This window comes from Oceanobacillus massiliensis str. N'diop, assembly GCF_000285495.1.
Taxonomy (GTDB): domain Bacteria; phylum Bacillota; class Bacilli; order Bacillales; family Amphibacillaceae; genus Oceanobacillus; species Oceanobacillus massiliensis.
Genome location: NZ_HE610976.1, coordinates 92,563 through 150,233, shown reverse-complemented (window position 1 = coordinate 150,233; position 57,671 = coordinate 92,563). Strand labels below are relative to the sequence as shown.

General features: G+C 38.7%; 59 protein-coding genes, 1 other RNA gene and 3 pseudogenes (1 of these 63 running past the window's edge). 40 read left to right on the top strand and 23 right to left on the bottom strand.

Annotation, left to right across the window (positions count from 1 at the left end):
- From OMHG_RS18670 to OMHG_RS00980, 3 genes are all read left to right on the top strand, one after another.
- Positions 1–86, top strand: partial view of a hypothetical protein gene (locus OMHG_RS18670; protein WP_010647493.1) — the end only. It extends 112 nt beyond the left edge of the window; only the last 86 of its 198 coding nucleotides appear in the window; the start codon falls outside the window, past its left edge; the stop codon is at positions 84–86.
- Positions 87–301: 215 nt separating this feature from the next.
- Positions 302–1,270, top strand: coding sequence for a nucleoside hydrolase (locus OMHG_RS00985; protein ID WP_010647491.1), 969 nt, complete (start codon positions 302–304; stop codon positions 1,268–1,270).
- Between the two features lie 71 nt (positions 1,271–1,341).
- Positions 1,342–1,920 carry a nitroreductase family protein gene (locus OMHG_RS00980; RefSeq protein WP_010647489.1) on the top strand — a complete coding sequence of 193 codons (579 nt, stop codon included), beginning with the start codon at positions 1,342–1,344 and terminating at the stop codon, positions 1,918–1,920.
- 126 nt (positions 1,921–2,046) lie between these two features.
- Here OMHG_RS00980 and ptsP read toward each other — a convergent pair whose 3' ends face one another.
- Together ptsP and OMHG_RS00970 are read right to left on the bottom strand one after the other, a co-directional pair.
- On the bottom strand, positions 2,047–3,759 hold the full coding sequence (gene ptsP / locus OMHG_RS00975) for a phosphoenolpyruvate--protein phosphotransferase (RefSeq protein ID WP_010647487.1): 1,713 nt from the start codon (positions 3,757–3,759) through the stop codon (positions 2,047–2,049).
- 95 nt (positions 3,760–3,854) lie between these two features.
- Positions 3,855–4,769: an alpha/beta hydrolase gene (locus OMHG_RS00970; protein ID WP_010647485.1), complete on the bottom strand. Its 915-nt coding sequence runs from the start codon at positions 4,767–4,769 to the stop codon at positions 3,855–3,857.
- A gap of 166 nt (positions 4,770–4,935) precedes the next feature.
- Here OMHG_RS00970 and secG point away from each other — a divergent pair, with 166 nt between their 5' ends.
- The 6 genes from secG to ssrA all read left to right on the top strand — a co-directional run bounded on the left by secG (position 4,936) and on the right by ssrA (position 10,422).
- Positions 4,936–5,169: a preprotein translocase subunit SecG gene (gene secG / locus OMHG_RS00965; protein WP_010647484.1), complete on the top strand. Its 234-nt coding sequence runs from the start codon at positions 4,936–4,938 to the stop codon at positions 5,167–5,169.
- Between the two features lie 111 nt (positions 5,170–5,280).
- Positions 5,281–6,027, top strand: a complete 747-nt coding sequence (locus OMHG_RS00960; protein ID WP_010647483.1) for an alpha/beta hydrolase — start codon at positions 5,281–5,283, stop codon at positions 6,025–6,027.
- 48 nt (positions 6,028–6,075) lie between these two features.
- Positions 6,076–8,286 (top strand): ribonuclease R, encoded by a 2,211-nt coding sequence (gene rnr / locus OMHG_RS00955; protein ID WP_010647482.1) that lies wholly within the window; start codon positions 6,076–6,078, stop codon positions 8,284–8,286.
- 317 nt (positions 8,287–8,603) lie between these two features.
- Entirely contained in the window at positions 8,604–9,410 is an 807-nt protein-coding gene (zupT, locus tag OMHG_RS00950; RefSeq protein ID WP_010647480.1) for a zinc transporter ZupT, read from the top strand.
- Positions 9,411–9,482: 72 nt separating this feature from the next.
- Positions 9,483–9,950 carry an SsrA-binding protein SmpB gene (gene smpB, locus OMHG_RS00945; protein ID WP_010647478.1) on the top strand — a complete coding sequence of 156 codons (468 nt, stop codon included), beginning with the start codon at positions 9,483–9,485 and terminating at the stop codon, positions 9,948–9,950.
- Between the two features lie 109 nt (positions 9,951–10,059).
- Positions 10,060–10,422: a transfer-messenger RNA gene (gene ssrA / locus OMHG_RS17670) on the top strand.
- Between the two features lie 261 nt (positions 10,423–10,683).
- Here the strand turns inward: ssrA and OMHG_RS00940 are convergent.
- On the bottom strand, positions 10,684–11,034 hold the full coding sequence (locus tag OMHG_RS00940; protein WP_010647476.1) for a hypothetical protein: 351 nt from the start codon (positions 11,032–11,034) through the stop codon (positions 10,684–10,686).
- A gap of 156 nt (positions 11,035–11,190) precedes the next feature.
- Positions 11,191–11,811 carry a YdhK family protein gene (locus OMHG_RS00935; protein WP_010647475.1) on the bottom strand — a complete coding sequence of 207 codons (621 nt, stop codon included), beginning with the start codon at positions 11,809–11,811 and terminating at the stop codon, positions 11,191–11,193.
- Positions 11,812–12,007: 196 nt separating this feature from the next.
- On the opposite strand from OMHG_RS00935, the gene OMHG_RS00930 reads away from it, so the two are divergent.
- From OMHG_RS00930 to OMHG_RS00910, 5 genes are all read left to right on the top strand, one after another.
- Positions 12,008–12,208 carry an SHOCT domain-containing protein gene (locus tag OMHG_RS00930; protein WP_010647473.1) on the top strand — a complete coding sequence of 67 codons (201 nt, stop codon included), beginning with the start codon at positions 12,008–12,010 and terminating at the stop codon, positions 12,206–12,208.
- 124 nt (positions 12,209–12,332) lie between these two features.
- A complete protein-coding gene (locus tag OMHG_RS00925; RefSeq protein ID WP_010647471.1) occupies positions 12,333–13,241 on the top strand; it encodes a F510_1955 family glycosylhydrolase in 909 nt (302 codons plus the stop codon).
- A gap of 752 nt (positions 13,242–13,993) precedes the next feature.
- The gene (locus OMHG_RS19305; RefSeq protein ID WP_315969449.1) at positions 13,994–14,374 is read left to right on the top strand and encodes a hypothetical protein; all 381 of its coding nucleotides are present in this window, start codon (positions 13,994–13,996) and stop codon (positions 14,372–14,374) included.
- Positions 14,353–15,381, top strand: coding sequence for a sensor histidine kinase (locus OMHG_RS00915; RefSeq protein ID WP_315969448.1), 1,029 nt, complete (start codon positions 14,353–14,355; stop codon positions 15,379–15,381). The genes OMHG_RS19305 and OMHG_RS00915 overlap by 22 nt, the downstream gene beginning before the upstream one ends.
- On the top strand, positions 15,374–16,045 hold the full coding sequence (locus tag OMHG_RS00910; protein ID WP_010647467.1) for a response regulator transcription factor: 672 nt from the start codon (positions 15,374–15,376) through the stop codon (positions 16,043–16,045). Before OMHG_RS00915 ends, OMHG_RS00910 begins: the two co-directional genes overlap by 8 nt.
- 78 nt (positions 16,046–16,123) lie before the next feature.
- Here OMHG_RS00910 and OMHG_RS00905 read toward each other — a convergent pair whose 3' ends face one another.
- A complete protein-coding gene (locus tag OMHG_RS00905) occupies positions 16,124–16,450 on the bottom strand; it encodes a four-helix bundle copper-binding protein (RefSeq protein ID WP_010647464.1) in 327 nt (108 codons plus the stop codon).
- Between the two features lie 225 nt (positions 16,451–16,675).
- Here OMHG_RS00905 and OMHG_RS00900 point away from each other — a divergent pair, with 225 nt between their 5' ends.
- From OMHG_RS00900 to OMHG_RS19400, 4 genes and pseudogenes are all read left to right on the top strand, one after another.
- A complete protein-coding gene (locus tag OMHG_RS00900; RefSeq protein ID WP_010647462.1) occupies positions 16,676–18,826 on the top strand; it encodes a copper-translocating P-type ATPase in 2,151 nt (716 codons plus the stop codon).
- 266 nt (positions 18,827–19,092) lie between these two features.
- On the top strand, positions 19,093–20,367 hold the full coding sequence (locus tag OMHG_RS00895) for an IS110 family RNA-guided transposase (protein WP_010647460.1): 1,275 nt from the start codon (positions 19,093–19,095) through the stop codon (positions 20,365–20,367).
- Positions 20,368–20,819: 452 nt separating this feature from the next.
- Positions 20,820–21,449, top strand: a pseudogene (locus tag OMHG_RS00890) (nitrite reductase).
- A gap of 182 nt (positions 21,450–21,631) precedes the next feature.
- A pseudogene (locus OMHG_RS19400) lies at positions 21,632–21,814 on the top strand (stage II sporulation protein P); the annotation flags it as partial.
- Between the two features lie 161 nt (positions 21,815–21,975).
- Here the strand turns inward: OMHG_RS19400 and OMHG_RS00885 are convergent.
- From OMHG_RS00885 to OMHG_RS00875, 4 genes are all read right to left on the bottom strand, one after another.
- A complete protein-coding gene (locus tag OMHG_RS00885; protein WP_010647458.1) occupies positions 21,976–23,175 on the bottom strand; it encodes a D-alanyl-D-alanine carboxypeptidase family protein in 1,200 nt (399 codons plus the stop codon).
- 2 nt (positions 23,176–23,177) lie between these two features.
- Positions 23,178–23,624, bottom strand: a complete 447-nt coding sequence (locus OMHG_RS18875; protein WP_261796307.1) for a glutamate ligase domain-containing protein — start codon at positions 23,622–23,624, stop codon at positions 23,178–23,180.
- An 18-nt stretch (positions 23,625–23,642) separates the two neighbouring features.
- On the bottom strand, positions 23,643–24,635 hold the full coding sequence (locus OMHG_RS00880; protein ID WP_049887908.1) for a Mur ligase family protein: 993 nt from the start codon (positions 24,633–24,635) through the stop codon (positions 23,643–23,645).
- A gap of 207 nt (positions 24,636–24,842) precedes the next feature.
- Complete coding sequence (locus OMHG_RS00875) at positions 24,843–25,196, bottom strand: AbrB/MazE/SpoVT family DNA-binding domain-containing protein (protein ID WP_010647456.1); 354 nt, start codon at positions 25,194–25,196, stop codon at positions 24,843–24,845.
- Between the two features lie 503 nt (positions 25,197–25,699).
- On the opposite strand from OMHG_RS00875, the gene OMHG_RS00870 reads away from it, so the two are divergent.
- The 3 genes from OMHG_RS00870 to OMHG_RS17400 all read left to right on the top strand — a co-directional run bounded on the left by OMHG_RS00870 (position 25,700) and on the right by OMHG_RS17400 (position 28,389).
- Complete coding sequence (locus OMHG_RS00870; protein WP_315969475.1) at positions 25,700–26,845, top strand: TniQ family protein; 1,146 nt, start codon at positions 25,700–25,702, stop codon at positions 26,843–26,845.
- Positions 26,846–26,971: 126 nt separating this feature from the next.
- Entirely contained in the window at positions 26,972–27,541 is a 570-nt protein-coding gene (locus tag OMHG_RS17405) for a TnsA endonuclease N-terminal domain-containing protein (RefSeq protein ID WP_010647452.1), read from the top strand.
- Between the two features lie 131 nt (positions 27,542–27,672).
- Positions 27,673–28,389 (top strand): hypothetical protein, encoded by a 717-nt coding sequence (locus tag OMHG_RS17400; RefSeq protein ID WP_010647450.1) that lies wholly within the window; start codon positions 27,673–27,675, stop codon positions 28,387–28,389.
- A gap of 343 nt (positions 28,390–28,732) precedes the next feature.
- Here OMHG_RS17400 and OMHG_RS00860 read toward each other — a convergent pair.
- Positions 28,733–29,901, bottom strand: a protein-coding gene (locus OMHG_RS00860; RefSeq protein ID WP_147628988.1) for an IS3 family transposase whose coding sequence is annotated in 2 segments (ribosomal slippage) — positions 28,733–29,619 and positions 29,619–29,901 — 1,170 coding nt in all. Because the reading frame shifts where the segments join, the coding sequence is not laid out codon by codon here.
- Positions 29,902–30,127: 226 nt separating this feature from the next.
- Positions 30,128–30,328, bottom strand: a complete 201-nt coding sequence (locus OMHG_RS00850) for a hypothetical protein (RefSeq protein WP_010647443.1) — start codon at positions 30,326–30,328, stop codon at positions 30,128–30,130.
- A 407-nt stretch (positions 30,329–30,735) separates the two neighbouring features.
- Between OMHG_RS00850 and OMHG_RS19190 the strand changes: the two genes are divergently transcribed.
- Together OMHG_RS19190 and OMHG_RS00840 are read left to right on the top strand one after the other, a co-directional pair.
- Positions 30,736–31,989 carry a PcsB-like coiled-coil domain-containing protein gene (locus OMHG_RS19190; protein WP_044476666.1) on the top strand — a complete coding sequence of 418 codons (1,254 nt, stop codon included), beginning with the start codon at positions 30,736–30,738 and terminating at the stop codon, positions 31,987–31,989.
- A 146-nt stretch (positions 31,990–32,135) separates the two neighbouring features.
- The gene (locus tag OMHG_RS00840; RefSeq protein ID WP_010647439.1) at positions 32,136–33,074 is read left to right on the top strand and encodes a hypothetical protein; all 939 of its coding nucleotides are present in this window, start codon (positions 32,136–32,138) and stop codon (positions 33,072–33,074) included.
- A 46-nt stretch (positions 33,075–33,120) separates the two neighbouring features.
- Here OMHG_RS00840 and OMHG_RS00835 read toward each other — a convergent pair whose 3' ends face one another.
- Together OMHG_RS00835 and OMHG_RS00830 are read right to left on the bottom strand one after the other, a co-directional pair.
- Complete coding sequence (locus OMHG_RS00835; RefSeq protein ID WP_010647437.1) at positions 33,121–34,224, bottom strand: copper resistance D family protein; 1,104 nt, start codon at positions 34,222–34,224, stop codon at positions 33,121–33,123.
- Between the two features lie 3 nt (positions 34,225–34,227).
- A complete protein-coding gene (locus OMHG_RS00830; RefSeq protein WP_010647435.1) occupies positions 34,228–34,773 on the bottom strand; it encodes a copper resistance CopC family protein in 546 nt (181 codons plus the stop codon).
- A 219-nt stretch (positions 34,774–34,992) separates the two neighbouring features.
- On the opposite strand from OMHG_RS00830, the gene OMHG_RS00825 reads away from it, so the two are divergent.
- The gene (locus OMHG_RS00825; RefSeq protein ID WP_010647434.1) at positions 34,993–36,048 is read left to right on the top strand and encodes a M42 family metallopeptidase; all 1,056 of its coding nucleotides are present in this window, start codon (positions 34,993–34,995) and stop codon (positions 36,046–36,048) included.
- Between the two features lie 42 nt (positions 36,049–36,090).
- Here the strand turns inward: OMHG_RS00825 and trhA are convergent, their stop codons facing one another.
- Positions 36,091–36,738 carry a PAQR family membrane homeostasis protein TrhA gene (trhA, locus tag OMHG_RS00820; RefSeq protein ID WP_010647432.1) on the bottom strand — a complete coding sequence of 216 codons (648 nt, stop codon included), beginning with the start codon at positions 36,736–36,738 and terminating at the stop codon, positions 36,091–36,093.
- A gap of 142 nt (positions 36,739–36,880) precedes the next feature.
- Between trhA and OMHG_RS00815 the strand changes: the two genes are divergently transcribed.
- The 11 genes and pseudogenes from OMHG_RS00815 to OMHG_RS00770 all read left to right on the top strand — a co-directional run bounded on the left by OMHG_RS00815 (position 36,881) and on the right by OMHG_RS00770 (position 44,188).
- Complete coding sequence (locus OMHG_RS00815) at positions 36,881–37,471, top strand: DUF1836 domain-containing protein (RefSeq protein WP_010647431.1); 591 nt, start codon at positions 36,881–36,883, stop codon at positions 37,469–37,471.
- Positions 37,461–38,453, top strand: coding sequence for an LLM class flavin-dependent oxidoreductase (locus OMHG_RS00810; protein WP_010647429.1), 993 nt, complete (start codon positions 37,461–37,463; stop codon positions 38,451–38,453). Before OMHG_RS00815 ends, OMHG_RS00810 begins: the two co-directional genes overlap by 11 nt.
- Positions 38,454–38,610: 157 nt before the next feature.
- Positions 38,611–39,204 (top strand): TetR/AcrR family transcriptional regulator, encoded by a 594-nt coding sequence (locus OMHG_RS00805; RefSeq protein ID WP_010647427.1) that lies wholly within the window; start codon positions 38,611–38,613, stop codon positions 39,202–39,204.
- Positions 39,205–39,239: 35 nt separating this feature from the next.
- Positions 39,240–39,392, top strand: a complete 153-nt coding sequence (locus OMHG_RS17655) for an anti-repressor SinI family protein (protein WP_010647425.1) — start codon at positions 39,240–39,242, stop codon at positions 39,390–39,392.
- Positions 39,393–39,516: 124 nt separating this feature from the next.
- Positions 39,517–40,122, top strand: a pseudogene (locus OMHG_RS00800) (DedA family protein); the annotation flags it as partial.
- Positions 40,123–40,204: 82 nt separating this feature from the next.
- Positions 40,205–40,513, top strand: coding sequence for a hypothetical protein (locus tag OMHG_RS00795; protein WP_147628987.1), 309 nt, complete (start codon positions 40,205–40,207; stop codon positions 40,511–40,513).
- Between the two features lie 159 nt (positions 40,514–40,672).
- Complete coding sequence (locus OMHG_RS00790) at positions 40,673–41,026, top strand: lmo0954 family membrane protein (RefSeq protein ID WP_010647418.1); 354 nt, start codon at positions 40,673–40,675, stop codon at positions 41,024–41,026.
- Between the two features lie 27 nt (positions 41,027–41,053).
- Positions 41,054–41,686, top strand: coding sequence for a PspA/IM30 family protein (locus OMHG_RS00785; RefSeq protein WP_010647415.1), 633 nt, complete (start codon positions 41,054–41,056; stop codon positions 41,684–41,686).
- Between the two features lie 105 nt (positions 41,687–41,791).
- The gene (gene liaF / locus OMHG_RS00780; protein WP_010647414.1) at positions 41,792–42,520 is read left to right on the top strand and encodes a cell wall-active antibiotics response protein LiaF; all 729 of its coding nucleotides are present in this window, start codon (positions 41,792–41,794) and stop codon (positions 42,518–42,520) included.
- Entirely contained in the window at positions 42,517–43,560 is a 1,044-nt protein-coding gene (locus tag OMHG_RS00775; RefSeq protein ID WP_010647413.1) for a sensor histidine kinase, read from the top strand. Before liaF ends, OMHG_RS00775 begins: the two co-directional genes overlap by 4 nt.
- Positions 43,553–44,188, top strand: a complete 636-nt coding sequence (locus OMHG_RS00770; protein ID WP_010647412.1) for a response regulator — start codon at positions 43,553–43,555, stop codon at positions 44,186–44,188. Before OMHG_RS00775 ends, OMHG_RS00770 begins: the two co-directional genes overlap by 8 nt.
- A 21-nt stretch (positions 44,189–44,209) precedes the next feature.
- On the opposite strand, the gene OMHG_RS00765 is transcribed toward OMHG_RS00770, so the two are convergent.
- The gene (locus OMHG_RS00765) at positions 44,210–45,226 is read right to left on the bottom strand and encodes an aromatic acid exporter family protein (protein WP_010647410.1); all 1,017 of its coding nucleotides are present in this window, start codon (positions 45,224–45,226) and stop codon (positions 44,210–44,212) included.
- A 687-nt stretch (positions 45,227–45,913) separates the two neighbouring features.
- Between OMHG_RS00765 and OMHG_RS00760 the strand changes: the two genes are divergently transcribed.
- The 5 genes from OMHG_RS00760 (at position 45,914) to OMHG_RS00740 (ending at position 51,664) form a co-directional block, all read left to right on the top strand.
- Positions 45,914–47,167 (top strand): C40 family peptidase, encoded by a 1,254-nt coding sequence (locus OMHG_RS00760; protein WP_010647407.1) that lies wholly within the window; start codon positions 45,914–45,916, stop codon positions 47,165–47,167.
- Positions 47,168–47,376: 209 nt separating this feature from the next.
- Positions 47,377–48,867 (top strand): BCCT family transporter, encoded by a 1,491-nt coding sequence (locus OMHG_RS00755; RefSeq protein WP_010647405.1) that lies wholly within the window; start codon positions 47,377–47,379, stop codon positions 48,865–48,867.
- Between the two features lie 362 nt (positions 48,868–49,229).
- A complete protein-coding gene (locus tag OMHG_RS00750; RefSeq protein WP_010647404.1) occupies positions 49,230–50,525 on the top strand; it encodes a hemolysin family protein in 1,296 nt (431 codons plus the stop codon).
- A gap of 109 nt (positions 50,526–50,634) precedes the next feature.
- Entirely contained in the window at positions 50,635–50,787 is a 153-nt protein-coding gene (locus OMHG_RS18860) for a hypothetical protein (protein ID WP_154648210.1), read from the top strand.
- A gap of 70 nt (positions 50,788–50,857) precedes the next feature.
- On the top strand, positions 50,858–51,664 hold the full coding sequence (locus OMHG_RS00740; RefSeq protein WP_010647400.1) for a VLRF1 family aeRF1-type release factor: 807 nt from the start codon (positions 50,858–50,860) through the stop codon (positions 51,662–51,664).
- A 58-nt stretch (positions 51,665–51,722) separates the two neighbouring features.
- Here the strand turns inward: OMHG_RS00740 and OMHG_RS00735 are convergent, their stop codons facing one another.
- The 8 genes from OMHG_RS00735 to OMHG_RS00700 all read right to left on the bottom strand — a co-directional run bounded on the left by OMHG_RS00735 (position 51,723) and on the right by OMHG_RS00700 (position 57,384).
- On the bottom strand, positions 51,723–52,172 hold the full coding sequence (locus tag OMHG_RS00735; RefSeq protein ID WP_010647399.1) for an SH3 domain-containing protein: 450 nt from the start codon (positions 52,170–52,172) through the stop codon (positions 51,723–51,725).
- 92 nt (positions 52,173–52,264) lie between these two features.
- Positions 52,265–53,512 carry an SH3 domain-containing protein gene (locus tag OMHG_RS00730; RefSeq protein WP_010647398.1) on the bottom strand — a complete coding sequence of 416 codons (1,248 nt, stop codon included), beginning with the start codon at positions 53,510–53,512 and terminating at the stop codon, positions 52,265–52,267.
- Positions 53,513–53,583: 71 nt separating this feature from the next.
- Positions 53,584–53,928: a fluoride efflux transporter CrcB gene (crcB, locus tag OMHG_RS00725; RefSeq protein WP_010647397.1), complete on the bottom strand. Its 345-nt coding sequence runs from the start codon at positions 53,926–53,928 to the stop codon at positions 53,584–53,586.
- Positions 53,925–54,311: a fluoride efflux transporter FluC gene (locus tag OMHG_RS00720; RefSeq protein ID WP_237566122.1), complete on the bottom strand. Its 387-nt coding sequence runs from the start codon at positions 54,309–54,311 to the stop codon at positions 53,925–53,927. Before OMHG_RS00720 ends, crcB begins: the two co-directional genes overlap by 4 nt.
- Positions 54,308–54,721 carry a Fur family transcriptional regulator gene (locus tag OMHG_RS00715; protein WP_010647395.1) on the bottom strand — a complete coding sequence of 138 codons (414 nt, stop codon included), beginning with the start codon at positions 54,719–54,721 and terminating at the stop codon, positions 54,308–54,310. Before OMHG_RS00715 ends, OMHG_RS00720 begins: the two co-directional genes overlap by 4 nt.
- Positions 54,718–55,569, bottom strand: a complete 852-nt coding sequence (locus OMHG_RS00710; protein ID WP_010647394.1) for a metal ABC transporter permease — start codon at positions 55,567–55,569, stop codon at positions 54,718–54,720. The genes OMHG_RS00715 and OMHG_RS00710 overlap by 4 nt, the downstream gene beginning before the upstream one ends.
- A 16-nt stretch (positions 55,570–55,585) precedes the next feature.
- The gene (locus OMHG_RS00705; RefSeq protein WP_010647393.1) at positions 55,586–56,341 is read right to left on the bottom strand and encodes a metal ABC transporter ATP-binding protein; all 756 of its coding nucleotides are present in this window, start codon (positions 56,339–56,341) and stop codon (positions 55,586–55,588) included.
- A 74-nt stretch (positions 56,342–56,415) separates the two neighbouring features.
- The gene (locus OMHG_RS00700; protein ID WP_010647392.1) at positions 56,416–57,384 is read right to left on the bottom strand and encodes a metal ABC transporter solute-binding protein, Zn/Mn family; all 969 of its coding nucleotides are present in this window, start codon (positions 57,382–57,384) and stop codon (positions 56,416–56,418) included.
- Positions 57,385–57,671 lie beyond the last annotated feature (287 nt).

The window sequence follows — 57,671 nt, the reverse complement described above, 5'->3', positions numbered from 1 at the left end:
TGAGCGCCCGCCGCGGAAAGCGACTGCCCGGAGCGGAAATTGGCAGTTGCTGTTATGTTGCAGAATCTATCAAATGCATTTTGTAGAAACAACAATACTTAATAAGAGAGCCTCTCTTACTAAAAAGGGCGCTACCATATATGAATATCAAAAAGATATATAAACAGTTATAGATTTAGTGTGAAATTGTACCGAGTTTACCATTAGAGAAGCCTGCAGCTGATATTACAGCTTTCTGCACCTCAGGTCTGTCCTGACCATATGTTATAGAAACATAAAATGTTTAGGGGAGGGCGACTGCTTGGCTCAAAAGGTACTATTGTTTGGTGACATCGGAATAGACGATATTATTGCATTGATTTATGCATCGTTAAGCGAAGAAGTGGAAATTATCGGCATTGTGGCTGATTATGGAAACCTCTTAAGGGAAAATGCATTGCGGGCGATATATTATTTAGCCGACGTTCTCAATTATGATGAATTAAGTGTTCCGATTATAGCTGGTGCAGAAATTCCCATGACAAGTGAATTTCCTGAAACCGTGCCCGAAATTCACGGAGAATATGGTCTGGGTCCAATCATTCCGCCGGAGGATGGCGGGAATGGAGTCAGTGAGAATTTTTTTGACATTGTCAATATTATAAGGGAAAACGAGGAAGAAGTAATAATTGTTAGTGTAGGCAGATTGACATCGCTGGCAACGATGTTTCTGCTCTATCCGGATTTAATGAGCAGAGTACAGGGTATCTATGTCATGGGTGGGGCATTTTGGGTGCCTGGCAATATTACAGCCGTTTCGGAGGCTAATTTTCACGGTGATCCGGTTGCAGCGCAAATTGTATTGACACAAGCGAATAATTTAACGATTATTCCGCTAAATGTGACGGAACAGGCAATTGTTACACCAGAAATGGTCGATTATATTGACCAGGTAGGAAACGTGGATATTGTAAAGCCGATGATCGATTATTATTATAATTTTTATAAAAACAGAAATCCTAATATCCTTGGCAGTCCCATGCATGATGTCCTTACCATTATGGCGGTCGAGAATGAAAATATGTTTACTTATCAAAATTTGCCAGTTACTATCATTCAGGCAATAGCAGGTACAGAGCGAGGACAGAGTATTGCAGATATTCGGCCATTCAGTAATCTGGAAGAAGAGGAAGAACAGGATATAAAAAATCATCGGATAGCATTTGGACTTGATTATTCGAATTTTTATATGAAGTTCATGACGGTAATGTCCGGAAATCGATTTGAATAAGGATGAACATAAAGAGTAGAGCATATATAATATAGCTGTACTCTTTAATCATGTGGAGGTGCTGGATACTAATGGATATACTGAAAACAATTAGAGAACGCCGATCAATTCATAGTTTTAAGAAGCATGAAGTAGATCATGACATACTAGAGCAAATATTTACATATGGTTCGTTTGCCCCGACCCATTATATGAAAGAATCGTGGAGAATTAAAATGTATCAGGAAGACGGGAAGAAATTTTTTATAGACGCAGTTATGGCAAGCTATCAGAGAATTGGCATGGTCAAAGATAACAACGAGCCTAAAACATTGCAAATGATTAAATCTATGAAGGAATTTTTAATGAATATTCCTCACCATGCAGTCATTTATTTTGAAAGAGAGGAGGATCCAATTCGCTACGAAGAAGAATATGCCTCTGTTTCAGCCTTTATTCAGAATTGCCAGCTGGCCGCATGGGAATATGGAGTAGGCATGCTTTGGACAATCACCCCATATACGCATGATGCAGAATTCCTGAGAGACATTGGATTGGACGGAGAGAGGATGAAGATTGTGGGCGTACTGCAAATCGGCTATCCTGAAGCAATTTCCCGGAATAAAGGCAGAACACCCATAGATGAGAAACTGGAAATTATTAAATCCTGAAAATAGTAACGATAGGCAAGAGGAGGAGAGGCTGCTGTATAAATGGATTCGACAAAATTCGGGAAGTGACAGGCACCTAAAAAGGCTCACGGTCCTAGGAGGACTGTGAGCCTTTTTTGATGATGATTATTCGGTTTTTTCTTTAATGAAAGCGACGACTTCTTCTGCTGTTCCCATGGAAAGAAGCTGTTCCTTGAAGGAACTCATTTCTTTTTTGGATAGGCCAAGAATTTGTGTTCTCGCCGGTAAAACGGATGTTGCACTCATGCTGAACTCATCTAGTCCAAGTCCAAGCAGAATTGGGATGGCAATCGAATCTCCTGCCATTTCACCACACATACCTGCCCATTTTCCTTCCTTGTGTGCCGCTTCGATTACGTTATTGACAAGGTTTAAAATGGCTGGGTGGTATGGTTGATATAGATAGGAAACCTGTTCATTCATTCTGTCTGCCGCCATTGTGTATTGGATCAAATCGTTCGTACCAATACTGAAGAAGTCAACTTCCTTGGCGAACTGTCTTGCAATGACCGCTGTAGAAGGGATTTCCACCATGATACCAACTTCGATATCATCGGATACTTTCACCCCATCGGCTTTCAAAGCTTCCTTTTCGTCCATAAGAAGGGCTTTTGCCTGACGGAATTCTTCTAATGTTGCAATCATCGGGAACATGATTTTTAAATTACCGTGTGCACTTGCACGTAACAATGCACGCAATTGCGGACGGAATACATGCTCATTTTCCAGACAGAAACGGATGGCGCGGTAGCCTAGGAACGGATTGAGTTCTTTTGGTAGATCCAAGTAGCTAAGCTCTTTATCTCCACCGACATCCAATGTTCTTACCACAACAGGTTTGTCCCCCATTTGCTCAAGAACGGATTTATATGCTTCATATTGCTCTTCTTCGCTTGGGAGTTCTGATTTACCCATATACAGGAATTCAGTACGGTAAAGACCGATTCCTTCACCGCCATTATTCAGCACACCTTCGACATCATTCGGTGTTCCAATATTCGCAACGAGCTCCACCTGTTCACCATCACTTGAAAAAGTTGGTTCATCCTTTAATTTTCCCCATTCAGCTTGCTGGGCAGCAAATGCCTCTTGCTTTTTGTGATAGGATTCCAATTCCTCATCAGTCGGATTGACGATGACAATTCCTTCCAGACCGTCTATGATGATGGTATCATCTGCTGAAACAGAAGCTGTAATGTCTTTTGTCCCTACAACAGCAGGAATTTCCAGTGATCTTGCCATGATTGCAGAGTGCGATGTACGTCCTCCGATATCGGTCGCAAACCCTTTCACAAATTCGCGGTTTAATTGCGCGGTATCAGATGGAGTAAGGTCATTGGCAATTACGATAACTTGTTCATTGATCAGTGCCGGATCAGGGAAATGTGCTCCAAGCAAATGTGCCATTACCCTTTTGGTAACATCCTGAATGTCAGCAGCACGTTCGCGCATATATTCATTATCCATATTTTTAAACATATCGATAAACATGGTTGCTACCGCATCCAACGCTGCCTCGGCATTCACGTTTTCGCTATTTATTTTTTCCTTCATCGGATTGATGAGTTCTGGATCGCTAAGTACTAGTAAGTGAGCGGAAAAAATTTCGGCATGTTCGTCACCGATTTCTTTTTTCGTATGCTCTTTAATTTTTTCTAATTCCTGTCTGGAAATCTTAAGGGCTTCTTCAAGACGGGCAATTTCCTGGTCAGGATTATCTATAGTAACACTTTCAAATGATAAATCTGGTGCTTTTAATTCATATACTTTAGCAATAGCTATTCCAGTTGATGCAGCAATTCCTTCTATTTTTTTCATTTCTTGAGGGCATCCTTTCTATGAGGGGGTTATTTACCTATTTGTCTGTACTTCTTTATTCTAAACAGATGTATACTTTCATGCAAGTGAATCACTTAAAGTAATTGATGATTTATCCATTTAATGATCGATTCAAATACTTCCTCCCGATTGATTTCATTCAGCAATTCATGCCGGCCATCGGTATAAAGCATCACGGAAACGTTCTGCAGACCGGACTTTTTATATAAGTTGGCTGTTTTCCAGACACCTTTGGCATAGTTTCCTATTGGGTCTGCATCACCACTAATCAGCAGCAGCGGAAGATCTTTTCGTATGTATTTGTTCTGCTTTTTGCTCTGCATGGTAAGAATCCCTGTCAACAGGTCATAGAAAAACCGTCCTGTCGGGATAAAGCCTGTAAAAGGGTCGTTCATGTATGTTTCCAGAATGGACTCATCCCTTGTTAACCATTCAAACCCATTTTTGCGTTCTTTTATTTTATGATTATTGCTGCTGAATGCAAGATGATTCATCAGTTTTGATGCTTGTTTCGGTGGCAGCATGGAGGCAATTCCTTTTCCTGCCAATGAAACTGCTTTTGGATAAAAGCCAGTTCCCGACAGTACAGCACCGCTGATGATATCACTATGGGCCTGGATATAGTTTCTTACTAAAAAAGATCCCATACTATGGCCAATTATATAGATCGGAGTTTCGCTGTCATCCTGCCTGATATGCTTTGTTACTTCATATAGATCCTCTGCCGTCTTATGGAAGCCATTTTCATCGGCAAAATAACCTTGAATTCCCTGCCTTTCACCAGTCCTGCCGTGACCACGATGATCATTGCCGAACACCAGGAATCCTTGTTCAGTCAAATAATTTGCGAAAGTATCATACCGGCCAATATGTTCAGCCATTCCATGTGCAAGCTGGATAATTGCCTTTGGTTTCTTGGTTATGCTGTACCATTTCTTTACAAAGATTTCCACATCATCAGACGTTGTGAGCCAAAATGTATTGTCCATTCAGCACCTCTCCCAGAAATTTAATCTCTTCCTATATAATAAACCTTATTTCAGGCTTATTCCAAATCTAAGATAGAATAATATGAAGATTTAACTTGCTAATCAAAACCAAATTATGATAAAGTAATTAGTAGGTATTTGTCGGATACAGGAGGTATCGTGGAACATGGAAGGTCTAGTTCATGTATTATTAGTGATTGATGCAATTATTATGATAGCTTTTGTGCTATTGCAGTCAGGAAAGAGTGCAGGACTATCGGGAGCAATCTCCGGTGGTGCGGAACAGTTATTCGGAAAACAAAAAGCGCGCGGGGCTGATTTGATCTTACACCGTGGCACGGTTATTACGGGTATTCTGTTTTTCGTGTTGGCTTTTCTAAGTGCATATGTATTACAATAGAAACTAATCCCTTATCACGATTTTGTGATAAGGGTTTTTTAATATAATATGTTGTATAGTTATACATATGGGGTAGAGTAATATTAGGATCGTGTAAGGAGATGCAGTCTAATGAAAATAAAACAACCACAGCCATTTACTTTTGAAGCAGGACCACGTGCGGTATTATTATTGCATGGCTTTACCGGCCATTCTGCAGATGTACGGATGCTCGGAAGGTTTCTGGAGAAAAAGGGGTATACGACACATGCTCCCATATACAGAGGACATGGCTTGCCGCCAGAAGAATTGATTTCGACTAATCCTGATCAATGGTGGGAAGATGTACAGCAAGGATTTCAGTATTTGAAAGAGCTTGGTTACGACGAAATTGCTGTAGCAGGGCTTTCGCTTGGCGGCGTTTTTGGATTGAAACTCGCTTACTCAGCGAATATTAAAGCAATGATACCAATGTGTGCGCCGATGTTTTTCGATAACGAAACCCAGCTGAAAAAAGCATTTAAACAGTTTGCAAAGGAATACAAGCAGCTTGAACAAAAAGATGTGTCCGCCATCAATGAGGAAGTAGCGGCACTTGATGAGAATTCCAAAGAGCTATTTGTTGAATTAAGCAAAACCATTACAGATGTGAAAGATAATGTGGATACGATTTATACACCGGTATTTGTTGTACAAGCCAGAAATGACCAGATCATCAATACGGAGAGCGCGACATATATTTACGAAAACATTGAATCGGATGTAAAAGAAATCAAATGGTATGAAGAATCAACCCATGTCATTACATTGGATAAAGAAAAAGAACAATTATATGAAGATATTTATCGCTTTCTGGAGAGTTTAGACTGGAAGGTATGATTATATTTAATCAAAAAGGCAAAGAATAATTAAGAAAGAGGTGGGCATATGAAAGATAAAATAATTGAATTTTTTAAAGAAAGCGGAACTAAACCGCTTGCAGTAGACGAAATTGAAAAGGAATTTGAGATTGATGATGCATTGGATTTCAAGGAGCTTGTTAAAGCACTGAACGATCTTGAACTTGAGGGAGAGCTTGTCCGGACGCGTAAAAACCGTTTTGGTTTGCCTGATAAAATGAATCTTGTTAAAGGAAAGGTCCAGATGCACGCGAAGGGATTTGCCTTTCTAATTCCCGATGATACGGAAGCAAAGGATGTTTATATACACGCAAACGACCTGGCTTCTGCAATGAATAATGATAAGGTTCTTGTCAGGCTTGAAAAAACCGATGCGGATGGCAACAGACCAGAAGGAAAAGTCATCCGAATACTGGAGCGTGCCGTCATACAAGTTGTTGGTACGTTTGAGGATAACCGTTCGTTTGGCTTTGTCATCGCTGATGATAAGCGCATTCCTAATGATATCTTTATTCCAAAGGGTGCTGCACATGGAGCAGTCAGCGGGCATAAAGTAATTGCACGTCTTACAAAATATCCAGAAGGAAGAAAGAGTGCAGAAGGGGAAATCATCCATATTCTTGGTCATAAAAATGATCCGGGAATTGATATCCTTTCGATTATCTATAAACATGGCATAACCATTGATTTTCCTGAGGATGTACTGCAGCAGGCAACAAGTGTATCGGAGACCATTGCAGAGGAAGAACTGCAGGGACGACGCGATATACGTGACGAAGTAGTCGTTACCATTGACGGGGCCGATGCAAAAGACCTCGATGACGCGGTCACAGTTAAAAAGCTTGATAATGGTAATTACAAGCTCGGTGTCTATATCGCTGATGTCAGTTATTATGTGGAAGAAGGTTCTCCAATCGATAACGAGGCATTTGAGCGGGGAACAAGTGTCTACCTGGTCGACAGAGTAATTCCAATGATTCCGCATCGCCTATCGAATGGCATCTGTTCGTTGAATCCTAAAGTGGACAGATTGACACTGGGATGTGAGATGGAGATTAATCCAGCTGGACAGGTAGTCAATCATGAAATCTTCCAAAGTGTGATCAAAACAACCGAACGAATGACATATAGTGACGTTAATAAAATTTTAGTGGATAAAGATGAAGAAGTCCTTGAGAAATATAAGGCACTGGTGCCAATGTTTGAACAGATGGAAAAGCTTGCTGAAATTCTTCGTAACAAGCGTTTCGGGCGTGGTGCGATTGATTTCGATTTCAAGGAAGCGAAAGTCCTTGTTGACGACACAGGTAAGCCGACGGATGTTGTTGTACGTGAACGGGGAGTTGCAGAGCGCTTGATTGAGGAGTTTATGCTTGCGGCAAATGAGACGGTAGCAGAGCATTTCCATTGGATGGATGTACCATTTATTCACCGCATTCACGAAGATCCTGACGAAGGAAAGCTTGAGAAATTCTTTGATTTTCTTGCGGGGTTAGGCATTTCTGTAAAAGGAACAGCAAATGAAGTGCACCCACAGGCACTCCAAAAGGTTTTGGAATCAATCAAGGGAGAACCGGAGGAAATGATTGTCTCCAAGCTCATGCTTCGCTCCATGAAACAGGCGAAATATGACCCGCAAGGCATCGGTCACTTTGGTTTGGCAACAGAGTTTTATACACATTTCACATCACCGATCAGGAGGTATCCTGACCTAATTGTCCACCGTCTGATTAGGACCTATCTAATTAATAATCAAATCGACAAGAAAACGACTGGCCAATGGAAAGATAAGCTTCCTGAGATAGCACGGCATACATCGGAAAGGGAGCGCAGGGCGGTAGATGCTGAGCGTGATACCGATGATCTGAAAAAAGCAGAATTTATGAAGGATAAAATCGGAGAGGAATATAAAGGTGTCATCAGTTCTGTTACCAACTTCGGTATGTTTATTGAACTGGAGAACACGATTGAAGGTCTTGTCCACGTAAGTTACTTAACCGATGATTATTACCATTTCGATGAACGGAGCCATGCATTGATTGGTGAGCGTACGGCCAATATCTACCGGATTGGTGAGGAAGTAGAGGTAAAGGTAGTCGGTGTTAACACCGATGAATATACCGTTGACTTTGAATTGGCAGGCGTTCCGAAGACAAGGAACAAACGGAGAAACAATCTGCCCAAGAAAGATTTCCAGCCGAACCGAAGCAAATCGAAGAAGAAAAAAACGAGAAAATAAACCAATCACTTTGATTGGTTTATTTTTTTTGCAATGAAGGTTTTAACACGCCATTACTTTTAGTTATGCCGCAGGTTTTGTTTATTGTAAGACGAATTAGCAACAACCCTTAGGAAGAAGTACTTTTGTTTTTTTAGGTATCAAATCTTATATGGGCGCATATATATATTTTATAAAAAAGTTGCACTAGGGAAAACTTATTGTTGACATCTAACTAATTGTCCTATAAACTACTTATTAAATAATCGTAATAATAAATTACTTTCAGGCTGTTAAATAAAAATGTTAAAAATTAAAATATGTTTGGAGGAATTTGAATGAATGATGTTTTATTTGCTTTCCTGTTGACTTTATTTGCAGGGCTTGCAACAGGTGTTGGCAGTTTGCTGGCTTTTTTCGCGAAAACAACGAATACTAAATTTCTGTCATTTGCTTTAGGGCTATCTGCTGGAGTGATGATTTACGTATCCATGGTGGAAATATTTTTCAAGGCAAAAGATGCACTGAGTTCTTCGATGGGAGAGACCCAAGGCTATTGGTATACCGTGATTGGCTTTTTTGCCGGGATGGTGCTGATTGGCTTGATTGACAAATTCATCCCTAAATATACCAACCCGCATGAAGTGAAAAAAGTGGAGGACATGGAGGAACCGAAAACGCCTCTTAATGATCCTGCACTAATGAAGATGGGAATGTTTACAGCGCTCGCACTGGCAATTCATAATTTTCCAGAAGGGATTGCAACCTTTATATCGGCATTACAAGACCCAACAATTGGCTTTGCAATCGCTATTGCGGTGGCAATTCACAATATCCCGGAAGGAATTGCTGTATCGGTTCCAATCTATTACGCAACAGGCGATAAAAAGAAAGCATTCAAGCTCTCCTTTCTTTCGGGGCTTGCTGAACCTGTTGGAGCAATCGTTGCTTTCCTGATTTTAATGCCATTTCTCAGTGATGCGTTATTCGGTATTATATTCGCTATGGTCGCTGGAATTATGATTTTTATCTCATTGGATGAATTGCTGCCGGCAGCAAAAAGATATGATGAGGCACATCTATCCATCTATGGTGTGATGACCGGAATGGGCATCATGGCATTGAGTTTACTGCTCATGGCCTAATCGATTGGAAAGAGCCGTAATCTTTGGTAAAATAGATATCTATGGTAACGGTAAGCAGTAGGAGGAACAGTTATGCCAAAAGGACATGGTAAAACCATTACACAGAATAAAAAAGCATCACATGATTACTTTATTGAAGAAACATTTGAAGCAGGAATTGTATTACAGGGAACAGAGATTAAGTCTCTTAGAAATGGCCGTGTGAATTTGAAGGATTCCCATGCAAGAATAGACAGACGCGGGGAAGTTCAGCTAATCAATTTGCATATTGCTGAATATGAGCAAGGGAATCGCTTCAATCATGATCCGACCCGATCCCGCAAACTCCTCCTGCATCGTAAAGAAATCGATAAGCTAATTGGCCTGACCCAACAGCAGGGCTATGCACTTGTTCCATTGAAAATCTATATAAAGAATGGGTATGCCAAAGTGCTGATTGGATTAGGAAAAGGGAAGAAAAAATACGATAAGCGCGAAGACCTGAAACAAAAACAAATGAAGCGTGAAGTGGATCGTGCCATTAAAGATCATATGAGATAGAGGGCTTGTACATCCTTCCAAGCCTTGAAATTTAATGGATTTCTGTTATAATAGAAAATGTAAGTAATTTAATAATGCTCAAATTAACGGAGCGTTTCTCCTTTTTTCTGGGGACGTTACGGATTCGACAGGGATAGTTTGAGCTCGGGTTGCACGTCGAGGTTACGGCTCGTAAAACGTTACTCGCCTAAATATAACTGGCAAAGAAAACAATTACTCTTTAGCAGCTGCGTAAGTAGCACTAAAGGATCCTTCCTGCGCTCGCCCGTGGGGCAGATCGAAGGGTCTCAACTTTAAGCGGGCTATACTGACATCCACCGTCTGAGGATAGCAGTTGAACCGAATCAGACTAGCTCCACTGAAGCCTGTTGGTAGGCTGACGTGCGAGTGAATGATAATATACCAACTATGCGTGTAGAAGCCTGAGTGCCGATATCTCTGGACGTGGGTTCGATTCCCACCGTCTCCACTTACATAAGTTAAGTGGTGATATATCAGTGTGTGATTTTAAGCATAAGTTTGTCACATTAACATTCTTATGCTTAAAAATAAAAGTGACAGTTTTTTGCTTAAAAAATTCTCAGAGTTTAAGCGAACTACTGAGTAGAGTCTTTAGCTGTATATCTTAGCTGGCGATAAAATCTTGGATAAATTAATTTAGGAACTTTGTGAAATTGGGTTTATAAATCAACCTATCAAAGAAGTAACTTGATAAGGGATTTTGGAATTGAACTCATAGAGAGCTCAAGAAATTTTCTTTTGGAATAGGTATAGGAATATCGCCTTTATGGTCTTGATAAAATATATTCCAATGATTATTTAACCGAATAAATTTGTGAACTTGGTCGAACTCTCTTTGATTAAAGTTTATAGCGGTAGTTCCAGCTTTGAAATGGAAAATATGATAGTAGCTTCCTGTATCATGTTCAATATCGTGGCCATCGGCTAACATATACGATTTTACAAGGTGGATACTTGGGTATCCATGAAACCCTTCAATCTGCACTGAAGTTTCTCCTAAATATATGTCTTTACTTGGGTTAATATCTTTTGGAAATAAGCACTTTACTTTGTACTGAAACATCCACATTCTCCTTTGATAAAATATAAGAATATTGTATGTAGGAAAAGTAGTAAAAAGAACTTACTGAACAATACGGCCTTTAGGAGTTAATTAACTATATTTAAAGCTTAAAGAGCTTATTCAATTTTGAATAAGCTCTTTAAATTATTGGATATTTTACTCAACGGTTGATAATTCACTTTCTGTTACCCATTTATGGTTTGTCACTTCTTCTCCCCCGGTAGTTGGGACGAAATCAACCATATACACTGTTGTTTTTTCAGCTGAATCAATTTCAGCTGTAGCTCCATCCATTCCTTCCATATGATCTGCATTTAGGGTTACTTCCGTACCAGGTTCTAACGGAGCTTCACCAGTACCTTCTAATTCTTCATGTATGACCCATTTGTGATCAGTCACTTCTTCTCCCCCGTTTGTAGGTGTATATGAAACGGTGTAGACAGTCGTATCATATGCACCAGCGATTGTTGCTTCAGCACCTTTCATACCTTTCATATGGTCCGATTCTATAACTGCTTGACTTCCAACTTCATAAGTAGGATTTGTTGCTTCTTCTAAATCTTCAGGAACTTCACCACTGCCAGACATATTCATCCCTGAGTGGTCCATACCTTCCATATCTTCATTTGAATCAGATTCTGTTTCCTTATCCATTTCCTCTTGTGTGTTGGAATCTGTTTCTGTATCCGTGTTTTCATCTGTCTCACCAGTACAAGCTGATAATAAAAATACTGTAATCATAGAAACAAGTCCTATTATAATTATATTTCTTTTCATTTTTAATACCCTCCATCTTTTTATTTCATCAGTACTCTACCCTAAAAGTATGCAGTTTAATTGCAGATTTCATTACAAAGAGAAGAATTATTTGAAGAAGTCATTAGCAAAGAGTAATTTATGAGTGAGCTTCTGCAAACTTTCTTGATTAATTTCCTATATACTTATTGTTAGCTGTGAAAAAGAAGGTGACAAAATGCATTTTATGTATGGTTATAGTTCAGTCTGGCCTTTGATTTGTATGATCATTGTTTGGCTGGGTTTAATTATTCTGGGTGGTTTCTTAGTAAAAAACGTAAATCATGGACAGCGAAATGTCAAAAAAGTTTTAAAAGAAAGATTTGTACGTGGGGAAATAGATGAGAAGGAATATGAACGATTAAAATCAATTCTTTAAGAATGAGTATATACCGGTAAAGAATATTTGCCAAAAAATAGGTGCTTTTTTATTAAACTATAGAAAAGTTAACCTTCATTTTGGAGATTTTTATAGTTGCTGATTTTGGGGGACAAATTTAATAATGATGAAAAAGAAAATAATTATTGTAACAATTATCACAGGTATATTTATAACAGGTTGCAGTAGTAATCAAGAGGAAGCTTTTGAAGTCGCTTTTGAAGGAAGTATAGATCATGTTCATGGCATGGGCTATGCTGGTAAAGACAAAGGATTGTATTTTGCTACCCATACTGGCTTGAAAATATTCGATGATGATAAATGGCATGAAACAACTAAAAATTTTAATGACTATATGGGCTTTAATGCAGTAGACGAAGGCTTCTATACTTCAGGACATCCGGGAGAGGATTCCGATTTGTCGAATCCAATCGGTATTCAGCGTAGTTTCGATGGGGGCAGGACACTAGAGCAACTTAAATTTGAGGGTGAAACCGACTTTCATGCCATGGCAGTAGGATATAACAGTCATGATATTTTTCTGATGAGCCCTGCAAAAAACTCTGAATTAGACCAGGGATTTTACAGAAGTTCTGACGAAGGAGAGACGAGGGAAAATGTAAGCGCAAATGGTTTTTTAGGTGAGATTCTATCAGTAGCGATTCATCCATCCAATTCAAGTTTTATTGCAGCAGCCAGTTCAACTGGAATCTATCTATCAAAAGACGGTGGGGAGAATTTTCAAGTCTTAACAGATGGAAATAATGTTGGGACAGCTGTATTCTTTAATAATGAAAGTTTATATTATGCAAGCTATAGTTTAAATCCAAAACTTATAAAATATAATGTCGAAATTGAAGAAGAAGAAAAATTAAATTTACCAGAATTAATAGAAGATGGACCGGTCTATATTGCACAAAATCCAAATGATGAAAACCATTTAGCTATTTATACCAAAAAAGGGAACGCTTATTTAACAGAAGAGGGTTCTGAATCATGGGTACAAATTCTAGAGAGTGGCCTAGTTAAATAAGAGGTAATAGATAGTGCTTGAACCAATTGTGTTTGGCCTATTTAATTTAATTAGTAGTACATTAAGTGGACAACTTCAACAAATTGCATATGGCTTTGAACATCTGCTCTTTCTGTTTGCGTTCTTCCTAGGAGTAATTGGAGCCATTGCACCCTACCACCGAACCATTAATATAAGTGCAATCACCATATATGGTGATAAATCGTTAGTGGACAAGGTTCCGTGGTTACATGTTTTTTGTTTATTTTAGGCAAGATAGGTGTGTTTTTATATAATTGGGATAATTATTTGGCTGATAGGACAAGAAGTATATAGTAGATTAACACAGATGTTCTCTATCTTAAGAAAAGCAATCGACGGCTACTTATTCTTATTGGTCTATAAATGGTGGGATTCGAAGAAAACCTGGTCAATTTTTAAAATTCTTTTTAATAAGTTAAAAAGGTAGTTACTTAGGTAGCTATTTGAGGGGAATAAGTTTCACATTCCCACCATATTTGTGTTGTTTATATCTACCTTGATGCCTGTATTCGAAACATCTAATGGTTTTGTTCTATCACCTGTATTTGGCTTAGGAACGTCGTCGCTTCAGTTGCTGGTAGTCATTTTTTAAATTTGGTATTTTGGAGCAAGTGATCAATTTTAATGAAAATCAGGAAAATTGGTGCAATAACCTAAAGAATCACTGGCGCTATACTTCTCATAATCGATATATTATATGCACTAACCTAGTGATAATAAAGGGGTCATTTATGTTAAATAAACTATCTTTGAAAATTGGTCTTCTATTTTTTGTATTTATCTTGATTATCGAGACCTTCCTGTATTTTGTTCTATATACAAACCTGGCAAACGAACGGATTGAGGAAGTAATGAATAACCTATTGGCTCGTGGCAACACACATAGTGCCATATTGGAGGAAAATTATAACCAATCCACATTAGAACATGTTGCTATAATGGAGTCCGAATCAGATTTTGCTGTCATGATTACAGATGCCACAGGAAACGTCATCATCAATTCGGATCCAATTGAAGAGGAAATGATGGATGTTATAGAACACACGGATTATAACCAAATGCCTAATGAGGGTAAAGTATTGGAAGAACGTTGGCCGGAAAAAAATATATAGCTACAGATAGTCCCATTACGATAAATGAGGAACATCAAGGGCACGTATTTATGTTCGCTGATACCAATAATATTAAAAGAATTGTTAATCACTTAAGTGACCAATTTGTATTTATAGGATTTGTCACAATTATTCTAACAATTATTACAGTTTTTATCCTTTCCAGACTGATTACAAAACCATTGGTTAAAATGAAGGAAGCAACGGAACAACTAAGTAAAGGTAGACATAAGGTGGAGCTACACACTGATCGTAGAGATGAACTGGGAGAATTGGCAGCTTCGATTACGAAGTTATCGGATGACTTGGAGCGATTAAAAAAAGAGAGGAATGAATTCCTGGCCAGTATCTCGCATGAACTCCGAACTCCGTTAACCTATCTGAAAGGATATGCAGATATAATAAGCCGAGGTGACATATCAGATAACGAGAGAAATGAGTATATTGAAATCATTCGAGAAGAAACCGAACAATTGGCCATACTAATTAAAAATTTATTGGAGCTGGCAAAAATGGATCAGAATAAGTTCACTATAAATAAAGAGGATATCGAGTTTGGAAAACTAATCCATACGATTACCGAACGTATCCGACCCGTATTTGAGGAAAAGAACATTACATTTTCCGTTCGCTGTCCAAGCCATATCATTGCACATGTTGATCCTGAAAGAATTCAACAAGTGCTATTGAATATATTGGATAATGCAAAAAAACATACCCCTCAAGGGAAGCGAATTTCATTAGAAGTATCTCAAAATAAACGTGAAATTATAACGATAATTTCGGATGAAGGCAAAGGGATCCCCGAAGAAGACTTGCCTTTTATATTTGAACGTTTATACCGTGTGGAAAAATCAAGATCAAGATTGAGTGGTGGAACTGGTCTGGGATTAACGATTGCAAAAGAAATCGTGGAGTTCCATGGTGGTACGATTGAGGTTAGAAGTAAACTGGGCGAAGGGACTAGTTTTATCATAAAGCTGTTGGTAGGTGATTGTAATGAATAAAGTGTTATTAATCGATGATGAAAAACGGATGTTGGATTTATTGGCATTGTATTTGAAGCCACATCATTATCAGTGTCAAAAAGCGCTGGGAGCTAAAGAGGCTCTGTCCTATATAAAAGTAGAGAAGTTTGACGTCATTCTGCTTGATATTATGATGCCGGAAATGAACGGGTGGGAGCTTTGTAAGGAAATAAGGCGTTTTTCTGAAGTGCCGATTATTATGGTCACTGCGCGGGAACAGAAGGAAGATATCGTGAAAGGGCTGAAACTGGGTGCAGATGATTATATTACGAAACCTTTTAATGAGGAAGAATTAGTAGCGAGAATGGATGCACTGTTGCGAAGAATAAAACCAGCTAGTCAGATTGAAGTAAATGGATTGTTATGGAACGAAGATCGATTTGAGCTTTCTTATAAAAATGAACCGATTAAATTAACACCAAAAGAATTTTCCATGATTGGAGTTTTAATGAAAAATCCGGAGCGGGTCTTTTCCAGGGATCAGTTAATTGATTTGGTATGGGGGATAAATTCAGAAACAGAAGGACGAACAGTAGACTCACATGTTAGAAATGTACGGGAAAAGATTCGTCAAGTTGGTTTTCCCATCGGTGAGTATTTTAAAACGGTTTGGGGAATCGGATATAAGTGGATTAACAGATGAACTAACTTATTTGATAAAAAATTTCTCAAGCAGGTATCCTGCCTGCTCGAGAAATTTTTTACTACATAATGAAAGCTCTTAAGCAACATTTTTGCGTGCTTCGGCACATTTAAAACAGGCATCCGCACATTTTTGACAATGGTCTTGGTCATGCTTTTTGCATTCATTTCCACATGCCTCACAAATTTTAGCGCAAACTGATGCTAATTCGGAAACAAAGGGTGTGTTTCTTGAGAGAGCATGTTCTAAGTAACTGCAAATATCTGCACACTCTCTGTCCAATCGGATGCACTCGGCCATCATTTTGACATCTTCCTCTTTCAGACATGCATCGTAACAATAATTACAAGCTGCGGCACATTCATGTAACGACTGGATTAGTTCCTTATGTTGTTCGTGTGACATTTTGTAAAACCTCCTGAATTAGTTGTATTGTTTATCCTACGGATATACAATTTCCAACTCTTCACTCTAATAAACTAATTTCTGATAACTCCATAGAAAATGCACAGTTTCTTAACAATATCCCTAGTTTACCATATACCATACAGGGGTATCGTATGATATGTTTATAATAACAAGAACACTTATTGCACAACTTATAAGTATATATTGAGAGGATTGATAGCAATGGCGACACATCATGATAATAAACACAGTCACAGTGAGCACACTGGGCACGAAAATCCTAGTCATAAAACCAATGACAGTAACCAGGGAGGAGCGGAGCACAATAAACAAGGTCATCATAATGAACTTGAAGGTCATGAACACCCTATCCACTCATCTCATGACCACAGTGGACATGATCACCATGGACATGGAGGAGGGCATCCCGGTCATCACGAGCTCATGGTAGGAGATTTTAAAAAACGTTTTTGGATTTCCTTAGTATTGTCTATACCCATAACTTACTTGTCACCGATGATTCGAATGCTTTTAGAATATGAAGTAAATTTCACAGGTAATACACTGTTGTTATTCTTACTTTCCACTATTGTCTTTTTGTATGGAGGCAAACCGTTTTTAATTGGTGCCTGGGATGAATTGAAAGCAAAAGCACCAGGGATGATGCTGTTAATTTCACTAGCAATTGTTACTGCTTATGTTTATAGTTCTTTAACAGCCTTCTTTATAGAAGGTAGCGACTTTTTCTTTGAGCTTGCCACCTTGATTGTCATTATGCTAGTGGGTCACTGGTTAGAGATGAAATCGTTAATGGGGGCTTCAAAAGCGCTCGAAGAGTTAATTAAGCTGATGCCAAAAGAGGCACATAAGATTGATGCATCTGGAAATATTGTAGAGGTATCTGTTGAAGAATTGCAGCCTGAAGACCATATCCTAGTGAAATCAGGGGAAAAGATACCACTTGATGGTGAAATCTTTGAAGGGGAATCAACAGTCGATGAATCCATGTTGACTGGAGAATCAGTTCCGGTAGAAAAGGCTCCTGGAATGGAAGCAATTGGTGGAGCCGTCAATGAGGAAGGCGTATTAAAAATTAAGGTTAACAAAACCGGTAATGATACCTATTTATCCCAAGTTATCAAGTTGGTAAGCGATGCAGAAAAAACGAAATCGAAAGCACAGGGATTTGCAGATATTGCAGCCAAATGGTTATTTTATGTGGCAGTTGTTTCGGGAATCTTAACTATCGCTTACTGGACCACAACAGGTGACTTTGAATTTGCATTAGAGAGAATGGTTACCGTTTTGATTATCGCCTGTCCGCACGCACTCGGTTTGGCAACACCCCTGGTTACTTCTAGATCTACTTCAATTGCTGCCAAAAAGGGATTATTAATTCGTAACCGTACGCCATTTGAAAGCGCCTGGAAACTAGACCGTGTGGTGTTTGATAAAACGGGAACCCTGACAGAAGGGAACTTTGGTGTAACAGACATTCACCCAAGTAATGATGTTACTGAAGAAGACTTAATGAAACTGGCATATTCGGTAGAGACACAGTCTGATCACCCAATTGCGAGAGGAATTGTTAAAGAAGGAAAAGAACTAGAACTAGAACTTTATGAGGTAACGGATTATAGAAACTTAACCGGTAAAGGACTAACAGCTAAAGTGAACGGAACAGAAATCGCAGTTATCAGTCCTGGTGCCATGCAAGCTAATAATATATCATTTGATGTTAAAACATATGAGAAATTGGCCCAGCAAGGTAAAACGGTTGTTTTTGTATTAAAGGATAACGACTTGCAAGGAATGATTGCGCTGGCTGATATCATCCGCGAATCATCCTATAAGGTTATAGAGGAATTAAATAATCGTGGTATCGAAACCGTGATGATGACTGGAGACAATAACCGCGTTGCAAATTATGTAGGGGAAAAACTTGGAATGTCAAAAGTGATTGCGGAAGTTCTGCCGCATGAAAAATCTGATAATGTGAAAAGACTTAAGGAAGGCGGCAGGAAGGTTGCCATGATTGGTGATGGGATCAATGATGCGCCCGCCCTGGCAGAGGCAGATTTAGGTATTGCCATTGGTGCAGGTACAGACGTTGCAATCGAGACGGCGGATGTTGTGCTGGTAAACAGTAACCCGGTAGATATCTTGAATATTTTCAAATTATCGAAAGCAAGTTACAAAAAAATGGTTCAAAATCTGGCATGGGCTGCGGGTTACAACATTATAGCCATTCCTTTGGCTGCGGGCGTGTTATATTTTGCAGGCATACTGATAACACCAGCTATTGGAGCTGTTCTGATGTCATTGAGTACGATTATTGTTGCAATTAATGCACAATTGTTGAAGATTGATTAAACTAAAATGGTTTTCATTGACTAAGCAGAATTCCTGCTTAGTCTTTTTACTGAATTTCCCATGTGGATATCAATCCCCAAAACCTAATTAAAAGTGTTCAGATAAAATATAAATATCATATATTATACAGGGGTATGCTATATATTTAGGTTAACAATACCTCTATAGCATTCCTGTAGAACGTTAAATTTCAGGTTTGAAAAAAATAGAGCTCCTCGATAAGATGAATTTACACACAAACAAATCAACTTAGGAGGAAGCTCTACATGAAGTATAAAATGCAGGACAAACAAAATCAACTTATAGAAAGAATATCAGACCAACATCTCGTTGTTGGAGTTGATATTGCACAACAATTCCATGTAGCTCGTGCTGTAAATTACAGAGGTATTGTGATTGGTGATCCTCTAACTTTTGAAAATGATGAGGTTGGCTTTGCTAGATTACAAGAATGGATGAACGAATTAAAAGATTCAAAAGGTTATAGTACCGAAATTGTTGGGATGGAACCTACCGGACATTATTGGTTAAACTTATCCAAATGGCTGTATGATCAAGGTATTGATGTCGTAACGGTTAACCCGCATCTCGTTAAAAGGAATAAGGAAAACCGAGATAATACGCAATCCAAAAGTGATAAAAAAGACGCACTCGTAATCGCCGATATGATAAAGAACGGATACTATTCGATTATACACCCAACATCAGAAGCGTTCGAAAAACTTAGAGTTCTAATGTCCAATCGTGATGTAATCGTTAAACGACTTGTCAGTTCCACCAATCAAATAAATCGTTGGGTAGATATTGTCTTCCCCGAACTTAGAGAAGTGTTTAAAGATGTAAAAGGGAAAGGTGCAATCGCTACTCTTCGCCTATTTCCTACACCAAACGAATTACGTTTGATGGAACCCCAAGATATTATTAAAGGCTGGAAAACGCTAATGAAACGACAACCTGGTTTAAAAAAAGCCCGATCTTTAATTCGATTAGCTAAGAATTCTGTCGGTACCACCCAAGCACTTGATGCATATAAACTACATCTAGAACAATTACTTGAAGAGTTTGATCTCGCTACAACCCAGCTTGAAAAGGTTGAAAAAGAAGCAGCTAATGCACTGAAACAAATTACTTTCGCTAATAAAATACTTGTCATGAAAGGTATTACTGAAATTACGCTAGGAGGCATTTTAGGAGAAACTGGTGATTTAAGTAAATTCGCCCACGGTAACTCTTTATTACGACATGCAGGTTTGAACTTGGCAGAGGCTAGCTCAGGTAAATGGAAAGGACAAATTGTCATCTCAAAGCGTGGAAGATCTCGCCTAAGGCGTTACTTGTACTTAGCAACAATGAGTCTGGTGGCAAACAACCCTGAGTTTAAAGAATTACACGCCTACAATGTCCAAGTGAAAAAGATGAAAAAAATGAAATCTATCATGAAACTGATTGGTAAATTTGCAAGAATACTAGTAGGAATTGCCCGAAATAATGAGCCCTATTGTCCTGAAAAAGTACAGCCCTTAACATCAGTAGCAGCATAACTAACCATTTATTGAATTACTTATTCTAACACTGAGATTAATTAGAAATTACTATTTGCATTACAGTGAATGTTGGCTTATTCGTAGGATTTCAAAGAAAGCACGGAGTACTGGAATACTTAAACAAAAGGGCACAGACCCATTCCGTTAGCAAAACCGGCCTCCACCCCTTGGATAGGCATGACGAAGGAATGAGAGGGCATTAGACCCGTTGAGACATGGGAGGGACAGCCTCCAGGGGCGGCGTGGAGAATGCGTGCAGTATACTTTTTAGAATATTCGGAGTTTATGACTCCTTTATTCCCGCATGCCTTCATGAAGCCTTTTTTATCAACACTCATTCCATTTATCCGTTATTGTACTGAAAAGTGGTTTGAAATCCTGCGAATAAGCGAGCATTTACGAGTAAATTGAATCTATCTGAGGGAGTTTAAGAAGGGGGAAGAATATCTATGAAGTCAAAGAAGTATATACCAATAGCTGTAAATGACGGTATAGGTTTTGGTGCAAAACTTAAACCGAAGCAACTAGCAGTATTAGGTACGTATCTGGACGAAGATACGGATATAGAATTGACCACTTTTCAACAACTCATCGTTCAAATTCCAGAAGTTGAATGGAAAGAAGCTAAAAAAACATTCGATAAAGTCGGATTGCAATATTATAAGGTGGGGAAGTATGTAAAGAATTTAAGAACCTGAAACTTTTGCAAAGGTGAAGAAAAAGAGGGGATGCCTGTCGCTAAGGAATTAAATCGCCGTATTGCAGGTCAGGAAGTACCCTTTACATTAAAACCTGCATATACGGGCTGTTCGATAGGTTGTGGCGAACCATTAATCAATGATATAGGTGTCATGAAAGATAAAGATACGTTTGAACTATATATTGGCGGTAAATCAATTGGAAGAGATGCAAGGATCGGAAAATTAGTCAAGTCGAATCTCCAGCCTGAAGAATTATATGAGCTTGTGGAACGGGTATTACATCTATATAGAGAAAATGGTAAAAAGAGAGAGAATTTTTATAGGTTTGTGGATCGGTTTGGGATCGAAAATATAAAACAGGAACTCCATATTATATAAATAAAATGTATCAGAATCTATTTCTATTATCTTTTCACAACAACTATCAAAGGAAAATGTACAGTTTTGAAGACAACACCTGCTGTTTATGCATATCTCCATAGCTAGCAGGTGTCTTTTCTTCAATTTTCATTGATTAAACAGGTGTTAGAAATGAAGAGAGGTAAACTGGGTTAAGTAAAGGCGTTTACTTAAAATCGGCCACCGTAGGTAGTGGCGTATACAATCAGGATATTTCCAATAAGCCAATCTTAGTTGAAATAGGTGGTATAGATAACGATAAAAATGAATTAAGTAACACTATTAATCAACGCTCAGAGGTTTTTAACGACCTTTACGATGGGCGCACAGAAATAAATGCTTAGTAACTAGGATATTACTATGGAAATTCATAGGAAGTTATTATTTTTTACGGAATCTCTCTGATCATCAATTTTCATTCTGGCCCAAAATATAAATGCCAACCTTTGTTCTATAAGGAAAGATAAAATGAAGTGCAATTCATTAAATTATTGAAATTGTATACTCACTTTATCTTCCTCAAGTAGTAAATATTTTGACGATAGAATATACCAATCATGCTTAGGAGAAAGGCGATAGAAAAATATGCTAGATATGGATCCAGCTCATCAAAAATGGTATCGTATCTTACTTTATTAGTAGTAGTGTTTTCCAACTTAGTTTTAACATTAATTGTTTTATTTGAAACTTCCTCTAACTGATAAGAAGCTGCTACTTCTCCATCTTGAGCAATGATTTCCATGGTTCCATCCTCTTTTATATCTTTACTCAGTTGCTCATTCTTTGGGTGAGTATAAGCTATTGTCTCAGAGGCTGTGTACTCTTGATCCTCTACCTTAAATTTGGTCCCCTTTGAGATAATGGATGTTCTGTAATTCTCAAATCCATAGTCTAGTAGCTTGATCGTGTCATCATAGGGAACATTTTTCATGCTGCCTTTTAAGGTGATTACTATTAAGCTTAAACCATCTCGCTCAGCTGTTGTCGCTAATGTATAGCCGGATTGGTTTACATAGCCATTTTTCCCGCCTGTTACACCTTTATAAGGTATTTCCTCTTTAACTAATTTGTGGTGGCTAAGTATGGTTGTGTCCCACGTTTGCCCATTCCACTCTAATTCTTTTGTTCCAAATATTTCCCTGAAGGTTTCATTTTTCATGGCATACCGTGTTATTCTTGCTAAATCTTCTGCGGTTGTACGATGCTCTGAGTTAAATAGACCATGTGGGTTTTCAAAGTTAGTATCCTGGACGCCAATAACGTTTTTAAGATAGGTATTTATGTCTTTAGAAAACTGCTCTTCACTGCCATTTAAGTGCTCAGCAATTGCTACACCCGCATCATTACCCGAATTGATTAATAAACCTTGAATCAGCTCCTTCAATGTTACTTTTTCTCCCTCTTCCAAATAGACGGTGGTACCTTCCACATTTTTGGCTCTGGCATTACTGCTAATAGTTACAATATCATCAAGGTTGCCTGTTTCAATCGCATAGATTGCTGTAGCAATTTTTGTCACACTTGCAGGATACATTTGAGAATTGGCGTTTTTATCAAAAAGAACCTGTCCTGAATTTCTTTCTAGTAAAATAGCAGCCTCACTTTCCAGAGAAGGCGGAGAAGGATGGGGTTCTCCAAAGGCTTTTGAACCAAACAAAGAATTTACGGCGACAATCGTGGTAATAAATAATATAATTTTCCTCATATTTAATTACTCCGGTAATATTTTTTCTTATTACTAAAATACAAAACGGTTTCTTTATCAGAATTAGTTTGCAAACGGTAATTTTGCTGGTATGTTTCGTGTCCTTTTCCCGTGATAATAATCCAATCTTCTGGATTACTGTGTTCTATAGCCCACTTTATAGCCAGGGTTCGATCAGGAATGATGAGACCTTTTTCATTTCCATAGAGGTTGTTTAGGCTTTTCAGTGTTTCTATCATTTCATTTTGAGGAACAGAATTTAAATCATCCATGGTCAAAATATATTGATCGCTTGTGCCGGAGGTTACTGTCAACATTTCTTGTCTTTTACTTTGGTCCCTATTTCCCCTAAAACCGAATATATGGATTACTCTCTTCGCACCGTACTGTTTTGCAGTTGTTAAACAGTGTAAAATTGATTCTGATGTATGGGCATAGTCGACTACGATGATAGCGCCATTAGACAGTTATCGGCCCTCTACACCTCGGAAATTTGAAATGCATTCAATAATAGAATCTTCACCAAGACCCACCAGTCTAGCACTAACATAAGCCATCAAAGTATTATACATATTATGAATTCCATACATAGGAGAAAAAATAAGGTTTGCTTCATCTCCATCTTCAACGGAAAGATTAGAGTTTTTAAAGTTAAAATCAAGTATCTTAAATTTATTATTAGAAGATTGGCCAATCGAATTTACGTTAATTCCTCTGCCTTGTAAGATTTTAACGAGTCTTTTCCCCCAATGATTATCAGTGTTAACAATGGCTTGTCCACCTTCTTTTAAATGGTCAAACAATAGCATCTTTGTTTGAAAATAATCTTCTATTGTAGGATGGTAATCCAAGTGTTCATGTTCAAGGTTCGTAAACATGCAAAGATCAAATGTTATGCCCTGTACCCTATATTGAGATAACCCGTGTGAGGGAACTTCCACTATGACTACCTCATCATTACTTTCCGATATTAATCCATGTAAATCTAATGAACTTGGGGTAGTGTTAGTGCTCTTCTTAACTTGGCCATTGATGACATTTTGTATTGTTCCAATTAAAGAACACGATTTTCCATTACTCTCTAAGATATGTTTCAAGATATAGCTTGTCGTGGTCTTGCCATTCGTTCCTGTAATCCCTATCATTAGCTTATGGTTTGAAGGAGTGCCATAAAATTTATTTGCAAGGATTCCCAAAGCTTTTCTACTACTATCAACTTGTAAGTAAGGTACAGTTAAACCGGTAATCTCTGATTCACCTATTATTAAACATGCACCTTTTTCAATAGCTTCCTGAATAAATTGATGACCATCTTGATTGAACCCGTTAATTGCAACAAAAATATGGCCTTGTGACACGCTATCTGAACTATCTGCTATACCTGTAACAATGAGGTTCGCTGTCTCAGAATTCATTTCACTCACCGTTTTAATTTCTTCAATAAGGTTCTTTAACTTCATAGGTGGTATGACTCCTCTTTTGCAAATGTTAATACCTGCCTAATTTTAAATAGAAAGTATGGAGAAAATGTGCAGACGCAGTACTTGTAATACTAGCTTAATATTCTAGTTTTGAATTTGGTAATAACACACCTAAATCGGGTGAATAGTTAGGATATATAAATAATAATTACAAATAAAAGACAGTCCTTATTAGATAGAATATTATTATTTGCTGAGCTTTTTAAGTGAGATAAAAGGACCGTGGTCTTTTAAATTAAGGAGAAACAAATCCCCGTTTTCCAAGGAGAGGAACCTTCTTAATTCTATAGGGATTCGAATTGCGCCTTTTTCGTTTATAATCATCTTATTATCCAATGTATCTTCAATGATTTTTCGAATTATCAACTCATTTGATTTGGCAATCATGGAGATAGCAACTTCATCTCCTGCCATTAAAGATAATCTTTTTCTGATTTTTTTCGGTATGGTGATTGTCATCTTCTTACTTAACTTACAAATGATGCCTGTATTTGTAAGTTGATCCCGCTTATTTGATAAGGTTATGGTTTCACACTTCATTAAATCACCTCTGTTAAAATTATTTTCTATTATAAGGTTAAAATGTCAAGAAACCTTGCAGAGGCTATTATTTTAGAATAAGTCACCTTATGGCTTAAGAAAGTAGATGTTTTCTAGGTTCTCGTCCGTGCTGTTAGTAAAGTAGAAGAGGCCGTCTTAATACGAAAATTCCGCTTTACTACTTTATTAATTGCAGTGAATAATTAGATTAAAATGTAAATTCTGGCTACAGTTAGGGAGTTACTTAAATATCTAAAAACAAATAAGTTTCTAAGTAATTTTTATATCTTTTGCATAAAAAGTAATTAGAGAAAGAAACTAACCTCAAATAAATTGGGGTGAATAAGTTGGATCCAATTTCTCCACAAGACGAATCAAGAAGTGTCCTCTATAATATAGAACCCATAGGAATAAATACTCAATTTAAAGAATCTCTCTCAAGTTATGTATTAAGACTAGCAAATGCTCACAATGTTAAATATGGAACCTAATTTGCAAAACTCATTACCCCCTTATTAGATAAGAAATATTTACTGAATATCTCAAAAAAGGGTGGTAATGGTTTTTATGATTCATCAAATGGAATAAATGGAATTGGAACCTTAGCAACAGATTTTATTGAGGTTATATCATCATTAACAACGAGAAATTATTTACAAGGCATGACAATGATTTCCTGGTCTCATGTGTTACCTTCGCGTGGGTTGATGAGGACAGAAAAAGCGTGGTGTCCAGAGTGCCTTCAAGTTGCTTTAGATAATGAAGAGCCTATTTACGAACAATTAGTGTGGACACTAAAAATAGTAAGCATTTGTACAATACATAGAATTAAATTATCTACACATTGTCCATATTGTTCTAAAAAGATGTCAGTACTTTCAAGAAATGGAAAGCCAGGTAGCTGTTCCACCTGTGAAAGATGGCTCGGAGAAAAAGGGTGGACTCCAAGGATAGATGATAATTCTGAGGATATTAAAAAGACAATCCTAATTCTGCAAATGATGATTCCTAATTCAAATACTATGTATCGAAGAGAGCAAATTTCTGAAAGCTTAAAATTTTATGTGGAGCAACTTTTTGGAGGAAACATAAAAAAAGCAGCAGAATACTTTAAAGTAGCTAATGCCACGTTTAGAGATTGGTACAAAGGGCGTACCATCCCTCCCCTTAATTCATTAGTATCAATATGCTTGAGATTAGATATTTCAGTAGTTAATTTCTTTAACAAAGTTCCTGTATTGGAACTTAATAATATCCTTGATGCAGTGTCATCACCGACAAAAACTGATGTAAGACAAAAATATGATCATGTGTATATAAAGAGTTATATTAATAAGTATATCCAACAGGAATCAATCACTTCTCCGAAATCTCTTAGAAGCATAGCCACCTCAATTGGGTGTGACAGACGCTTGTTATATATTAAGTACCCAACAGAAAGTAAAAAAATTGTAGATATATATGCTAAGTATTTAAAAAGGGAAAAAACTAAAAGAGAAGAAAATGTAGATATCGAAATGAAGGTGGCAATAGAGAAATTAGTTAATAGTGATACGTATCCGAGTAGAAGAAAAGTTGAAACTTTACTCGGTGGGCGATATTTAATTAGAGAAAGAAAAGTAGCTTTAAAATGGAAAAGTATTAAATAGGCATATTTCATCATTTTTCTCAAAACTAAAGGGGAATTTAATGAAGTGTCGAAAAATATAAAGAATAGTATTTTATATTTTCCGAATTAATACAATATGTAATAACCGACTATAATATTTGAATTTTTGGAGGCGATTATAATCTTAGATGAGATAGAATTTCTCAGCTGGTGTGAAAATAATAAAATATCAAAAGATACGCAAGACTATATCAATAAAAACATTCGTATCTCGCTACCTGCACGTTCAGTAGGAGGAGGCGGAAGAAGTCCCTCTGGAAAATATCCATCGAAAAAAATGGGAGTGTATATTCAATGGGAAAGTAAGAAGGTCGAGGGACCTGCTGTTTTAATGATGGAGAATGATGACACGGTGTTAGAGTTTTATGATCAACCAAATAAGATAAAATTAAATTATGTTAACAATAAAGGGAAAAATAGTTGGACACTCTATACCCCAGACTTCTTTGTAATCAAGGAAAATACCGCTGGATGGGTAGAGTGGAAAAATGAAGATGATCTATTAATATTGTCAAAAAAGCAGCCATGGAAATATATCAGAGATGACAAAGGGAATCGGAGATGTCCCCCAGGAGAAGAGTTTGCTAAGGAATTAGGCCTTGAATTCCAGGTATGTACTAATAAAATTATCAATTGGAATTTGCATAGAAATTTTGTGTTCTTGATGATTACCTGAGAAAAGGGAAGGATTTAGAAATTGATGTATCTATTTTAGATGAAATTAGACAAGTAATTTTCCAGAATCCAGGAATTTCACTTAATCAATTAATAAATCATTCTAATGATTGTACTTTTTCTGCAGACGATGTGTATGTTTCTATTATAAACAGTGATATATATGTCGATTTAAAAGAAAGTGCCTTAGCAGAACCTGATTCAATAAAGGTTTTCTTGCATAAAGAACATGAAGAAATGTATATTAATTTAATTTCATGTGAAAAAGATTTGCCTTCCCCATTAAAGATTTCCTTTGATATTGGTACAAAGATTCTGTGGGATAATTATATCTGGACACTTATTAATATTGGAGATAATAATGTTTCACTTAGTTCTGACGACAAATACAATGAAGTCTCAAGAGAGTTATTTGATAAATTAGTAAGAGAAGGGAAAATTATTGGACAGGGAAAAGAAGAACTTCATGATCCTCTTATTGATCTTATTACTGAAGCAAGTGAAGAAGATTATAAAAAAGCAAACTACAGACTGAAGCATGTTAAAAAATATATAAAATTTGGATCTAAAGAATTTACTACAAAGGATGAACCAAATTTACGAAAGGTACGTGACTGGGTAGGAAAGTATAGAAAGGCAGAAAATTTATTTGGGAATGGCTATGTTGGCTTACTTCCAAAAGATAAGGATAAAGGGAATAAACAGGATAGATTCAGTAGTGAAGTGATGAAACTTATGAATGAACATATACAAAATGAATATGAATCCATAGTTCAAAAAAATGTAGCCCAAGTATATGGTGCTTTTAAAAATAAATGTGAAGAAAAGGGTTATATTGCCCCGAGTTGAGTGACCTTTTATTCTTATATTAAAAAGCGCCCAATCGAAGAGCAAGTTAAAAAACGTAAAGGTACAAGGGCTGAATATCAGAAGAAAACATTTTACTGGGAATTGAATAGAACTACACCCAGACATGGGGATTTCCCTTTTAACATTTGTCATTTAGATCATACTGAATTGGACATAGAACTGGTATACTCAAGTACTGGAAAAAACCTTGGTAGACCATATTTATCTCTAATGGTTGATGCATTTTCAAGAAAAGTCATAGCTTTTTATTTATCGTTTGAACCACCAAGTTATAGATCATTAGACTGACATAGCGATTTGAGACACAAACAAAACACCCTTATTAGGCTGCCATGCCACCGAACTCTTTTGGTGCGTGGTAGCCTAATTTTTCTTGGATACGCTCTTCATTATAATACTTCATGTAGCGGTCAATCCGCTGCCTTACTTCTTTTTCTGATAATGAGTTAAATCTTGTATACATAAACTCCTCTGACTTTAAGCTGGAATGAAAGGATTCAATTACGGCATTATCCCAACAGTTACCTCGTCTGGACATACTGCTGATAAGTTTTTTTGCTTCCAGTTCCTTTTGATAGGCATATGAACTGTATACACTTCCCTGATCAGAATGTACAATCCCACTTTCGGGGTGATTTCTGTTCTTTAAAGCTGATAGGAGTGTATCTAATACTAGAGCTGTCTGTTGATGGTCATCCAGACTATAGGCAACAATTTCATTATTGTACAAGTCCATAATGGTCGATAAATAAAGTTTTCTAGGTCCGTACTGTATATAAGTGATATCGGTCACCCATTTTGTGTTCGGGTGCGCTGTGATAAAATCACGATTCAATAGATTTGGGGCAATGATAACGGATTCTCCCTGTGATTTCCACTTTCTTTTACGTTTAACACGGCATTGGAGGTGGTGTTTCTGCATAATCCGCTGTATAGTATTTCGATTTCGTTTGATACCATATTGACACTGAAGCAGCCTTCGGATCTTTCGATGTCCGTACCGGAATGATGTTTCGGTACAAAGAGAAATGATTGCTTCTTCTTCAGCTGATTTTGGCTGGATTCCTTCAGAAACCCATCGATAATAGGTGGACCTGGCAATCTGTAAACTGCTCAGGATAGATGTTACGGTATATTTCTTTCTTAATTTCTCTACTAAATGCAATACTACTTCTTTTTCAACTCCTCTTTGATCTCCAAATACTTTTTTAAAATTTCATTTTCCATTTTCAGGTTTTCAATCTCCCTGTTTACCTTTTCTTCTTTGGATATGTAGTCAGGCCCGTGACCAAAGCTGTATTGCTTCCCAATTGGCTGATCGAATCGATGTAATTGATTTTCCCGATACCACTTCATCCATGTTTTAATCTGTGATACATTCTTTATATTATATTTCTCCATGATTTGTCGATTGGTAAACTGACCACTTAATTTATCTTTCACTTTCACCACAGCCCATTTCGTTTCAGCTGAATATCTGTTTTTCTCCATAAAAAATACCCTCCAAATTTACACTAGTTTAAGTGTACCACCTGAAGGGTGTTTTTTTATGTCCCATTTGACTAGGTTAGTCTAATAGAGAGGACGGCTTCTTTTTCTGTGGCTGGAGTGGAGTGATTATGAATATGTAATGACCATGACTTGAACGTTTGGTGATGACAGATGTGATTGCACTGTCATTTATCAATCAGCTATTCCTGCCATATTTTCATCTGAATTAATCCGCCAGTTTATCCTCTAAAGTATAGACATCTATCTGTACGCCGGATTTCTCATCCACTTTGCTGTCTATTAATTTTGCGTTCTCAAAATTAACTTCATCGCTTTCTTCGGCAGCAGATCCAGTATCTAAGAATAGATAGCCACTTACAAGTAAAATCGAAAAGCAAGCTAATGCGACCGGAATCATCTTTTTCATCCCAATACCTTCCTTCCATCTATGGTATCTTTCATATATCTCCTTAAGTATCACTATATCATATAATCATTGAATAAATAGTACTATTATTTCGTTTATTATGATTATAGTAAAGCTTCGATGGAAAATAGATACATTTAGTGGATTGCTAATCTCAATTCATTCCCAATTCATCTAGATTGGATGACGCATTGTAACCTCAATCACTTGCAATTAACTGCCCCATTTTCTCCGGATGAAATACAATTGTAACATCCCTATAATATGTGTGACATGTGGAGATGTTACACTCTCCTTACTTACGGTGGATAATTTTAGTAATATTATAGTTCACTTTACTGCAGATAACTAGAATTAGTAATCATACAGAAAAAGGTAAATGTGAGGCAGAAAGCAGGGGGAAAAAATTGAGGAAAATCTTAGCTAGGTTATCGGCGATTGCTTTAATTGCCGGTCTAGGTGGTTCACTTATGAGTGTCCCAGTGTATGCAGAAGCCAATTTAGACGATATTCATAATCAACGAGAAGAAATTCGGGATACCTTATCAGAATCTGAAAAAGAGATTGCAGCTATTTTAACAGATTTGGATAACCTAAATGAAGAAATAGCGGCGGCCCATGATGAGCTTGCCAAGAATGAGAAACTCGTTGCTGACACAGAGGATAATATAGAAGTTACACTTGACGATATATCAAAGCTGGAAAAAGAAATGAAAGAACTGGAAAAAACGATTGAAGAAAGATATGAAATCTTAAAAAATCGAATTGTCTCCACGCAGAAAAATGGCGGCAAAATCAGTTATCTGGAAGTTATATTTGGTGCAAAAAGCTTTGATGACTTTATAAGCCGTGTAACTGCGGTAAATCAAATCGCCAATTCGGATGCCGCATTGATTGAGAAACAGGAAGCGGATATTCAGGAATTGGAAGATAAACGAAATCAAGTAATGGACAAGCTGAATGATCTAAATGAACTGAAAGCAGACCAGGAAGAAACAAAGGATTTGATCAGTCAGCAATTAGAGCAAAACGATCAGCGCAAAGCGGCGCTCGAAAACAAGAATCAGGAATTAATGGCATTGGCAAACGAGCTAGAGATGGAAGATAGTGATCTGGCATTGCTTGAAAAAGAAGTGAATCAGAAGCTAATCGCCAAAGCTGAAGCTGAAAAGGCCGAGAAAGAAGCAGCTGCAAAAGAAGCTGAAAGAGAAACAAAAGAGGCAGAGCCTGCAAAAACCAAAGTAGCCTCTGTACAGACAAAATCAGACAAACAGGCAGAGCAAAAAGAGAAAACTTCCACGAAGCCGGCTAAGCAAGAGCAAGCAGGAGACAAACAAGAGAAGCCGAAGGAAAAGGAAGAAACCTCTGAGGGTAAATCTTTTACCGTAACGTCGACTGCCTTTACAGCTGATTGTGCAGGGTGCTCTGGTGTTACAGCTACTGGCATAAACTTAAAGGATAATCCGGATTCGAAAGTAATTGCTGTCGATCCAAGTGTTATTCCATTGGGAAGTGTTGTACTTGTTGAAGGATATGGTTATGCAATTGCCGGTGATACCGGTGGAGCCATCAATGGCAATAAGATAGATGTGTTCGTACCAACAAAAGCAGAAGCAGCAAAATGGGGAGTACGAACCGTTAAAGTAACAATCGTTAATTAAAGCTGCCATAGACCAATAAATCATCTCGTCTGAGGATTGATACTCAGATGGGATGATTTTTTTAACTCTTTGATAGTCAGAAAAATGAAACTTTAATCCTATTGAACCGTATGGAATAACAACTATTCATTTGCGGGGGGATTTACATGTATTCAGAGATTAACGATCAGATTATTCATGTCAAACAAGCATTGCACAAAAAAAGAAAGTGGGAATTGCAGCTCGCTGATTATAAAGAAGAAAGAGAGCAAATCGAAGCTTTGATTGCTTCCTATAAAAGTCAGCTCACTTCAGAGATGAAGGACGTAGAAAAACTGGAAAAGATGAGTTTCTCTAATCTATTCCAGACGTTTTTTGGAGCTAAAGAAGAGAAACTGACAAAGGAAAAACAGGAAGTGGCGACAGTAAAATTACAACTGAAAAAGGCAACTGGAACAAAGCAGGAAATCGACCGTTCCATAAATGAAATCGAGGATAATCTCGTTAAGACTGCAGATGCAGAAAAGGATTATCATTACCTTATATCGTTGAAAGAGAAGAAAATATTGGTGGATGATTCTGCTTTCACAAAGAGGTTGTTTGAATTGGGTGAGCGGGAGGCGGATACAGAAGTATACCTAACCGAGCTTAAGGAAGCAATAGCGGCAGGTAATCATGTCATACAGACCCTCGCCAAAGCGATAGAGTCACTTGAGGGTGCCCAAGGCTGGGGTACGATGGATTTGTTTGGAGGGGGAATGATTTCCGGCTTAGCCAAACACAGCTATATTGATGAGGCAACGGATTTAATTCATCAGGCCCAGACCAAGATGCGGCATTTTCAAAAGGAATTACTTGATATTGAAGAGAATGTAGACATTACGATAGATATCTCTGGTTTATTGAAATTTGCTGACTTTTTCTTTGATGGATTTATCACCGATTGGATGGTTCAGGGGAGAATAGAAGAATCATTGGATCAAGCAACGAAACAGCAATCAACTATTAAAACAATCATCAGAAAGCTGGATCTGGAATTGGAGAAAAAGGAAGATGTATTAGATGAAGTTAGAGCAGAGAGGGTAGCGGCGATAGAAAGGATTTAAGCAAAAAGTTTCCTTCTATGTTTAAGAAGGAAACTTTAGATAATGACTATAGGACAACAATGCTGTTCATCAATGCTAAATAACCGCATAAGACAAAGAATAAAGCCATGACAAACGAAAAAAATGGTGACATTTTCTCTATAAAGGAAGCTATGCCTATTACCAAAAAGATAATTGCCATTGCAGTAAATAGGATACTGGAGCCGCCTACCATCCATTCGACTGTAAAATCTGAATGGCCAGGAGCCCTATAAAAGAGCGAGAAAAGTGGTGAAAGTCCTTCATAATCTATAATGGTTGCCAGATTGCTCGGTGGCGACTGCTGGCTCAATGCGCCTGTAACAGCAAAAATCAGCAGGATAACGAGACATTCAATTTTTGTCCAAGGTCTTGGGTCAAATTCTGGATGAAGCTGCATTTTCTTTTTCATCAAGACACCGTTGATTACAGCATAACCGACAAGTGGAATGATCAACAGATGTTTGATCAGCAGACTTTGTCCGTATGGTACCGTCCATGCATCATTGTAATCGCTCCAATCCATGCTGAAATTCATCAGAATCAGTCCGCTGATAATCGTTACAATGAAGCAGCAAAGTGCAGTAAGATGAAACCATTTCAAAAAAGATAGCCAGTGGTTGATATCTTTCGAGAACCAGCTGACGATCAACAGTAGTCCCACCCATATTGTAACGGCCAGAAAATGCAATGTATGGATAGCAAAGCCAGCTATTGGAATAATCGAACTTGCATGACTGGCCCACCCTAATCCTAAAACGAGCAGGAATACCATCCCGAGTCCGACCCATGTGTACACTTGATGTTCCCGTTCGTCGGTCAGTGTGATGTAAAAACCGAATATTAGAGAGAGCCCGAAAGTGTAAAGCCATGAATTCCCAATTTTAAACGAAATCAACACGGTTTCAAGAGCCTGTCCCGCACCATAATCGTGATATAAATAGAGGACAAGCTGTAAAACCGGCATAAAAGAAAACAGGGCAATACCGGCAACAGCAATCAGCTTGAGATTTGTCGGCACTTCAATATTCGGCTTGTGACTAGATGGAACCAGGGGAAAAATATACGATGCAATCAAAAGCGCAAAACAGGTATAGAGAAGCACTTCACTGATTACAGAAAGAAAAAACATCGTTTATTTCTTCCTCCTTAACCAAATGATACTACCAACAGCAAGAACAACAATAACTAGGATTCCGATAAGTAAGAGATTCGAATTGTCTTCTTCTTTTACATCTGTTGCTTCCTCAGTTTCAGCCCTGATAATTTCGGGATCTACTGCATCATCGGTTTGATTTTCAGCCGTTTCTTCTGATTCTGACTCATCTTCAGGAGCATCAATGGTGAAAGAGAAGGAACCCTCAATCGGATGTCCATCCACACCGATGATATTCCAAAGCACTGTGTACTGACCGTTTTCGAGAGCTTCATTTGGATTTCCGGTCATTAGATTGTCAGCAACCGTTATGTTGTCAAGCGGGATCGAATTCCCGTTCTCGTCTTGAAGTTCAAATGTACTGCTATCCTCAATTGTAGATTCATAAGTCAATGTGATTTCCTTTAGTTGCTCGGAAACGGTACTTCCATCTTCTGGATTAGAGCTCTCCAAGCTAGTATGGGCTAATGCCTGGTTAGTAAAAGCAAAAAAACAGATCAACGTGATTAATGCTATTTTCTTCATCAATATTCCCTCCTATTTTTTAAACATACCTTTATAGATTACTAAAGAAAGGTACTGAAAACAATGTAATTGAGCCAGCCGATTTGTCAATTTAATGACTTATTCGGACTCATGATAATAGTACACTAATTTTTATTGAAAGTGATACCCTTTTCATCCTGTGTGATTAGCTGTAAGATAAAGATATAGATATAAATAGAAGGGGGAAGTAAGATTAGGATGAGTACATATCCAAATGTCGCAGAAACCAAAGAACTTATTAAACAATTAGTCTCTATACCAAGCCCATCAGGAAATACGATAAAGGTTATTGAATTTGTTGAGAATTACTTACAGAACTTAAATGTAAACACAACACGTAATCGCAAGGGTGGCCTTATTGCCACTTTACCTGGTGCGAATACGAAAGAACATAGAATGCTAACGGCCCATGTTGATACGCTTGGAGCTATGGTTAAAGAAGTGAAAAGCAATGGTCGCCTGAAGCTGGATTTAATCGGAGGTTTCCGTTATAACTCCATTGAAGGTGAATACTGTGAAATTCATACTGCAAAAGGCGCTATCCTAACAGGAACCATTTTGATGCACCAGACATCTGTACATGTGTACAGGGATGCAGGCGATGCAAAGCGGAATCAGACCAATATGGAAGTGCGAATCGATGCCAAGGCTGAGAATGAGGAAGAAATTCGGGCTCTAGGTATTGAAGTGGGAGACTTTGTTTCTTTCGATCCACGAGTACAAATCACAGATAATGGCTATATCAAATCCCGTCATTTGGATGATAAAGCAAGTGTAGGCATTCTGCTGCAGTTGATTAAACGTGTAAAGGAAGACGGTATCATGCTCCCGTATACAACCCATTTCCTTATCTCTAATAATGAAGAAATCGGTTACGGCGGCAATTCGAATATTACACCGGAAACGGTCGAATATCTGGCTGTCGATATGGGAGCAATGGGTGATGGGCAATCCACAGATGAATATACCGTATCCATCTGTGTAAAGGATGGAAGCGGACCATATCATTTGGGATTGCGCAAGCACTTGGTTGAACTTGCCGAAGCAAACAATATTGGCTATAAACTCGATATCTATCCATACTATAGTTCTGATGCATCTGCCGCAATCCATGCCGGCCATGACATCATTCATGGATTGATTGGACCTGGGATAGATTCATCCCATGCATTTGAAAGAACCCATGAAGAATCATTGAACCACACAGAGAAATTGCTGTACCATTATATTCAGTCCAATATAGTAACCTACTAAACAGACTAAACGAACTTACCGAAAATTGGTAAGTTCGTTTTTTTATAATACATATTGATAGATACAGATAAAGTGGCACAGACTGCCGAACAGAATGAATATATGAAAGATCTCATGAAACCCCATATGCTTAAAGGATAAAAATCCAGGTTTCAGCCAATAGATGAATGCACCAATCGTGTAAAAAAGTCCGCCAGCTATCAGATAGCCCATTCCATTTGGTCCAATCACCGGTGCTAATGCGCCGCTGTAAAAGATTACAATCCAGCCCATTGCGATATATAAGATAGTGGATAGCCATCTTGGGGCATGGAACCAGATCAGCTTAAACAGAATTCCTGCTATTGCGATGCTGCTTATAACCCAAAATAATATCCAGCCTGTAGTATCGTTTAGACTGATTAGACAGAAAGGAATATAGGTGCCGGCAATTAATACAAATATCATGGCATGATCAATCCGTCTAAATAAGGCAATGGTGATATCCTTAGCAATCACTGTATGATAGGACGCTGAGGCGGCATATAATAAAATCATGCTTATCCCAAAAACAGAGACAGCAACAATCGAAAGCGAAGATTCACTTGTTTGAGAGGCTTTTTCAATTAATGCTATCAGTCCAATAATTGCCATGATAGCCCCGAATAAATGGGTGAAGGCATTTACTGGTTCACGAATATATTTATTCATTAGCACACATCCTTATATCAATATGTAGTTTTTAAAACTATATGAACATGATATACCTATGGCACAAAGTAGTCAACGATTACTTTTATTTTTGAAATGTGTCGCGTATAATGAAGATAACTTTTAATAATGGGGTTTTGCAATGAAAAATAAGAAGGAATTAATGGAAGCGATACATTTGGATAACCAATTGACATTGGAGGACATGCCTGATTTGGATCTATATATGGATCAGGTCATCCAGCTGTTTGAAAATAAATATGCTTCCTCTAAACGAAACGAGAAAGAAAAAGTCCTAACCAAAACAATGGTCAATAATTACGCTAAAGGAAAATTGTTTTTTCCGATCAAAGATAAAAAGTATTCCAAAGAACATATGATATTAATTAGTATGATCTATCAAATGAAAAGCACATTATCAATCAGTGATGTCAAGCAGACACTGAATCAATTGAACAGCGGTATCACCGAAGGAAATATAGACCTGAAACAGCTGTATCAAACCTACCTCGATCTTATGCAAAATAACACAGCCATGTTCACCAGGGATATAGAGGAACAGATAGAAGCGGTAAGAAGTGAAGTGGAACAGCTGGAAAATGAAGATGAAGAATATTTGGAGCAGCTATTGCTTGTGGCAACCTTCTCGAGTATGAGTAATTATTACAGGAGGGCGGCCGAAATGATGGTTGATAAAATTGGGGAAAAAGGAGAGGACAAGTATGAAGCTTAGCATATTGGACCAAGCACCGGTATCGTCCGGAAGAAGTAGTCGTGAAGCTCTCGAGGCCACGATTCAGCTGGCGAAAATTGCCGATAAAATAGGCTACACGAGGTACTGGGTTGCCGAGCATCATGATCTCGATGGGCTGGCCAGTCCCGCTCCTGATATTCTGCTGGGGATTATCGGCTCACAAACAGAGAGAATCCGAATCGGGGCGGGAGCAGTCCTTTTGCCGAATTATAAACCATACAATATTGCTGAACGATATAATCTATTGGCAACTATGTATCCGAATAGAATTGATCTCGGGCTGGGAAGGGCACCAGGGGGATCGGCGGAGGTATCCATGGCACTTGCGGGGAACTTTTTGGAAAAGGTGCGGGAAATGCCTGAACGGTTAGATGAACTGGTTCATTTTCTTCGCAATGATTTCCCGGAAGACAATCTTTTTTCAAAAGTTACAGCTGCACCGTTCCCGGAGGTGGCGCCTGTACCATGGCTGTTAGGAACTAGCGAGAAGAGTGCTCTGCTGGCTGCCGAAAAGGGTTTGCCGTATGTTTACGGGCATTTTATGAGCGATCAAAATGGACCGGAGATTATGAAAAGCTATTACAATAATGTTAAACGTCAAAATCCCCAAGCATTTGTTACAGTATCTGTCGTTTGTGCAGAAACAACCGAAGAAGCTGAGGAAATAGCCAAAAGCAATCTGTTATGGCAGGTCCAGCAATCAAAGGGTGAGGGCAAAAATGGTGTACCTGCACTACAAGAGGCAAAAACCTATCCTTATACCGATGAAGAGCGTGGAACGATGGAAAAGATGAAAAACAATCAGATTATCGGAAATCCTGAGTTTGTAAGGAAGGAACTTGAGGGATTACAGAAGGCATATGGCGTGGATGAATTTATGATTGTTACGATTACACATGACTATCAGACAAGAATGAAATCCTATCAATTACTAGCAGAAGCATTTCAATTAAATGAATAGGGAAAGGTGGAAGAATCCCTTGAATGATAAAGAAAGAATCTTTTTTAAAGCAAAAAAGATTCTTTTTTTATTTTTCAGTAAATTTCAATTGACTATATTTGCTCTATGATAGATAATACTCATGAGTAATATAAAAGCGGATTTGGAGTTGGCAGAAATGGGGCAAAGAGGTCGCAGAAGAGGCTCAATTGGAGTGGAGAGCCGAAATTTATTACTGGAAAAGGCTGCAGAGGAATTTGCAAAGTGTGGTTTTCATGAAACAAAAATAAGTACAATTGTAAAGCGGGCAAATGTGACACAGCCATCCTTCTATCTATATTTCAGTAGCAAGGATGCGATATTTCAGGAGTTGGTGGGCTCCTTTCATAGCACGCTCTCTGATCTTGTTCAGCAGAGCAGGCTTGAATCAGGGTTGAAATTGGACTCATTGGAAGCGGAGATCGAGTATAAACTTACGGCCATATTTACATATTTTAAAAATAATCAAGACCTTACAAAAATCGGATTCTATATTTCAAAGGATGCAGGCAGATTAAAGGGGCAAATCGCAGCCCAAATCGAAGAAAATTTACTGAAAGAGCAGAGAGACGGATATTTTCAGCCTGATATTGATATGCATACGGTGGCACAGAGTTTGGTAGGCATCATGGAGCGTCTGACGATCGTTAAATTGTTTACTGGCATGAGAGAACCGGGAAATCTGGCAAATGAAATTGTCCGATTAATATTAAATGGCATAATCAGCAGATAGGAAGGGATGTGCTGTATCTAAATTTGGGATAGGGGATGATTAATATTAAAAAAAATGGGGCACAGCTGGATCAGGAATGGATGGTATTGATACAGACGGCAAAAAAGATTGGCCTAAACCCCGAAGATGTGAGGGCCTTCTTGGCAGAAGAACGTGAGGGTACACTGAATGACGATGAAAAGAGCTGATTGCTTATCGAAAGGCATAATGCTATGCTTTTCTTTTTTTGTGGTTAGCTAGCCTGAATAATTCATAAGTGTAGCCATGCTATAATAGATATTTATAGATACGTTATTTGTAATGGAGGAAATTATGGAGAACTGGGTTACAGATATAATGGAGCAGTTCGGATATTTTGGGATATTCATGATGATGGCTTTGGAAAATGTTTTCCCGCCGATTCCGTCAGAGATTATCCTTCCATTCGGAGGGTTTTTAACAACGTATACGGGGCTGACGATTGCTGGTGTACTAGTTGTGGCATCAGCCGGTTCTATTATTGGTGCAGTCGTTCTGTATGGAATTGGTCTATTGCTTGATGTTAGACGACTGGATAATATTGTGGATCGCTGGGGTCATATCCTGCGAATTACCAAGGATGATATCCATAAAGCAGATTCATGGTTTGATCGATACGGATACTGGGCAGTGCTTTTCTGCCGGATGATTCCCTTAATTCGAAGCCTGATCTCTATCCCTGCTGGAATGTCCAATATGAAATTCTCGTTATTCCTGATTTTTACGGCGATAGGAACGCTAATCTGGAATCTGGTACTAATCTCGATTGGAGCCATATTGGGAGAAAACTGGTCCTCCATCCTCGGGTTTATGGAAGTATACTCCAGTATTGCCTACATGGCAATCGCAATCGGTATCGCTATAAGTATAGCCTGGTATATTCAAAAGAAAAAAAGAAGCAATAACACTAAGAAAGTAATGCTTAAACATTACTTTCTTTTTTATATACAAAATTTCCTTCTTCCGTTCAGAAGCGCAGCGAGTGGACTGTCTCGGAGGAGATAAAGGAAACACGGGGAACGTAAGTGGACCGATGTTGACTTATCGGACGGAGGGACAGGAAGTCGCCCAGCTTCTGGAAGAAGGAACTGGCCGAAATAAAAGTTCCTTCTTCCGTACAGAAGCGCAGCGAGTGGACTTTCTCGGAGGAGATAAAGGAAACACGGGGAACGTAAGTGGACCGATGTTGACTTATCGGACGGAGGGACAGGAAGTCGCCCAGCTTCTGGAAGAAGGAACTGGCCGAAACAAAAGTTCCTTCTTCCGTACAGAAGCGCAGCGGGTGGACTGAGCCGGAGGAGATAAAGGAAACACGGAATTCGACAAAATTCGGGAAGTGACAGGCACCAAATAGGTCTGGGGGCTTAGTTGGAAATATAGCTGAGGTACATTACCGGGTGTTGGCTTAGCCTGTAAGATGGAGTCAGGATAAAGAAAGGAGGAAATGTTAATGAAAAAGTTTATGTTGTTTATTGCTGGGCTTGTCGCACTATTCATTTTGCTGGCCAATATTGGTCCAATGGTATTGCTGGCCTTAAGTGTATGGTTGCTATATGTGTGTTTTAAAAGGTTTGTCAAAAGCGATTCCACCGTTGGGAAAATCGGCTGGATACTTGCCGGTCTAATCGTATTGAGCATCACATTTTCGAATATCTTTGCCGTAATCGGAATTGGTGCCGCATATGTGCTTTATCTCATCTATAAAGGTTGGAACGAGGATGAAAGTCCTGCAGTTGAGGTTGTGGAAGATGATGATCCATTTACAAATTTTGAACGCCAGTGGGCAGAGTTAAATCGATCGTAAAATTAACGGGATAAAGGAGAATTTGATATGTCAACGAATATTTTTACAAGAATAAAAGATAGCGTTTCAGCAGATCTTCATACAATGCTTGATAAAAAGGAACAGAAAAATCCGATTGCCGCATTGAATCAGTATTTGCGTCAAAGTGAGCAGGAAAAGGAAAAGGTAAGAAGGCTGATCGATCGTCAGTATAAATTGAAAGAGGAATTCTCCAGAGAATATCTAAAGGCGCAAGATCATGCCGACAGGCGTTTGAAACAGGCAGCGATTGCAGATAAGGCCGGCGAAGAGGACATGCATGAATTTGCGATAAAAGAACATGAAGAATACCAGGTACGTGCAGACCGTATGAAGGCTTCCAGAGAAGAGGCATTGGAACAGCTGGAAGCACTGGAACAGAAATATGAGAACATGAAGCATCGATTAAAGGACATGCATTTACGGCGAATGGAACTAATGGGCCGGGAGAATATCGCAAAGGCCAACCACCAGATCAATCGGGTAGTCGAGGAGACCACGGATAAACCATTCTCGAAATTCGCTGAGATGGAGCAGTATATTGAGAATCTGGAATATAAAGTGAACAGCTCCTATTACAGAAGTACTTTTGACAGTAAAATCGCTAAGCTTGAAAAAGAATTGAATGAGCAGAACAATTAAAGGCTGGGGCCATTGAAGCTGCCGAAAAATTAAAAATCATGATATACTGTACAGGCGCAATTTACTTGCGCCTGTACGGCTACATAAGCTAAAGGAGGATCACCTATGTTCAAACGGCTATCGACAGATTATTTTAACTGGATATTGATCATTGGCGTGATCCTCTTTATATTTGAAATCGTCTTCTTCTTTGGAGGAACCATTATTCCAGCATTATTTTCAGCTCTATTCACCTATGTAGGCTGGAAGTATTTTAGAAAATTATGGGGGAAAATCGTCTTTTGGATTTCCCTGGTCAGTCTTATTTTTGCCATCTTGAATTTGTTGGCAGTTCGCTTCCTGATTATTGCTGCAGTTGTATTGTTCATCATCGACTATATGAAATCGAAGAAGGAAGCAAAGCAATACGATCCGATTCTGCCCGGCGGAGAAATAAGGGATGAAACATTAATAGACATTAAACCGCTATTTGAGCAAAAGACTTTTGAGGATCAGGCAACAGAGGATACAGCCTATCAATGGAAGGATGTCAATATATATGGGATTTTCGGCGATCGTATCATTGACTTGAGCAATACGGTACTGCCAAACGATACAGCCGTTATATCTATTCGTCATTTCATCGGGAATATTGAAATTTATGTACCATATGAGGTAGAGGTAAGCATTCATCACAGCTCGATTTTTGGCCGGGCACATATTTTGGGTAAACATGAATGGAAGCTTATGAATCGTTCGCTCTTTTACCAAACCGCGAATTACGATTCGGAATATCCGCGTGTAAAAATCATTACCTCTTTATTTTCTGGAGACATAGAGGTGAAGCGAATATGATTATCGTGATCCGTCATGTCTTTACTGCCATTGTTTTCAGTCTATTGTTTGCTGTTCTTGCAATTGGTACCACCTTTCTGTTCTTTCCTCCTGCTGACTGGTCTGACGTTTGGACACAGGAATTTGCCAATGTTTCGTTTGTTGTGTGGGTTTTCGGAATAGCAATTTCTATTGGTACAATAACCGGTTTGACGCTTGGTTGGTACTGGAAACAGAGATTTCATCAATTAGAGAAAAAGCTTGACCAAATCGTCAAAGGACAAAAGGTGACCACAAGCGATGAGCCATATAGAGAGCTTGCTGGTATCCATCTTCGTATCGATCAATTGCAGGAAAAGCTAAGGAGACAGGCTGAACATGCCCAACGCCTTTCAACAGAACGTGCACATGAACGGGAAAAAAGTCTGCAGGAAATCGTTGTCCAGGAGAGGAATCGCTTGGCGCGGGAGCTGCATGACTCGGTTAGTCAACAGCTATTCGCCGCATCGATGATGATGTCTGCCATCAATGAAAACAATCCGCCTGAGGATGCAGTCTTTAGGAAGCAGCTTTCCATGGTGGAAAAAATGATCCATCAATCCCAGCTTGAGATGCGTGCATTATTATTGCACCTCCGGCCTGTTGCGCTGAAAGGGAAAAAGCTGCATGAAGGTGTCAAAGAGCTATTACAGGAATTGATACAGAAGGTCCCTATGGAAATTGAATCAAAAATAGAAGTATTTGCTGTCGACAAAGGAATTGAAGATCAATTGTTCCGTATTCTGCAGGAATCGATATCCAATACATTAAGGCATGCTAAAGCTACCAGTATGAACATCCTGCTGATTGAGCGGGATGATACGATTATATTACGAGTCGCTGATAATGGAATCGGTTTCGATATGGAGAAGGTGAAAACGAGTTCCTATGGCATGCAAAATATGCGCGAGCGTGCATTTGAAGTTGGAGGAACCTTTAAGGTAATCAGTCTGCCGAATGAAGGAACCCGTCTGGAAGTTAAAGTCCCAGTTCTCACAAAGGAGGAACCGGAAAATGATTAGTGTCCTGTTTGCAGATGATCATGAAATGGTCCGTATTGGCGTTTCGGCATATCTTTCCGCCCAGCCTGACATTGATGTCATTGCAGAAGCGGATGATGGAGGTCCTGCTGTTGGGCAGGCACTGCAATTGCGTCCGGATATTATTTTAATGGATCTTGTTATGAAGGAAATGGATGGAATTGAAGCAACAAGGAAAATTATTGAACAATGGCCGGAAGCGAAAATTATCATTGTGACAAGCTTTTTGGATGATGAAAAGGTATATCCAGCACTGGAGGCAGGTGCCACAAGCTACATGCTGAAAACGTCGAAGGCAAGTGAAATTGCAAAGGCTATTCGAGATACATATAATGGCCAATCGATCCTGGAACCAGAAGTGACCGGGAAAATAATGACCCGGATGCGCCATAGCCAAGAGCCCCCACTGCATGAACAATTAACAGATCGTGAGAAAGAAATTTTGCTTTTGATTGCCCAAGGCAAAACAAATCAGCAAATAGCAGATGACCTCTTCATTGCGCTTAAGACGGTAAAGGTCCATGTAAGTAACATACTGGGGAAATTAGAGGTGCAGGACCGGACACAGGCCGTTATCTATGCATTCCAAAATAATCTTGTCAAAAAATAAGAAGAGCCACTGTGGCTCTTCTTATTTTTCACTGTAGAATTTATTGACGAGTTCATAGATGGAAACCAATTCATACAAAACAATCAGCTCTGGAGGAAAGTTAGTAGGATGGTGTGCATTATTCTTTGTTAATTCTTCATTGTCTTCCCAAAATAGTTCCGTTATACAATCCATTTGCTTCATATTTGCTTCAGAACTGTATAATGCTTCGTCTTTCAAACTGTTCGCCATTGTAATGACAGCATCAAGAATAATTTTTTTCTCATCAGCAGTCCAGGAGAGATGGATAATCGGATTATAAATTAAATTGCTCAAATGATAATGGATCAATCGCAGGTTATTCAGCTGTTTTTGTGACTGTTGGAAAGCGAGCTGTTCCGATTCCAGCAATGGATGGTATTTGACCTCTTCTCTTTGAAAACGGCATAATATCTCTGTTTTATGTATTTCCTCATCAAGCTTTGTCAATTCATCAAGCATCAACTTCTTTTTATCATCGGAACCCTCTAAAACCAATCTGGATATTTTTTCTATCTGTGCACCTGTACGTAACTTAATATGATTGACTTTCCCGGTTATGATATTGCGGTACTTGGGCGGCAATACAAACATATTTACTAGAGTCGATACACCAATTCCAATTGTTGTGGTCCCTAAGCGGATGAAAAAGGCAATCAGGAAATGTCCATGGATGACATCAATCATAGCGACTGAGGTAAGTGTTGCAACAAGCAATCCTGCATGAAGCTTTAATTTAAAGCAGGTAGCGATTGTGAATACTGCTGCAAGGGCATATGTGATGGGGGAGTCGCCAAATAAAGACATAAATAAAACAGCATATGCCGAACCTATAGCTGAAGCTGGGAAACGTATAATTCCTTTTTTAATTGAATCCGATACAGTTGGTTCAATCGTTACAATTGCTGTAATAACGGCGAAAGCAACCGGCCAGCCAATCCATTGGCATATTAAAGCTGTAAAGAAGGCGGCTACACCTGTTTTTACTACTCTTCTCCCTAAAAAATTGTGTTTTCTCAATTCATCCTACCTCAATTCCCTAAAAAATCCGTGTCTTACTTTTCCATTCTCTTACTAACCCTAAACTATTTCAATCAATTTATAAAATGCCTGCATGTTAAAAATAGCCAGGTACTTGAGCATACGCCGCGATTCTTTAAGTTTAACTATAACCCTCATCTGTCCTTTTGACTATGGGAGGAAACAGCTGCGTAACAGCAGAAGTGAAAGACAGCGCTTATAGAAAAACAGCAATAACACTTCAAAAAAATGGGCAGGGATGCCTATGCTTTTACATGGCTGATAGTGGGAGAATAGAATCAAGTTAGCGTACGTTAGTTAGAGAGGAAAAGAAAATCAGGAAATTCAGCTCTGTTAAAATAGGTATTTTTCCCTCCAACTAAAATCAATTGCTACTTAAATAAGCATCATAAAGACAAAAAATATTACAGGACTAGACAAAACCCTGCTTGAAAAACTGTTTATCTTACAAAATCAGACAAGTTTTTAATGAAAAAAGAGGTTTAATGTCATTTTTGAAATATAACTGTAACATTTCCATAATATAAGTGACATTTTACAATGCTATACTACATATTGCCTAGAAGAAATAAACTATCTAATTACATATCTGCAAATTACGAGAATAAATGAGTCTACATACATAGAAAAATTGCGGAGTAAATATGGGAAGTGGGGAAAAGAACGTTGAAAAAGACATTAATTACATTAACCACAGTAGCTGTGGTTGGTTTAGGTAGTACTTTATTCACTGGAACGACCCATGCAGAAACTGTTCAGGAATTGAAAACTAAGCAATCGGAAATCCAGCAGGATCGTGAAGCGCTATTAGCTAAATTGACAGACGCAGAAGGTCAAATGGCGGATTTATTAATAGAACTTGAGACATTAAATGAAAAAATTGAAGAGCTTGATGCTGCTATGGTTGAAAACCAAAAGCAGATGGATAAGATAAAAACATCCATTGCGGACAAAGAATCCGAAATAGATGCGCTTGAAGAAGAAATCGTAAAACTGGAAGAAGCGATTGAAGCACGATTTGAGATTCTAAAGGAACGTGCTGTCTCTTATCAGCAGAATGGCGGGGAAATCAGTTATCTGGAAGTTATCTTCGGATCGAAGAACTTCGGTGATTTTATCAGCCGTGTATCTGCTGTAAACAAGATTACGGAATCTGACGCAGATTTGATGAAAAAGCAGGAAGAGGATAAGAAAGCGGTAGAGGAAAAGAAAACGGCTGTCATTTCCAAGCTGGACGAGCTGAAAGATATGGAAGTTGAACTGGAAGGCGTCCTAGCTCTTATCGATGAACAAAAGGCTGAAAATGAAAGCCGTAAAGAAGAACTAGAAATGAAGCAGGAAGATATAATTGCATTAAAAGAAAATCTGCAGCTGGAAGATAGCCAGCTTGCAAGTCTTGAACAAGATGTTAAAGCAAGTTTACGAGCTGCAATCGATCCAGCTCCAGCAGTTGCGGTTGCAAGTGCAACTGTGGGAGAAGCAGATTCAAGTGAATCGGGCGGAAAACTTGAAGCACTCAGCAAGAAAACGAGTTCAGCAAGACCGGCAGCAAGTGGAAATATCAGTACAGCAATAAACGCTGGTTTCTCACATCTGGGAACTCCTTATGTATGGGCCGGAAAATCACCATCTGGCTTTGATTGTTCCGGATTCGTATCATGGGCATTCGCTCAGGCGGGAATCTCCATCCCATCAAGCACTTCTCAACTATCAAGTTTTGGAACGAAGGTATCTGCAAGCAATATGCAGCCAGGGGATATCGTATTTTTCAACACATATAAAACAAATGGACATGTTGGAATCTACCTTGGCGGCGGGAAGTTTATTGGAGCGCAAAATTCAACAGGCTTGGCAGTGGCTGATATGTCAAGCGGATACTGGGCAGGTAAATTTAACGGTCACGTACGCAGTGTGAAATAAAGAATACTAGATTACGAGATAATCCACTCTTAAGCAGGGTGGATTTTTTTGTGCGCGGATGAGGGATAATTATGGTAATAATGCAGATGATAATCTGCAAAGCTATAATTGGATTTCATTTTAGGTTTTGCTATACTGAAAAACGGTTATATATAATAAGCTAGCTTCTTACATAAATACATACAATTACAAAAACGAAAGGAAATGTCATGAAAAATAAGTCATATCTTAATCCAGTATTTTTTGTATCAGCAATCATTGTCAGTCTATTGGTTATCCTTGGAGCAGCTGCTCCAAGAGCTTTCGGCAATGTGGCGGGGAGGCTATTCAGCTTCACTACAATTAATTTTGGCTGGTTTTATTTATTAGCTGTATTTATCATCACCTTGTTCTTGATTGGACTGTCGATCAGCAAGTATGGGAAAATTAGGCTTGGTCCAGTCGATTCCCGCCCGGAATTTCCGTTTTTTACATGGATTGGGATGCTCTTCTCTGCCGGCTTTGGGATTTCGATTGTTTTCTGGGGTGTAGCAGAACCAATGAGTCATTTCTTTAATACACCATTCCCGGAATTGGATGGCCAAACTCCTGAAGCAGCACGCGAAGCAATGGGATATTCATTTTTCCACTGGGGGATCAGTCAGTGGTCCGTCTTTGCGATTGTAGGCCTGGTTATTGCGTATTTCCAGTTCAGAAAAAATAGAAAGGGATTAATTTCAATTGCAATAGAGCCTGTAGTCGGGAAAAATAGAGGCGTTGCCAATACGATTGATTCTCTGGCGGTTATTGCAACGGTAATGGGTGTTGCAACTTCTCTCGGGCTAGGGATTTTGCAAATGAATGGCGGACTGACGGCAGTAGCTGGAATTCCAAATTCGATGTGGATTCAATTAGTAATTGCTGGTGTGATGCTAGTTGCGTATTTATTATCCTCAAGTACAGGATTGAATAAAGGGATCAAATGGCTCAGTAATATCAATTTAGGGCTTTGTCTATTATTGTTGGTGTTTGTATTTTTTGCTGGACCAACCGTATTTATCCTAGAGACACTTGTGCTAGCCACGGGTGATTATCTTATGAACTTTATCCAGTACAGCCTCCGTTTAACTCCTTATAGTGGCGGGACATGGGTACAGGAATGGACGATATTTTATTGGGCATGGGCAATTGCATGGTCTCCATTTGTAGGTGCATTTGTCGCTCGTGTATCAAGAGGGAGGACGATCCGTCAGTTTGTCTTTGGTGTACTGGTCGTACCACCTGCGATAGCGTGTCTATGGATAGCGACATTTGGCGGAACGGCCTTGCACAGTGATTTATTCAATGGGACAGCAATTGCTGAAGCTGTGGACGCAGATGTAACGGTAGCCTTATTTGAAACATTCGGTGTGCTGCCATTAACGGAAATCTTTTCGGTATTATCGATTCTGCTAATTTTCACTTTCCTCGTTACATCAGCAGATTCTGCGACATATATCTTAGGAAGCATGACATCGAAGGGTTCATTAAACCCTTCCTTGATTACGAAAATCATTTGGGGCTTTCTTATTACGGCGATAGCAGTTGTGTTATTGATTGCCGGCGGACTCGAGGCACTGCAAACAGCTTCCTTAATCTCAGCACTGCCATTCACCATAATATTGCTTATAATGGTTGTATCCTTTATGAAAATAGTCAAAAAAGATTTTAAAGGTAAATAGGAACTCTGTTAAGCAGCCAATAGTACAGCTATTGGCTGCTTTTTAGATTTATCATTTTTTAACTATTACTAACCGGGAAGCGTTTGGCAGCTGAATGTGTTCCAAGTATCGAACAGCAGGCAAATAATCTTAAATAATGGCATTATATATAGACTCATATTTTCAAATATACTATAATCATATTAGGGAAGTGGGTGATTCGATGGGAAGGTAAAACTATATAGACGATTCAGCAATGACTCTAACATTTATTTTATTCTTCAATTGTTGAATCACCGTCGTGAAAAGAACCAAAATAAACATGTATAATTTTTAGAAAATCGGGAGGTGAAATCCTTGTGTCTTTGGCACAAGGATCTTAATTGGACATAGTTACCATAATAAATTTACTTGCAGTTGCTGTACTTATTGCAATGACTGCATTCTTCGTAATGGCGGAGTTTGCGATTGTAAAGGTCAGAAGTACACAACTGGAACCACATATTGAAAGTGGCAGGAGATCAGCAATACATGCTAAGCAAGTGGTTACCCATCTGGACGAATATTTATCTGCCTGTCAACTGGGGATTACCATTACCGCTCTCGGTATCGGTCGCTTAGCAGAGCCGACATTTGAGAAAATGCTGCATCCGCTTTTCGGATCATTCGAAATCAGTGAAGCCCTTGTTACGACTCTTTCAATAGCTATTTCATTTGCATTTGCAACATTCCTGCACGTGGTTGTAGGGGAGCTTGCACCGAAGACATTGGCTATCCAAAAGGCGGAACAGGTGACACTATTTGTAGCACGTCCTCTTATGTTATTCTATAAATTGCTCTTCCCTTTCATATGGTTCCTGAACGGTTCAGCACGACTCTTATCACGATCTGTTGGTTTACAGCCAATGAGCGGCCATGAGGAATCACACAGTGAAGAAGAATTGCGCCTAATTCTTGCGGATAGTTTTAAGAGTGGTGAAATCAATCAATCAGAAATGATGTATGTTAATAACATTTTTGATTTTGATGAACGTGTTGCAAGGGAAATAATGGTTCCTCGTACAGAGATGATTTATTTCTCAAAAGAGGACAGCTTTGAGGCAAATCTTGAAATCATCCGGGAAGGACAGTTTACAAGGTATCCTGTTGCCGATGAGGACAAAGATAATATAATTGGTCTGGTAAACCTTAAAGAGTTTTTCACTGGACAATTGGATGATGATAAACCGAATTCGATCGAGAAATTCATTCGTCCTATCATACATGTATCTGAAGCAACACCGATTAAGCAGCTTTTGCTCAAAATGCAAAAAGAGCGGATTCATATGGCCATCGTTAACGATGAGTATGGCGGGACTGCCGGCTTGGTAACAGTTGAAGATATATTGGAAGAGATTGTTGGAGATATCCGTGACGAGTTTGATGAAGATGAAGTGCCTGATATTGAAGAGGTTGATGAAAAAACACTTCTTTTGTCAGGTAAACTAAATCTGGAAGAAGTGAATCAGAGGCTTGGCATATTTCTTTCAGATGATGAAGTGGATACAATTGGCGGTTGGTTCTTTACAAACAATCTGGATGCCGAGGTCGGTGCTTCCATGGAATTCGATGGACATGAATTTATTCTTGATGAGAAAGATGGCTATCAGATTAAGCGGATTAAAGTTGTAAAAATATAATATATTCCCACGAAGGCAAGCCATACAAGGCTTGCCTTTTTTTCTTATGTTTGTCTGCCTTCATGAGGAGCAGCGCTTGGATAGCTGCCCAAAAATCGTCTTTTGCATTATGTATATCAGCCTAAATGAATCCAGCGCCAGACGGTTTGTGCTTATCAGGAGGCTAAAAAGCTGGCCAGCGGAAAATGACCGTCTGGAGTGGAATCAGACGAAGCTGTTTATCGAGCATATTAGCCTGAATTTAGATTTAAATAAACGCTAGAATAGGTTTATGTTCATGCAATATAGGATAAAGTACAAGAACAATTTCTTTTGGGAGGGATCCTATCTCTATGGATATACATGAAAAGCTGAAAGAGCTGGAGAAGGTAAACATGGAAGGAAACAATAAAGTCTTTACCATGTACTTAAATACCGATCCATCTGATCCAGATCAACAGGGTGGCCAATGGAAAATACATTTCAAAAACGGCATGCGGAATTTCGAAAGCTATTTAGAGGAATCAAATGACAAGGAAGAGTTGAAAAACTTCCAAATGGTGAAAAACAAGGTAAAGAAATTTATCAAAGAGAATGAACTGCAGCTATTAAAAGGAATTATCGTGTTTGCAACCGCAGATGAAGTTGTCTGGTATGCAGATAAGGTACAAATGCGACTGGAAGATGAGTTTTACTGGCAAGAAACCCCTGAACTAAATCAATTTCGTAAGCTGAAAGAAACATATCCAAAGACAGGGATTATCCTCGTACAACAAAATCAAATAAAGGTAATTGATTGTAATTTAAACCATGTGGAGAAAACCACTTCCTATGAGCTTGATGTGGAAGAAGAAACATGGAGAGTACTGCATGGAGCGCGGCAAGGCGGCGCTGCCGTAGGTGCAGGATCATATAACAATAATCAGAAAGATTATTTTGATGCAAGATATGAAGCCAATCAACAGAGATGGTATAAAAGCATTGCTCCTAAATTGGACAAAATGGTAAAAGACCATAAGTGGAAAAAAACCTATGTCGTTGGAGAAGCACCTGCAGCCAAAGTGTTAACAAACCAAATGAACAAAGAAGTTGATGACATTATTCCTAAAAACATGCTAGACCACGAAGAAACAAAGGTGATGCAGGAAGTATTGGCATAAGCAGCTTAAAAAAGATAGGGGTAGGTGCGCTCAACAATAGCGTGCCTATCCCTATCTCTTATTCGTTATCATCACTCAGATATTTATCATTTATATAGCCAGTGAAATCCGGGGTGGTAATTTTTACCCACCCGCTGCCGTCATCTTCCACTTCTACTACCTGATTAAGTGTTACAACACCAGTAATATCATATTCTGTTCCAGGGCCGCTTCTAACGTTGAGGGAATCTACTGTTACCGTACGACTTGAGAATTTGGCTTCCTCAGATGCTTCCTCCTGCCCGCTGCTGTTCTGCTCTTCCAAGCTATTTTCAGATTCTGTAAGGTCTGTATCTGAATCATCTGTCTCCACATCCGATTCTGGAATAGTCTCCTCAATAGTATTTGCGCGGATAGAATCATCGAAATCGCGATTCATGAAATTGTACTGCATGACCGCTACAAAAGCAATGAAGGCAACTATTAATACTAGTAAAATAATAATTATAATTCCTTTATTTCTATTCATTTGTCACTTCTCCTAAAAAAATGTCTAAAAGTAGTATACATGAAATAGCATCAAAATGAAAAGAAGCGGAGCTAATCAAGTTCTTTATCAATTTAATAGTTTCCGAGACCATTTGTCGGGGTCTGGATGATAATGGGGTTCTTTGCTGGATCCAACCATTTTATAATTGAAATGACATTGGATTTTGCTGTACCGGTACAGCCTAATGTATGCCCGTTAGCAATATGGAAAAAGATTGCACTACCTTTTCCTGGGGTACGAGCTGTATTGTAGTTGATGACGAATCCATGCGTATATAATGGAATATCCATATTCTCTGCACTTGACCATTGACCGTTTGTTGCTGATTTTGATTGCCAGCTGTTATAGTGAGTGGAATTGGAATCATCGACCCATACGTCATCTGCTGTTATTGCCTTGTAGGATAGTTTAGTACCAGGATTTCCTGCCCGGCCGAAAGCATGACCGATTGTGAATTTACCGACGGGAGACTTTCCGTCACCCTCCACTTTGTTATCAGCGAAGCCATTTTTGCCGATAAAACCAGAAACATCCATTAACTGCTTCCAGTTTCCTTCTGTAGTTCTTTCGAAGGTTTGAATCCTTGCCGAGCTGGTGCTGTAACCATTGGCGGTGACTAAAATCAGCTGATTGTTACCTCCAATGCTTTTCAGCTTTTGTGCATCATTTTGCTCCCCAGCAGGTGGAGAAGGTTCAGTTTCTTTTTTCTCATCCTTAGCAGGCTTAATCTGATTCTCCTCTTCTTTTTCTCCAGCATTACTATTTGATTTATTTGATTCAGGTTGTGTGGACGCAATAACTTCTTGGCCAACAATCTTTTCATCATCTATGTACTTGGAATTTACAAAACCAGTAAGTGTATCTGTTTTAATTTGAACCCATCCGCCATCCGTAGCCTGATCTGCTGCCTCTATTTCCTCGTTGATTACCACTGTACCGATAACAGTATGGTTAACTCCCGGTCCTTTACGAATGTTTAGTGAAGAAACGGCTACATATTTAGTGGAAAATGTGACAGGTTCTGTTTTTTCTTCTGCAGCCGAATTTTTCGCTGTTTCCGTTGATTCGGAATTTTCTTTATCATCTATTTCAAGTTTCTCCTTGGAGGATGGCTTGTCCTTTTCATCGTCCTCCGTCGTCTCATCCGTTTTTTCCTTCAGTGAATCAGTTTCTTCAATGTTATGTACAGCTTCTGTTTCTGAGTCCTTTTGAGCAATTGTAGGACTGCTGGTAAAGCCATTTTGCATAATAATAATAATTAATAATATAAAGCCTGCCGTAGCAATAACTCCTAACAACATTCCTTTTTTTCTACTCATTTATTTGCCCCCCCTTAAAATGTATCTCAGTTATTATACACGAAACATTTATAATTTGTAGGGATAATGTATCAGAATAGGAAAAAGACGACAATTACGGCTCCAATACTAACGATAAAAGAGCTGCTGACGTAAAGAGCAGCACGCCTGTAATCTTTCTCCATCAGAAGGGAAAGGGTTTCATTGCTGAAGGTTGAGAAGGTCGTATAGGCACCACAGAAACCAACCCCGAGCAGCAGCCAGACTGAATCATTGATCGATTCTTCCAAATAAAGATTGAACAGAAATGCCAAAAACATGGATCCTGTAATATTGGCAATCCATGTAGCAAGCAATCGCTTATGAAATTTTAATGAGAGGCTGTATCTGGTAATACTGCCGATAAAACCCCCAATGGCCACAAGAACGACACTCATTCGATAACCTGCTTTCCCTTTGATAATCGATAGCCGAAAAAGCTGAATAATAACCCGCCGCAAAACGTAATCACTATATAGCTGATGGCGGCGAAAGTACTGGTGGTCCATAACTGGACCGTTTCAACGGCAAGGGTTGAAAACGTGGTAAATGATCCGATAATACCTGTTGTTATGGCGGTGAATGTCTCGGGTGACAGCCTGGACTTAATGAAGGAATGGTTCATTAGGTAAGTCAATAGAAAGCAGCCGGCCAGATTGGCGATCAGCGTCTGATAAGGAAAAACGATTGCATTGTCAAAAAATAACGAAATGCCATATCGTCCTCCAGCTCCGATCATACCGCCAAAGCCAATTGCAAGAAAAGGGTTCATCTTGCTCATGCTCCCTGACAGGCAGGACATAAACCATAGATTTCAAATTTATGGTCTTCAATTGCATAATTGGCAAGTGACCGCTGGACCTCAGACATTGGGCAAACTTCAATCTCTTTTGTCTTCCCGCACACATTACAGATAAAGTGGTGGTGGTGATGGTGTGTGCAGTTCATCCGGAAATGTTTTTCACCATTTAATTCGGTGGACTCCAGAATGCCGACTTCATGATATAAATGGAGATTACGGTAAATGGTGTCAAAACTGATTCCATCATAGCTTTCATCCAGATAATGAATCAGATCCTTGGCAGTACGATAGCCGTCAGCCCCTTCAAAAAAAGCAAGAATATCTTTTCGTTTTCCGGTTGTTTTATATCCTTTGTCCTTCAATAAGTCGATGGCTTCATCTATATTCATGCCAAATCCCTCGCTTTCTTCGGTTTAGAACTAAGTCTTTTAATACATATGGCCAGTAATAAAATGATAATAGAGACCATTACGATTGTTCCTCCAGGTGGTATGCTTAAATAATAACCCGATACTAATCCAATTATAACAGACAGCTCACCGAAGAGAATAGATAAGAACATCATTTGCTTAAAGCCTTTGGCAAGGCGCATACTGGCTGCAACAGGGAGAGTCATTAGCGCGGATACAAGCAATACACCGACAATCCTTATGGAAGCAGCAATCACAAGTGCTGTCAGAATGATAAAAAGCAAATGAATCCGTTTCGCATGCAATCCCGAAATGGTTGCATGTTCCTCATCAAATGAAAGGGTAAAAAGCTCCTTATAGAAGACTGCCACTATGAGAACGATGAATATGGATATACCGAGAATCATATAAAAGTCATTAAGGCTGACTGCGGAAACAGAACCAAACAGATAATTAAATAACTCTGTATTGAAGCCGTCAGCAATGGAAATGAAAATTACGCTCAAACCAACACCTGATGATAAAATAATCGGGATGGCAAGCTCCTGATAGGCCTTATAAACAGTTCTTAGCTTTTCGATCAATACGGAGCCAATAACCGAAAAGACCATGCCACTGTATAATGGAGCAATCATGAGACCGAACTTTTTCTCAGCCATTAATCCAAAGGCAATGCCGGCCAAGGTTACATGGGAAAGTGCATCGGCAATCAGCGATAATCTCCTTACCACAATGAATGTACCAAGCAGGGGGGCGATGATGCCAATCAGCAATCCGGTTAAAAATGTATATCGTAAGAAATCGTATTGAAAAAAGTCTGCTAGCATAGTTGATCCTCCAACATTAGTGATGGTGACTGACAATATTTACGGTATGTCCATAAAATTTTGACAGGTCGCTTTCGGTAAGGGAAGTATATTCCTCAGGGTTTCCATGAAAATGCAATGTTTTATTCAGGCAAACAATGTCTGTAGCATATTCCGTCATTGTTCCCGTATCATGGGTTACAAGAAGCAGTGTCTTATTCTGCTCCCGATGCAATTGATGCAAGAGCTCATAAAATCGTTTGACGTTCTCGTAATCAATGCCGACAGTGGGCTCATCGAGAATAATTAATTCCGGGTCGCTAACCAGCGAACGGGCAATGAAAATACGCTGCTGCTGTCCACCGGATAGATTGCCAATATTCTCATAGGCATATTCCAGCATGCCAACCTGATCAAGTGCCTGGAGTATTTTTTCCTTATGGGTTTTATTAAAAAACTTGAAGTATCCTATCTTGGCAGTCAGCCCTGAGGAAACCACCTCATAGACGGTTGCTGGAAAGCCCTTGTTAAAGGAATTCGCTTTTTGTGATACAAAACCGATCTTGTTTCTGTCTTTCATTTTATCAACAGGTTCATCAAAAATATGGATGGCACCCTGATCTGGCTTCAATAGTCCAAGAATCAATTTAATCAAGGTTGTCTTTCCACCGCCGTTAGGGCCGACCAGCCCCATAAAAGCTCCTTGAGGAACTTCAAAGTTAATTGCATGCAGAACGTCTTTATTTTCATAGCTGTAGCTTATGTTTTCCATTGATACAACTGGTTTTGTCATCATAACACCTCACTCTAATATCGACTTGAAAAGAATAAGGAAGCATCTGCACTACGTTAGATGCCTCCTGAAACTTATTTCATAGCTTTATCCAGAATTTCCAAGTTTTGATTCATGATAGACATATAGTCTTCATTATTATCAATATCTTCTTCCGTTAAAACAGATAGGTTGTGAATCACTAAGGATTCGGCGCCAATTTCCTGCTGGATGATCTTAGAAACATTAGTTGAACCGTTTTGTTCAAAGATGATATATTCCAGTCCATATTCTTTAGCCTGATCAATTATTTCGGTCAGCTCTTTTTGGGATGCTTCATTGCTCGAAGAAAGACCGTTGATGGAAATCTGTTCGGTTCCGTATCTTTCTTCCCAATATCCATATGCAGCATGTGATACAAGGATATGTTTATTTTCCTTCGCTTCAAGCACTTCCGTATAGTTTTCGTCCAATTCATGGAGTTCAGCTTCCAGTGCGGCAAAGTTTTCATTATAAAGAGCTTCATCTTCAGGGTTAATTTCGATAAGTTCATCCTTGATGATTTCTGCCATTTGGGACATGCGCAATGGATCAATCCAGATGTGGGGATCATGATCGCCATGATTGTGTCCATCATGAGAAGCGACTTCTTCACTTTCTTGATGGTTATTTTCAGTCTCATGAGCGTGCTCGCTGCCACCATCTGTATGGAAAAGTTCCTCATGCTGTCCGAGTTCTATTAGACTCACATTTTGAGAAGCTAGCGCATCTGCAGCAGTTTCTGCAAAACCCTCCATTCCCGCACCCATATAGATAAATGCATCACTATCTGCAATTCCTGTCATATCCTTTGTAGTAGGCTCATAGGTATGTGCATCTACTCCAGGAGGGTAAACGGTTTTAACGGTGGCGGTTTCCCCGGCAATTCGTTCAACGGCATACTCGATCGGATAGACGGAAGTATAGATTTCCAGTCCTTCGCTCTCCGTTTCATTAGCGGATGCACATCCTGCAAGCAAAATGAATGTTAATAATACCAGAATTATATGTTTATAGATTTGCATCTGTTTATTCCTCTCATATATATTATCAATGTTTATCGTATAATATCTTAACGTAATGGTTCCGATTTGTAAACAGTAATGATTACGGTTTTTTAAAACCAGTGAAATAATCGAATATAGACTTAGATAAGAAAGCCTTTACAAAAATGTTAATTAAATTTATTGCGAAATATCAGAATTTGGATTATAGTAAAAGGTAGATGGATACCGTCTTTTAAAATTTGGCTGTTTTCTAAATGATTGTTGGTAGTTAACGATGTTTCGATTAATTTATTCAGTTGACGCGA

Excerpts from the sequence above, each read along its gene's own strand:
- OMHG_RS00980 (WP_010647489.1), top strand. The coding sequence starts at position 1,342 with ATGGATATACTGAAAACAATTAGAGAACGCCGATCAATTCATAGTTTT.
- ptsP (WP_010647487.1), bottom strand. The coding sequence starts at position 3,759 with ATGAAAAAAATAGAAGGAATTGCTGCATCAACTGGAATAGCTATTGCT.
- OMHG_RS00970 (WP_010647485.1), bottom strand. The coding sequence starts at position 4,769 with ATGGACAATACATTTTGGCTCACAACGTCTGATGATGTGGAAATCTTT.
- secG (WP_010647484.1), top strand. The coding sequence starts at position 4,936 with ATGGAAGGTCTAGTTCATGTATTATTAGTGATTGATGCAATTATTATG.
- OMHG_RS00960 (WP_010647483.1), top strand. The coding sequence starts at position 5,281 with ATGAAAATAAAACAACCACAGCCATTTACTTTTGAAGCAGGACCACGT.
- rnr (WP_010647482.1), top strand. The coding sequence starts at position 6,076 with ATGAAAGATAAAATAATTGAATTTTTTAAAGAAAGCGGAACTAAACCG.
- zupT (WP_010647480.1), top strand. The coding sequence starts at position 8,604 with ATGAATGATGTTTTATTTGCTTTCCTGTTGACTTTATTTGCAGGGCTT.
- smpB (WP_010647478.1), top strand. The coding sequence starts at position 9,483 with ATGCCAAAAGGACATGGTAAAACCATTACACAGAATAAAAAAGCATCA.
- OMHG_RS00940 (WP_010647476.1), bottom strand. The coding sequence starts at position 11,034 with ATGTTTCAGTACAAAGTAAAGTGCTTATTTCCAAAAGATATTAACCCA.
- OMHG_RS00935 (WP_010647475.1), bottom strand. The coding sequence starts at position 11,811 with ATGAAAAGAAATATAATTATAATAGGACTTGTTTCTATGATTACAGTA.
- OMHG_RS00930 (WP_010647473.1), top strand. The coding sequence starts at position 12,008 with ATGCATTTTATGTATGGTTATAGTTCAGTCTGGCCTTTGATTTGTATG.
- OMHG_RS00925 (WP_010647471.1), top strand. The coding sequence starts at position 12,333 with ATGATGAAAAAGAAAATAATTATTGTAACAATTATCACAGGTATATTT.
- OMHG_RS19305 (WP_315969449.1), top strand. The coding sequence starts at position 13,994 with ATGTTAAATAAACTATCTTTGAAAATTGGTCTTCTATTTTTTGTATTT.
- OMHG_RS00910 (WP_010647467.1), top strand. The coding sequence starts at position 15,374 with ATGAATAAAGTGTTATTAATCGATGATGAAAAACGGATGTTGGATTTA.
- OMHG_RS00905 (WP_010647464.1), bottom strand. The coding sequence starts at position 16,450 with ATGTCACACGAACAACATAAGGAACTAATCCAGTCGTTACATGAATGT.
- OMHG_RS00900 (WP_010647462.1), top strand. The coding sequence starts at position 16,676 with ATGGCGACACATCATGATAATAAACACAGTCACAGTGAGCACACTGGG.
- OMHG_RS00895 (WP_010647460.1), top strand. The coding sequence starts at position 19,093 with ATGAAGTATAAAATGCAGGACAAACAAAATCAACTTATAGAAAGAATA.
- OMHG_RS00885 (WP_010647458.1), bottom strand. The coding sequence starts at position 23,175 with ATGAGGAAAATTATATTATTTATTACCACGATTGTCGCCGTAAATTCT.
- OMHG_RS00880 (WP_049887908.1), bottom strand. The coding sequence starts at position 24,635 with ATGAAGTTAAAGAACCTTATTGAAGAAATTAAAACGGTGAGTGAAATG.
- OMHG_RS00875 (WP_010647456.1), bottom strand. The coding sequence starts at position 25,196 with ATGAAGTGTGAAACCATAACCTTATCAAATAAGCGGGATCAACTTACA.
- OMHG_RS00850 (WP_010647443.1), bottom strand. The coding sequence starts at position 30,328 with ATGAAAAAGATGATTCCGGTCGCATTAGCTTGCTTTTCGATTTTACTT.
- OMHG_RS00840 (WP_010647439.1), top strand. The coding sequence starts at position 32,136 with ATGTATTCAGAGATTAACGATCAGATTATTCATGTCAAACAAGCATTG.
- OMHG_RS00835 (WP_010647437.1), bottom strand. The coding sequence starts at position 34,224 with ATGTTTTTTCTTTCTGTAATCAGTGAAGTGCTTCTCTATACCTGTTTT.
- OMHG_RS00830 (WP_010647435.1), bottom strand. The coding sequence starts at position 34,773 with ATGAAGAAAATAGCATTAATCACGTTGATCTGTTTTTTTGCTTTTACT.
- OMHG_RS00825 (WP_010647434.1), top strand. The coding sequence starts at position 34,993 with ATGAGTACATATCCAAATGTCGCAGAAACCAAAGAACTTATTAAACAA.
- trhA (WP_010647432.1), bottom strand. The coding sequence starts at position 36,738 with ATGAATAAATATATTCGTGAACCAGTAAATGCCTTCACCCATTTATTC.
- OMHG_RS00815 (WP_010647431.1), top strand. The coding sequence starts at position 36,881 with ATGAAAAATAAGAAGGAATTAATGGAAGCGATACATTTGGATAACCAA.
- OMHG_RS00810 (WP_010647429.1), top strand. The coding sequence starts at position 37,461 with ATGAAGCTTAGCATATTGGACCAAGCACCGGTATCGTCCGGAAGAAGT.
- OMHG_RS00805 (WP_010647427.1), top strand. The coding sequence starts at position 38,611 with ATGGGGCAAAGAGGTCGCAGAAGAGGCTCAATTGGAGTGGAGAGCCGA.
- OMHG_RS17655 (WP_010647425.1), top strand. The coding sequence starts at position 39,240 with ATGATTAATATTAAAAAAAATGGGGCACAGCTGGATCAGGAATGGATG.
- OMHG_RS00790 (WP_010647418.1), top strand. The coding sequence starts at position 40,673 with ATGAAAAAGTTTATGTTGTTTATTGCTGGGCTTGTCGCACTATTCATT.
- OMHG_RS00785 (WP_010647415.1), top strand. The coding sequence starts at position 41,054 with ATGTCAACGAATATTTTTACAAGAATAAAAGATAGCGTTTCAGCAGAT.
- liaF (WP_010647414.1), top strand. The coding sequence starts at position 41,792 with ATGTTCAAACGGCTATCGACAGATTATTTTAACTGGATATTGATCATT.
- OMHG_RS00775 (WP_010647413.1), top strand. The coding sequence starts at position 42,517 with ATGATTATCGTGATCCGTCATGTCTTTACTGCCATTGTTTTCAGTCTA.
- OMHG_RS00770 (WP_010647412.1), top strand. The coding sequence starts at position 43,553 with ATGATTAGTGTCCTGTTTGCAGATGATCATGAAATGGTCCGTATTGGC.
- OMHG_RS00755 (WP_010647405.1), top strand. The coding sequence starts at position 47,377 with ATGAAAAATAAGTCATATCTTAATCCAGTATTTTTTGTATCAGCAATC.
- OMHG_RS18860 (WP_154648210.1), top strand. The coding sequence starts at position 50,635 with ATGTATATCAGCCTAAATGAATCCAGCGCCAGACGGTTTGTGCTTATC.
- OMHG_RS00740 (WP_010647400.1), top strand. The coding sequence starts at position 50,858 with ATGGATATACATGAAAAGCTGAAAGAGCTGGAGAAGGTAAACATGGAA.
- OMHG_RS00735 (WP_010647399.1), bottom strand. The coding sequence starts at position 52,172 with ATGAATAGAAATAAAGGAATTATAATTATTATTTTACTAGTATTAATA.
- OMHG_RS00730 (WP_010647398.1), bottom strand. The coding sequence starts at position 53,512 with ATGAGTAGAAAAAAAGGAATGTTGTTAGGAGTTATTGCTACGGCAGGC.
- crcB (WP_010647397.1), bottom strand. The coding sequence starts at position 53,928 with ATGAGTGTCGTTCTTGTGGCCATTGGGGGTTTTATCGGCAGTATTACC.
- OMHG_RS00720 (WP_237566122.1), bottom strand. The coding sequence starts at position 54,311 with ATGAGCAAGATGAACCCTTTTCTTGCAATTGGCTTTGGCGGTATGATC.
- OMHG_RS00715 (WP_010647395.1), bottom strand. The coding sequence starts at position 54,721 with ATGAATATAGATGAAGCCATCGACTTATTGAAGGACAAAGGATATAAA.
- OMHG_RS00710 (WP_010647394.1), bottom strand. The coding sequence starts at position 55,569 with ATGCTAGCAGACTTTTTTCAATACGATTTCTTACGATATACATTTTTA.
- OMHG_RS00705 (WP_010647393.1), bottom strand. The coding sequence starts at position 56,341 with ATGACAAAACCAGTTGTATCAATGGAAAACATAAGCTACAGCTATGAA.
- OMHG_RS00700 (WP_010647392.1), bottom strand. The coding sequence starts at position 57,384 with ATGCAAATCTATAAACATATAATTCTGGTATTATTAACATTCATTTTG.